Raw genomic sequence first — 57269 nt, 5'->3', positions numbered from 1 at the left:
CAGATTGGCCACCGCTTCAAGCTCCCGCTCGTTGTACTGGCGCATCGGCTTGCTGACCAGCAGGCCCAGCTCCACCAGCTTGTCGACGAAGCGCTTGGGCAGCTCGCGCCCCAACACGGTTTTCAGCTCCTGCGCGGGGTGCGCCTGCGCCCATTCACGCAGGGCAGCCGAAATATCCAGCTCCGGCAGCAGGTTGATGTGTATCTTCTCACCCGCATGCCAGTAGGAGGAGATCTGCAGGATGACGGGACCGGAGAGGCCGCGATGGGTGAACAGCATTGCCTCCTTGAACCGGGTGCCAGCCTCGGCGGTGACCGCTACCGGCAGGCTGATGCCAGCCAGATCGGCAAACGCCTCTTTCTCGGCCTGATGGAGGGTAAAGGGCACCAGCCCTGCGCGGGTCGGCAGCACCTTGAGGCCGAACTGCTCCGCCAGTTTGAAGCCGTAGGGGGTCGCCCCCAGCTTGGGCATGGAGAGGCCGCCGGTCGCCACCACCAGCGAGTGACAGCCGATCTCTCCCTTGCTGGTGGTCAGGAGGAAGCCCTCCTCCTGTTTGTTGACGGTGAGGATCTCGGTCTGGAACTGCAGGGTCACACCAGCCCAGTCACACTCGGTGAGCAGCACATCGACGATCTCCTTGGCGCTCTCGAGGCAGAACAGCTGCCCCAGGGTGCGCTCGTGATAGTTGACCCCGTGGCGATCCACCAGATCGATAAAGTCCTGCTGGGTGTAGCGAGCCAGCGCCGACTTGCTGAAGTGGGGATTCTCCGACAGGTAGGCGTGAGCGCCCGCCTGATGGTTGGTGAAGTTGCAGCGACCACCGCCACTGATGAGGATCTTGCGGCCCGGCTTCTTGGCATTGTCGAGCACCAGCACGGAGCGGCCACGGTAGCCCGCCTGCGCCGCACACATCAATCCGGCCGCACCGGCCCCGATCACCACCACATCGACCTGCTTCATCATCACTCACTTATCAAAATTGAAACGGCACCTGGCCAGAACCGTGATTGCCTCTGGCTGACATCACAACGGTGACTGCCCACCAGAATAAACAACGGCCCTTAAAAGGGCCGTTATTGTACTGGCTGAACACTAAGTGTCCACGACTATCAGGCGTTGCTGTCCATGATGCTGGCAGGGGCGCCCTTGGCCAGTTCGGCCAGCTCCTTGTCGATGAAGTAGAGGCCTTTGCCATCTTCACCCACCAGACCCAGACGGTCGACGATGCTCTTGAACAGCTTCTCCTCTTCATGCTGCTCGGCCACATACCACTGCAGGAAATTGAAGGTGGAGTAGTCCTGGGTAGTGAAGGCTACGTGGGCCAGACCATTGATGCACTTGGTGATGTGGTACTCGTGCTCCAGGGTGGTACGGAACACGTCGCCCAGCGACTTGAACTCGTGGGGAGGGGCATCGATGGCACCCAGCTTGGGCATGGCGCCGGTCTCGCTCACGTAGGTGAACAGACGCTCCATATGCTGGCGCTCCTCGACCGCGTGCTGACGCAGGAAGGTCGCCGCCCCTTCAAAGCCCTTGTCTTCGCACCAGGCGCTCATCTGCAGATAGAGATTGGAGGAGTAGAACTCCAGGTTAATCTGCTCGTTCAACTTCTCGATCATGGCTTGGGCCAGCATCTTGTTTCTCCTCAGTGATTTGGTATCGATTGTCGCCACACTCCCGCCGCGAATCAACCCGCCAACGAGAGGGAGATCCCGTTTCTTTCAGCTCAGGGGATCAGCTCGCCAAGGGAGGCGACATCCACCGGCGCAGCATAATCGACGCCCGGCAGCTCGAAGCCGTTGAGCTGCATGAAGTCCTGCCGCAGCCCGGCAAAGTCCCCCAGCCCGTGGAAATTGTCCGGCGTCACCTTGGGCCAGAGCGCCGAAACGGCGGCCTGAATGGCCGGGTCGAGCTCGTGGTCATCCATCCGGATCAGCCGGTTACCATCGGCCACCACCCCATTGGGCCCGTACATCTTGGCGGCGAACAGTCGCTGCATCTGCTCGATGCAGCCTTCGTGCACACCGCGCTCCTTCATTACCCCCATCAGCAGGCCCAGATAAACCGGCAACACCGGAATATAGGCGCTCGCCTTGGTTACCAGCGCCTTGCAGACTGACACCCAGGCATGGCCACCAATCTCGGCCAGCTGCAGGTTGATGGTCTCGGCGGTGGCGTGCAGATGCTCCTTGGCATAACCGATAGTGCCATCCCGATAGAGGGGATAGGTGGATTCGGGGCCGATATAGGAGTAAGCGACGGTTTGCGCGCCGGGGGCCAGACAATCGGCCTGCTGCAACGCCTGCATCCAGAGCTGCCAATCCTCGCCCCCCATCACGGTGACGGTATCGCGGATCTCCTCCGGTGTGGCTGGTGCCAGCGACTGCTGCACCAGCGTATCGAGCTCCAGATCCAGCCCCCAGCCGCTGAACGGCTGGCCTGTAGTCTTGAGCACCGAGCGCACCTGCGTGCCGTCGGGCAGCACCCGGATGCCGCTCGCCAGCGAGTAGATCACCAGATCCACCTGCCCCAGCTGCTGGCGGATGGTATCGATGGCCTGCTGGCGCATGCCGTCGGAGAAGGCATCACCGATCAGGTTGATGGCGACACGCCCCTCCTGCTCCGCCTCCTTGCGAAACCAGATGTTGTTGTACCAACCGGCACTGCCCAGCCCCTTGTCAGAGGGGCCCCGCTCGAAGGAGATGCCGATGGTGTCGGCACCGGCACCAAAGGCGAGTGCAATGCGCGACGCCAGTCCAAACCCGGAGGAGGCACCCAGCACCAGCACCCGCTTGGGGCCGTTGAACGGGCCAGCGGCCTTGATCCGCTCGATCTGCTGCTGCACGGCGGCGCGACAGCCGATGGGGTGACAGTTGCGGGCAACACAACCTTGAATCTGGGGATGAATGATCATGGGAAGGCCTCCAAAGAAACTGGCTACAGCATAACCAAATCGAAAGAGATTAACTTGATGCCGGATCGCTATCAGTCAGAAAAGCCGCGGGAATTGAGGCAGAAAAACAAAAGGGAGCACGTGGCTCCCCAAAGCGGTATTCAGATGCTTTTTGTTGTTTTGTGTTCATTGCGAAGCACGGGCCCATCCTATGCCTCCCCCCTGATCGGCAAGCCGAGGGGTGTGACCGGCGTCAAACTCTTGTTTAATTTATAGGCAAATAGTGGTTAATAACTGAGTGGCTGACCCTGTGTCACACGCCATTAAACTCATTTAAATCCCAAAACTGTGCCTGAGGCACCATTTTAGTTTCAGCAGAGATTGGTATAGTGGGCTGAAGAATCGGTAAGGAGAACCCCCATGAGTGGAACAACCTATTACAAGCATATTCTGGCCGCGATCGACCTCTCTGAAGATAACCGCAAGGTGATCGACAAGGCGGTGGACAGAGCCCGCTCCAACGGCGCCAAGCTGTCGGTTATCCATGTCGATGTGGACCTCAAGGATCTCTACACCGAGATGATCGATATCGACATCGACAACGTGCAGGATCAGGTGATCGCCGAAGCGAAAGAGAAGCTGGAGGCATTTCTGGCCTCGGTGGACTATCCCATCGAGAAGAAGCTGGTGATCTGCGGCGATCTGAGCGAGCGGGTCAATCAGGCGGTCAAGGAGTACGAGATCGACCTGCTGGTGTGCGGCCATCGCCAGAGCTTCTGGAGCCTGCTCACCTCCAGCGCCCGTCAGCTGATGAATACGGTGCCCTGCGATCTGCTGGTCGTCCCCTTGCAGAAGTAATGAAACCGGCGTAGTGTGATTTGCTATGAATATGACCGCATTCAATCACAACTACTGGTGGTGCTGCTCCTAAACAGGCGGCACCGCGTTTCTATTCAAGATTTCCCAAAGAAAACACCGTGACCGCCGAGAGGCGGTCAACTGTTTTTATCCCTTTGTCGCCTCCCGGCTCACCCAACTGGAGAGAGTGACATGCACAACCCCGTAATCCTGACTGGCGATCGTCCCACCGGCAAACTGCACATCGGCCACTATGTCGGCTCCCTGCGCCAGCGCGTCGAAGCCCAGCACCACTACCGTCAATTCGTGATGATCGCCGACTTGCAGGCGCTGACCGACAACGGCCACAACCCGGCCAAGGTGACCGACAACGTGCTGGAGGTAATGGCCGACTATCTGGCGGTCGGCCTCGACCCGGCCAAGACCACCTTCTGCCTGCAGAGCGCCCTGCCCGCCCTCGCCGAGCTCACCTGCTACTACCTCAATCTGGTCAGCGTCGCCCGGCTGGAGCGCAACCCCACCGTCAAGGCGGAGATCCAGCAGAAAGGGTTCGAACGCACGCTGCCGGCCGGTTTTCTGGTCTATCCGGTCAGTCAGGTCGCCGACATCACCGCCTTTCGCGCCAGCCATGTGCCGGTCGGGGAGGATCAGCTGCCGATGCTGGAGCAGACCAACGAGATCGTCCGCCGCTTCAACTCTCTGGTAGGCAAAGAGGTGCTGACCGAATGCCAGCCGATCCTGAGCGACACCGGCCGCCTGCCCGGCATCGACGGCAAGGCCAAGATGTCCAAATCCCTCGGCAACACCATAGAGCTCGGCATGTCGGCGGAAGAGGTCAAACAGGCGGTGTTCGCCATGTATACCGACCCCAACCACCTCAAGGTGAGCGATCCGGGTCAGGTGGAGGGAAATACGGTGTTCGCCTATCTCGATGCCTTCCACCCCGACAAGGCGCTGGTCGCCGAGATGAAGGCCCACTACCGACGAGGCGGACTGGGGGACATGCGCTGCAAACAGGTGCTCAATGACAGCCTGCAGACCCTGCTCGCCCCGATGCGGGAGCGCCGGGCCGCGGCCATCGCCGACAAGAAGATGCTGCTGGAGCTGCTCTATCAGGGCACCGAGCAGGCCCGCATCATCACCGATGGGGTATTGGCGGAGGTGAAAGGCGCCATGGGACTCGACTACTTCGCCAGCATCCGCTGAGCGGGAGTCCCGAGTGCATCGTCGCCGTAGAGGTCGAACACCAGCTGGTGCAGCAGGCTCTTGAACCAGCCGATCGCCTCGTCATGGGCGGTGAGCGGGTGCCCCGCCATCAGGTAGACGATGGGAATGGCGGGGTCTAGCTGGTGCATCCGCAGCGGGTAGTAGCGGCAGAAGTGGCGCCCGATCATCTCGGGCACCACCACCAGATAGCGGCCGGTCGCCATCAGCGGAGGCACCGCCATAAAGCTCGGTAACCTGACCCCCAGCTCCCGTTCCACCCCGAAACGGGCCAGCCAGAGCTCCACCATCGCCTGACTGTGACCCCAGCTGGAGGTGTGGATATGGGGACGGCTCACCAGCTCGACCGGAGCCAGCACATCGGGCAATTCGCTGCCAAGGGGCGACAGGCAGACCAGCGGGTTGTTGAACCACTCCTCCCGCCATAAGCGGGGTGAGAGATGATTCGCCCCGGCGAAACCGATCACCAGATCCAGCTCCCCCTTCTCCAGCTCCCGCTCGTAGTTGCTGTCGGCCAGCTCGCACACCTCAAGCCGACAGTGAGGGGCCTGCCGATGGAGCCGCTCCACCAGCACCGGCACCAGCCCGTGCTCTACCGAACCCGGGGTGGCGATGCGGAAAATCCGCCGCGCAGTGGCTGGATCAAACCCCTTGGCCTGCCGCAATCCCTGCTCCAGCATCGCCAGCGCCTGGCGCACCGGCCCGGCAAGCGCCTTGGCCCGCTCGGTCGGCATCATCTCGCGCCGACTCATCACAAACAGCGGATCATCCAGCGCCACTCGCAGCCGCCCCAAGGCGTGACTGACAGTGGATTGGGAGAGATGCAGCCGTTCGGCGGCACGGGTGACGTTGCGCTCCTGCATCAGCATGTCGAATACGGCGAGCAGGTTGAGGTCGAGACGGGCGAGCGAGCTATCCATCGATATTAGCCATAGTTAAATGCCAACAATTCATTTTTACCATAGTAACAGATTGCCTAGAATGCGCTGGCTTAATACATCGGAGATTCAAATGCGTAGCTATCTGTTATTGCTGGCCATTGGCCTGCTGTGGGGTTCCCAGTTCATTTTCATGCACCAGGCCGTTGCCGAGTTGCCCCCCATTCTGGTGGCTGCCGGTCGTGCCCTGTGCGGCAGCCTGACCCTGGGTCTGCTCTGCCTGTTCATGCGGCTCAAGAGTGAGCACACCCCGTGGCGCACCTATATGCTGATCGCCCTGCTGGATGCCACCATCCCCTTCATCATGGTCGCCTGGGGCCAACAGTATGTGGATAGCGCCATCGCCGCCGTGGTCATGGGTTGTATCCCGTTTGTGACCATTCTGGCTGCACCGCTGTTTATTTCTGGTGAAAGAATCACCAAAACCGGTCTGCTTTCCGTGATCATCGGCTTTGCCGGTGTACTCACCCTGTTCTGGCCGAAACTCTCTCAGGGCATGAACGCCGGTCTGCTCGGTGCCATGGCCATCCTGCTGGGCGCCAGCTGCTTCGCCATCGGTCTGCTGATGATCAAGCGCTTCGCCAAGGACCATCCCGTCGTGGTCGCCCGCAATATCCTGATCTCCTCGGCAACCCAGTTGCTGCTGGTCGCCCCCTTCATGGTTGACCTGAGCAGCCTGACCCTGCCGAGCAGCCAGGCCCTGAGCGCCATTACCGTGCTGGGTACCCTCTGTACCGGTCTGGTCTACTTCCTCTACATGGCGCTGATCCAGAAGGCCGGCCCGACGTTCGCCTCCTTCAGCAACTATCTGGTGCCGCTGTTCGGCGTGATGCTGGGCGCCCTGTTCCTCGGCGAACAGATCCACCCCACCACCGGCGTGGCACTGGCTCTGATCCTCGGCTCGGTCGCCATGAACCAGTGGGCCCAACAGCGTCGTGTACAGCGTGAGGCAACCCTATGTCAGGCATCTTGACCACCCTGTGCGGCGGTCTGGTCCTGATTGCCGGCTGGCAGTATCGCCAGCGACTGGCGGGCGTGCTGGGGCTGTTGATGGTACTGCTGCCCTGGTTCTTCGATAGCAAGCTGCAAGCCATGCTGAGCTATGCCCTGAGTGCCTGAATCACTTTTCTGAGTGTGTGAAGAGAGTTCATCTCTCCTGTTTTTTGGGACTGTTTTAAAAAACCTCCGATTTGCCCGCTACCGGCGCTCTGCGCCGGTTTTTTTATGCCCGTTTGCCGCCACTCACATCCGGTAGCGGTAGTCGATCCGCTCGTTCTTGCGCGGCCCGGTGATCTGCCAGCTCAGCAGAAAACCGCCGTCAATTTCGGTCAGCTCGGCGCGATAGTGATCCGCCCCGCACAGATGGGGCTCGGCGGTCAGCCAGCGGCCATCCCCTTGCGGCAGCAGCTCGAACAACTCGACCGGCGCTTCATAACGCAGGTGAGAAAGGCGGATCCCCCGCTCGCTACGCTGCCACCAGAAACGGTTGTGCATGGTGAGCACCCGACCATGGGGAGTGGTGTAGCGCCCCTGCTCGCTGAAGAGCCAGCCACCCTGATGATCGGTCACCGCCACAACCCCCTCGCCGCGACCACTCCAGTCGGTCGCCGACCCCTCGCCATTGCTGGCGGTGAAGCCAAATGCTCCGACCTGTGACAATCGTGCCCATAAACGCTGGATTGCCGCTTCCATCTCGGCCATCATAGCCCCCTCAAAAATTGACAACTGATGACAAATCAACCACATGAACTACTTGATAGGGGTCACCCTGCTCTGGTCATTCTCCTTCAGCCTGATCGGGGTCTACCTCGCCGGTCAGGTGGATGCCTACTTTTCGGTGCTGACCCGCATCGCTCTCGCCAGTCTGGTGTTTCTACCCTTCCTGCGTCGCCGCTGGCTGCGCCCCGCTCTGGTGGCCAAACTCATGGCGCTGGGCGCCATCCAGCTCGGCATTATGTATCTCTTCTACTACCACTCCTTTCTGCTGCTGACGGTACCGGAAGTGCTGGTCTTTACCATCTTCACCCCCATCTACGTCACCCTGCTCCACGACCTGCTTGAGCGGCGCTTCAACCTCACCTATCTGTGGGGTGCCCTGCTGGCCGTCGCCGGCGCAGCTGTGATCCGCTTTGACGGGCTGACCGAGAGCTATGCGCTGGGCTTTCTGGTGGTGCAGGGAGCCAACCTCTGCTTTGCCATGGGTCAGGTGGGCTACAAGGTACTGCTGGCGAGGGAGGCTGAGCAACCGCCACAGCTGGCGATTTTCGGCTGCTTTTATCTGGGAGCACTGGTGATCGCCCTGCCCGCATGGTGGTTGCTGGGCAAACCCCAGTACCCGACCAGCGGGTTGCAGTGGGGCATTCTGCTCTGGCTCGGGGTGGGCGCTTCGGGGCTGGGCTACTTCCTGTGGAACAAGGGGGCAACGCTGGTCAGCAGCGGGGTGCTCGCCATCATGAACAATGCGCTCATTCCGGCCGGCCTGCTGGTCAATCTGCTGATCTGGGGCAAGGATACCGATTTGACCCGGCTGGCCATCGGCGGCGTGCTGATGCTGGCATCCCTCAAGGTGTGCCAGCATCGCAAGGTCACTTCATCCTGAGTGGCAACTAGCCGACGACGGCGTTGCGCTCCCGTCTGGCCTGACCGTGGCAGGTGGCCAGACGGGCCAGCAGATGGTCAAGCTGCTCGCCGGGCTGGCTCTGTACCAGCCCGATACTGACGGTCACCGGCCGCTGTGGCAGCAGGCTGGCGTCGGCAATCTCGAGGCGCAGCCGTTCGGCAATCTCCAGCCCCTTCATCCGCTCGGTGCGGGAGAGCATCAGAATAAAGCCATCCTCATCCCAGCGGGCGAAGGGATCTTCGCGGCGCAGCTCGTGACGCACGATGCGCGCCAGCTTGGCCAGCATGGCGTCACAAGCGGCCTCGCCAAAGAGCTGGCGGATTTTGGCCATGTGATCGACGGAAAACTGCAGCAGACTGAAGCTTCCCCCCTCAGCCAACAGCCTCTCCTCCAGCAGTTGCTCGAAGCGGCTGCGACTCTCCAGCCCGGTCAGCGGATCGGTACCGTGCCGCTCTTCCACCAGCACGACGGCGGGATCGAGATGGCGCACCACGCCAAGCAGATGGCCCCGCTCGTCACGGCGGATCCGCTCTTCCAGCCGGATGTAGTGGCCGTGGTGGTGAAGAATGCGATATTCGAGGCGCAGACCGCTGCTGCGGCCGCTCTGGCAGGCGCTCAGGGCATCAGCCAGCCGGGCAACGTCATCGGGATGCACCCGCTCCAGCCAGCCGAGATCATCCGGCCAGCTATCACCAAGTCCCAGCAGGCGCAGGCAGGAGGGATCGCGGCGCAGTCCCTGTTGCGGGGACCAGGTCCAGATCCCCGCCTCCAGCAGCGCCATGGCATCGAACAGCAGACCCGGATCAAGCCGGGCGGTGACATCCACCAAAGGTGTCTTGAGCATTTCCATGGGGCGCCTCGAAACAGGATCTGAATACCTGCTCAATAAGTAACATTGGCGTTCACGCCGAGCAACAGGGTCAGAGTGCTTTTCCCTGATACCCGTTCATCAAGGTCTGCCAGTTCTCCGGTACGAAGTGAAAACTGGTGTGCAGTTGAGACTCCTTGTTGAAGGAGCGCAACAGCCGCTCCAGATTGCCCTTCTGCCACTCACCGGGGGAGCGGATCGCCCCCTTGTCGAAGTCGATCACCCACACCTTCTCATCCTTATCGAGCAGCAGGTTGTGGCTATTGAGATCGGCGTGGTAAACCCCGGCATCGTGCAGCTGGCGCACCGTCTGGCCAATCTTGTGCCACACCTCGCTGGCCACCGGCCCCTGCTTGAGCAGGGCGACCATGTCCTTGGCACCGCGAATACGCTCGATCAGGATGTCGGCGCGATAAAATGGGCCCTGTTTGGCCATCCGCGCACCGAACGGACGCGGCACCGGCAACCCCAGTTCGCACAACTTGGCCAGCAGGGTGTATTCCGCCATGGCGCGGCTCGATTCGACCCCTTCGAACCAGAAACGATCCCGCACCACCTTGCCCACCATGCCGCCGCGATAGTAGTGGCGCAGCACCAGATGGCGGGACTCATCCTTGACGAACCAGGTCACTCCCCGCCCGATGGAGGTTCCCACCACCTGACGGTTGTTCTGCCACCAGGCAGGATCGAATAACTGGGGAGAGGGGTCGCGAAAGGCCCCTTCGGCATACCAGCAGATCTGGTTGTGTTCGGTCTGTACTCGCATCGTGGAGATCCCGCTCGGTGGGTCATGGATCGCAATTTTTCAATTGGCGATGAGGCTGCCGCTCTGGCATGCCCGCAATAGTGGCCTTTAATCAACGACGTGCAGAAACAGGTCATGGCACAGGGCCCGGCCTATCCTGGCTGACGATTGTGCGCAATTTTACAATCCAGAGGGGAGTTTGCATAATGCCATCCACCCTTTTTGCCAGCCGTGCGCCACAACATGCCGCTATTTCAAACGCCCCCCTCCTCCATCTGCATCCTGCGGCTCTCCGCCATCGGGGATTGCTGCCACGCACTGGCGCTGGTGCGCGTCATCCAGCGGGAGTGGCCACAGACCCGTATCACCTGGATCACCGGCAAAATCGAAGCAACCCTGTTTGCCGATCTGCCCGGGGTCGAGGTAATCCCCTTCGACAAGAGCAAGGGGTGGCGCGGCTATCGCGATCTCTGGCAGACCCTCAAGGGACGCAAATTCGATGCCCTGCTCCATCTGCAGGCTGCCATGCGCGCCAGCATCGCGACCCTCGGCATCAAGGCCAAGGTCAAACTCGGGTTTGATCGGGAGCGGGCCAACGACGGCCAGTGGCTGTTCACCAACCACAAGGTGCCTTCGCCTGTCTCCCCCCATGTGCTGGACGGTTTCCTCGCCTTTGCCAAAGAGCTCGGCATCAAGGATCTGACCCCGGATTGGCAACTGCCCATCAGCGCCGAACATCAGGCGTGGGCAAGGGAGAAGATTGGCGGCAAACCGACCCTGCTGATCTGCGCCGCCGCCAGCAAGGCGTTCAAGAACTGGACGGCCGCAGGCTATGCCGCGCTGGCAGATCACGCCGCCAACAAGGGCTTTCAGGTCTATTTGTGCGGCGGCCCCGCCAAACTGGAGCGGGATCTGGCTGCCGACATCCAGCGCTTAAGCCAGAGCAAGCCGGTCGATCTGGTGGGGCAGACCAACCTCAAGCAGCTGCTGGCGCTGATTGGCGAGGCGAGTCTGGTATTGGCCCCCGATACTGGCCCAACCCATATGGCTACCATAGTGGGCACGCCGGTGATCGGCCTCTATGCCCATCACAATCCGGCGCGTACCGGCCCATATCTCTGCCGCGACTACGTGGTCAGCGTCTATCAGGAGCTGGTCGAGCAGGAGACCGGCAAGCCGCCGGCCGAATTGAGCTGGCGCACCCGCCTCAAGGATCCGGAGGCCATGCGAAACATCACCAGCGAGCAGGTTATCGCCGCGTTCGAGCGGATCTGTGCAGATCGCCAGCTGCCGTAGTGACAGAGCACCTCGGGAATTCCGAGCCATCAGGCAGGGATAAACTGATAGCCTCTGCCCCCAGCCAAAGGCACAATGCAGGCTGATGTGGGTTACGCTCCCGCAGCAAGCTACGAATACTTTGATCGGCTGGAATATGATTCCGGCCGTTTTTTTATTCGCCGCATTCTGGTAAAATTCGCCGCCTTTACATCCTCCTGACTCAAGAATTTTCCGCGTTTTGCGTTTGGCTGTCTCCCTTTCGGGCACAAGACGGCGGTCTCTGCTACAACCAAAACAGCGGTTTCGATTAAAGGTAATAATATGGCGCAACAAGGCACTCTCTATATCATCTCCTCTCCGAGCGGCGCGGGTAAATCCAGTCTGCTCAATGCCTTGCTGACCCAACATAACGCTGCGGGCAAGATGCAGCTGTCGGTTTCCCACACCACTCGCGCCACCCGTCCTGGCGAAGAGCACGGTGTACACTACCACTTCGTTCAGGTGGAAGAGTTCAAGGCACTGATCGAACGCGGTGATTTTCTGGAGTGGGCCGAAGTGTTCGGCAACTACTACGGCACCTCACGCGCCGCCATCGAAGCCTGTCTGGCCAAGGGGATCGACGTATTCCTCGACATCGACTGGCAAGGTGCCCGCCAGATCCGCGAGCAGATGCCGACCAAATCCATCTTCATCCTGCCCCCCAGCCGCGAAGAGCTGGAACGCCGCCTGATTGGGCGCGGTCAGGACAGCGCCGAAGTGATTGCCGGCCGGATGGCGAAAGCCATTGCCGAAATGGTGCACTACGACGAGTATGACTATGTCATTATCAATGAAGACTTCGAGCAGGCGCTGTTCCAGCTCAGGTCCATTATTGAGTGCCAACGGCTGGAGATGCGTCACCAGCAACAGGCTCAAAAAAACTTGCTGCAACAGCTACTGGCAGAGTAAGCCAAAAACAAGTAAACTTTTGCGTCATTTTTAAACACTGCTTTTCTAAATACAGAAAGCCCAAACACTGGAGTCCTGCATGGCACGCGTTACTGTAGAAGATGCTGTAAAACAGGTAGGTAACCGTTTTGACCTGGTGCTGGTCGCCGCGCGCCGCGCTCGTCAAATCGCGGTACAAGGCAAAGATCCCCTGGTCGACGAAGAGAACGACAAGCCGACTGTGATCGCCCTGCGTGAGATCGAGCTGGGTCTGGTGAACAATCAAGTGATGGACACCCAGGACCGCTACGAACAGCAAGAGCAGGAAGCCGCCGAGCTGGCTGCCGTTGCTGCCATCGCCGAAGGCCGCGGTTAAGTTATTCCTCCGGTTGGCACCCGCCCGGGTGCCGACTGTTCATCCCCATTTACAACCGCTCGAAAACCTCGCAAACTCAGGGCTATACCCTCAATTCCACGAATTGCCGTTTCACCGCTGCGGGGACTGTCTTGTATTTATTTGAAAACCTTAAAGAAATAGCCAGTTCCTACCTGCCGCCAGAGCAGGTTGAGAAGCTCAAGCAAGCCTATGTGGTGGCCCGTGATGCCCACCAGGGTCAGATGCGTTCCAGTGGCGAACCCTATATCACCCACCCCGTTGCCGTTGCCCGAATCCTGGGTGACATGCGCCTCGATCATGAAACCCTGATGGCCGCCGTGCTGCACGACGTCATCGAAGACACCTCTGTCACCAAGGCCGATCTGGCCGAACAGTTTGGCAATGCGGTTGCAGAACTGGTGGCTGGGGTCTCCAAGCTCGACAAGCTGAAGTTTCGCGATCGCAAAGAGGCGCAGGCCGAGAACTTCCGCAAGATGGTGATGGCAATGACCCAGGATATCCGGGTCATTCTGATCAAGCTGGCCGACCGCACCCACAACATGCGCACCCTGGGCTCCCTGCGCCCTGACAAACGCCGCCGCATCGCCCGGGAAACCCTCGAAATCTTCGCCCCCATCGCCAACCGCCTCGGTATTCACACCATGAAGAACGAGCTGGAAGAGCTGGGTTTCGAGGCGCTCTATCCCATGCGATCCCGCGTGTTGCGCGAATCGGTGCGCCGCGCCCGTGGCAATCGCCGCGAGATCATCGACTCCATCCAGAGCGAAATCAGCGGTCGTCTGAAAGAGGCGGGGATCGAGCATCAGGTCAGTGGCCGCGAGAAGAATCTCTTCTCCATCTACAACAAGATGGAGAGAAAAGAGCTGCAATTTCATGAGGTAATGGATATCTACGCCTTTCGTGTCAAGGTGAAGGACATAGATACCTGTTACCGGGTGCTGGGGCAGATGCACAGCCTCTACAAGCCGCGCCCCGGCCGCTTCAAGGATTACATCGCCATCCCCAAGACCAACGGCTACCAGTCGCTGCACACCTCTCTGGTGGGGCCGCACGGGGTACCGGTGGAGGTGCAAATTCGCACCGAGTTCATGGATCAGATGGCCGACAAAGGGGTTGCCGCCCACTGGGCCTACAAGCAGGATGGCGACAGTTCGGGCACCACTGCCCAGATCCGCGCCCAGCGCTGGATGCAGAGCCTGCTGGAATTGCAACAGAGCGCCGGCAGCTCGTTTGAATTTATCGAAGGGGTCAAGACCGACCTCTTCCCCGACGAGATCTACGTGTTCACGCCGGAAGGACGCATCATGGAGCTGCCCGCTGGCGCCACGCCGGTGGACTTTGCCTACACGGTGCACACCGATATCGGCCACGCCTGCGTCGGTTCGCGGGTCGACCGCCACCCCTACCCGCTCAGCAGCCCGCTGCACTCGGGCCAGACGGTGGAGATCATCACGGCGCCGGGCGCCCGTCCCAACGCGGCCTGGCTCAACTTCGTAGTGACCACCAAAGCGCGCTCCAAGATCCGCCAGTTCCTCAAGAACCTGCGCACCGAAGAGTCGGTGGTGCTGGGTCGCCGCCTGCTCAACCATGCGCTGGGCGCCAAGAATATCGAAGACATTCCCGAGCCGCGCATCAAACAGGTGCTGGCCGATACCAAGCACGAGAACCTGCAGGGGCTGCTGGCCGATGTGGGCCTCGGCAACGCCATGAGCGTGATGGTGGCGCGTCGCATGCTGGGGGATGAGTTGCCGCCGGAAGAACAGCCCAAAACCAGTAGCAAAAAGATGCCGATCAAGGGTGCCGACGGCATGCTGGTCACCTTCGCCAACTGCTGCCGCCCGATCCCGGGGGATGCCATCATCGCCCACATCAGCCCGGGCAAGGGTCTGGTGATCCACCAGGAAGCCTGTCGCAACATCAAGGGCTACAGCAAGGAGCCGGACAAGTACTTGCCGGTGCAGTGGGAAGTGGACAAGGAGCAGGAACAGGAGTTCCGCACCGGTATCAGCATCGAGATCGTCAACCATCAGGGTGCGCTGGCCGAGCTGGCCAACGTGATTGCCGCCACCGGCGCCAACATTCACGCCATCAGCACCGAAGAGAAGGATGGCCGGGTCTATCAGGTGAGTCTGCTCATCACCACCAAGAGCCGTATCCATCTGGCCAACATCATGCGCAAGATCCGCGTCATGCCCAACGTGCTCAAGGTGAGCCGGCAAAAGAACTGATCACACAGGCGGCGCAAGCCGCCTGCTGCTTTTTAAGAGACAACCATGACCCCCGAACGCTTCAAGCGCATCACCGATATGCTGGCCCAGCGTCAGCTCGATTTGACCGTCTGTATGGAAGAGGTACACAAACCTCACAATCTGGCCGCCATCGTGCGTACCGCCGATGCCATCGGCATCCACCGGGTACACGCGGTCTGGCCCAAAACCTGGATCCACAAGCGCAAAGGCACCGCCCGCGGCAGCCAGAACTGGGTGGATGTAAAACTGCACCCGGACATCGGCAGCGCCGTTGCCGAGCTGAAAGCCTCCGGCATGCAGATCCTGGCGACTCACCTCTCCGACAGCTCGGTCGATTTTCGCGCCATCGACTACACCAAACCGACCGCCATTCTGGTGGGTCAGGAGAAACACGGCATCGGTGAAGAGGCGCTGGCGCTGGCCGACCACCATATCGTCATCCCCATGGTGGGCATGGTGCAGTCCCTCAACGTTTCGGTGGCTGCCGCCGCCATCCTCTACGAGGCGCAGCGCCAACGCGAGCTGGCCGGTTGCTATCAACGCGGTTGCCCACTCACGCTGGAGGAGCAGAACAGCATCCTGTTCGAGGGGGGTTATCCTATCTATGCCCAGCTCTGCAAAGAGAAAGAGATGCCCTACCCCCAGCTCGGCCCAGCCGGTGAAATTCTGGCGGACGAAGAGTGGTGGCAACGGATGCAGCTGACCCGCAAAGGGTGGGCGCAGCAGAGCGAGCAGGACGACCTACAGGAGGAGTGATGGAGAACCCTTTTGGCAGCTGGCTGGAATCGCAAATCATCCGGGATCACCTGACCAACCCGAACATAGAGGCCGGCGACTACAGCTACTACTCCGGCTACTACCACGGCAAGCCGTTCGAGGATCACTGCGTCCGTTACCTGCTCGGCGATGGCTCGACCCGCGACACCTGGGAGAGCGGCCTCTGGGGCGAGGTGGATCGGCTGATCATCGGCAAATTCTGCTCCATCGGCTCGGGCGCCACCTTCATGTTGGCGGGTAATCAGGGCCACCGGCTGGATTGGGTCTCCACCTTTCCGTTCAACCCCGATACCTTTGGCGAAGGGGCTCGTAGTGGTTTTCTGCGCAAAGGAGATACCCGGATCGGCAACGATGTCTGGATCGGCTCGGAAGCGATGATCATGCCCGGCATCACCATAGGTGATGGCGCCGTCATCGCCACTCGTGCCGTGGTGACCAAGGATGTGGCCCCTTACACCATAGTCGGCGGCAATCCGGCCCAACCGATCCGCCGCCGTTTCAACGATGAGCAGATCGCCATGCTGCAAGAGATGCAGTGGTGGGACTGGCCTCTGCCCACACTGCAAAGCGCCATGTCGCTGCTCTGTTCCGGCGACATCGCAATGCTTTATCAATACTGGCAAACGGAGTGTGCCTGATGAAATCCCTCTCGATCCCCCTGTTGGCCCTGACCCTGTTTTCTGCCGGAGCCCTTGCCGTGACCAATCCCTATGCGCTGACCAGCGAAGCCGATGTGCCCACCCTCTACCAGCAAACCCTGCCCGACTTCTGGCGCCAGCATGCCATAGAAGGAGAGTTCAAGGGCAAGGATGGCGTCGCCATCCGCTATGCCGCGTTGCGGCAGGAGAAGGTTGATCGCGCCATCCTGATCGTCAACGGCCGGGTCGAGAGCTACCTCAAGTATCAGGAGCTGGCGTGGGATCTCTGGCGCCAGGGCTACAGCCTCTACCTTATCGACCATCGTGGTCAGGGGATGTCCGGCCGCATGCTGAACGACCATGACAAGGGTTATGTCGACCAGTTCGACGATTATGTCGTCGATATGAAGCAGTTTCACGACCAGATAATCATGGCGGACAAGCCCGCCAAGCTGTTCCTGCTGGCTCACTCCATGGGGGGGGCCATCTCGGCCCGCTATCTGGAGCGCTGGCCCGATGATATTCGCGCCGCCGTGCTCTCCTCCCCCATGCTGGGCATCAATCTGGGCGGCCTGCCCAAATGGCTGGCCAAGGGACTGGCTACCACCATAGGCACGGTCGGCGGCTGGTTTGGCGAACCACCCTATGGGCCGGGTCAGGGCCCCTATCAGGACCATGGCTTTGCCGATAACGAGCTGACTCACAGCCACTCCCGCTATCAGGCTTTCCGCCAGATTTATGAACAGCACCCGCAGATCAAGCTGGGGGGAGCCACCGCCCACTGGATTTATCAGGGGATCACCGGTGCCGATGCCGCCATTGCCGATGCGGGCGCCATCAAGACGCCGCTGCTGCTACTGCAGGCTGGCAACGACAGCGTGGTGGACAACGCGGCGCAGGATGCGTTTTGCACCAAAGCCCGCTGTGAAGGGGGCAAGCCGCTGCGAATTGAAGGGGCCTGGCACGAGCTCTTCATCGAAGCCGACGACAAACGCCAGCCCGCACTGACCGCCATGCTCGATTTCTTCGCCCGCTACTAGGCTGGCTATTTTTTGTAACCCTAAATAAATGGGGTGACCATACAGGCTGGGGTAAACTGCCCCCGCTTTCAATTGATGCCGAGGTAAAGATGTTCAAGGTAGTTGTATCCGATCTCGATGGAACTCTGCTCAACAAGCAGCACCAGATCTCCTCCCGCACCCGGGAGACCGTCCGCCGTCTGGTTGAGCAGGGCGTGAAATTCGTGGTCGCCACCGGCCGTCACCACGTCGATGTACGCAGCTTCCGCGATGCGCTCGGTCTGGATATCTACCTCATCACATCCAACGGCGCCGTGGTGCATGACAAACAGGGCAAACTGGTGTTCAACCAGCCGCTGCCGACCGACATCGCCGCCGAGCTGGTTGCACTCGAACGTGACCCATCCATCCATCTCAACGTCTATCAGGGCGATGACTGGGTGGTCGAGGAGGAGCTGCCCTGGTTGCTGCAATTCCACGACGAATCCGGCTTCACCTATCGTCTGGTCGATGACCTGAAACAGGAGTCGATGGAGCAGATCAACAAGGTCTTCTACATCGGCGAGCACGAGAAGCTGCTGAAGATCGAGGCGCACCTCAACCAGCGCTATGGCGACCAGCTCAACGTCACCTTCTCATTGCCAGACTGCCTCGAAGTGATGCACGCCGGGGTGCACAAAGGTAATGCGGTGCGTGCAGTGCTGGAGCAGAACGGGTTCGATATGTCGGAGGCGATCGCCTTCGGCGATGGCATGAACGACTTCGAGATGCTGACCATGGTGGGACGCGGCATCGTGATGGGCAACGCCCATGATCGCCTGAAAATAGCGCTGCCGGAGTATGAGCAGACCCTCACCTCCGACGAAGATGGCGTCGCCGTCTATCTGGAAAAGCTGTTCGAACTGGAGAGCGTCAGCGCAGCCTGATCCTCTTCAGCCAGCCATCCGATTCAGCAAAGCCTCACCATGTGAGGCTTTGTTTTTTCAGGGTTTCCAGCCAGGGATTGGGCCGCTGCCAGCTGAAGCTCTGGTTCGCCCCGCCGTAGCATTCAGCCAACCGCAGCGGCGTGCCGGGGGTATGACGTCGCCCGGCCACATCGAGGCAGCGGGAGACCTTGCTATTGAACAGCCTGTCTTTCTGCCACTCCCACTGCGCCTGACCGTCACAGGGTGCCAGCATCACTTCGCTGTCGTTTTTGGCTTGCAAACAGAGATCCTGCAGGCGCAACTCACCCAGATCCCACTCGAACAGTTGATCGTCTTTTCCGCTGCAAGGTTGTGCCAACACCTTCTGTTGGGACACCGCAACGCAAAAATCTCCGCTGGTCAGCAAGGGGGAGAGAGAACGCTCCTCCTGCGGTTGTGATGCAATGGAGCCCATCATCACATCGGTGGATGGCGGCTTGATGGTACAGCCACCCAGCAGCAAGGCAGCCAGCAGGGCGGGAGAGCAAGCAAAGGAAATTTTGTTATTCATGGAAAAATGCCTGAAATGGGCCGATGACATCCGGTTGTCAGTGACTCGAGGCTGAAGCATAACCGAAAGGCGGGGCGCGCTGCCCAAATAGAGTGTAAACAGACGTAACAGGGAGAGAGTACTGGCCCAGCGGAGGCCAGAAAGCAAAAAACCCCGCCGAAGCGAGGTTTTTCTAAATGTGGTCGGTGATAAAGGATTCGAACCTTTGACCCTCTGGTCCCAAACCAGATGCGCTACCGGACTGCGCTAATCACCGAGGCTATTTCTTTCAAAATAGTTTACTTCAAAAAAACAAAGACGACCTGATAGTCATCCTCGTCATACAGCAAGTATGGTGCGAAGAGAGGGACTCGAACCCTCACACCCGGGGGGCACTAACACCTGAAGCTAGCGCGTCTACCAATTCCGCCACCTTCGCGTACCTGACAAGCTGTAAAATGGGGTGGCTGATGGGGCTCGAACCCACGACAACCGGAATCACAATCCGGGACTCTACCAACTGAGCTACAGCCACCACAGCTGTTTTCGTTCCACAACAACGCCCGTTTAACCGACGCACTTTTGATGGTGCGCCCGACAGGATTCGAACCTGTGACCTCTGCCTCCGGAGGGCAGCGCTCTATCCAGCTGAGCTACGGGCGCTACGCTGTCGAACGGGGCGCATTATTAATGATGGGTGCTGGTTTGTCTACACTTTTCTGTCACCGAAACACTGTTCGTTGTTTTTTCAAGCACATTGCACACTTTTCTTCCAATACTCCCCAGCTGACAGCCGAAAAGGGGCAGATCGCAGTCGCAAATCGCCTTGCTGCCTTGACTTGATTTGATGCCCATCTAGAATGAATGAACGTTCATTCAATCGAAAGTCACACTGATGATTCTGGATAAAAAAGAGAGCATCTTCAACGCGGCCCATGAGGTACTGGGTGAACGGGGTTTTCATGGTCTGTCGATTGCGGAAGTCGCCAAGAAAGCCAATGTTGCCACCGGCACCATCTATCGCTACTTCGGCGACAAGGATGATCTGATCCGGCAACTGCACCAGCACACTATCTTGCAGTGTGTGCCCATGGTCATGGCCGATGTAGCAATCGATAAAGTTTCATTTCAACAATTTCGCCAATTATGGCTCAATATTCATGCCATTTTTGTTAACGAACCCAACGCTATCCGGTGCAAATTGCAGTACGAGAGCTCTCCGCTAGGGGCAGAATTGGAGACCAATCCTGTCATTCTGGCCGCCTGGGAGCCTCTGGACCGATTTTTTGAACAGGGCGTTGAACAAGGATTGTTTATTGATTTACCGATACGGGCACTCCAGGTGTTGAGTCTGGACAGTGTCATGCATCTGGCCCTGCAGTGCAGGGTGCACAACATCACGCTGACCGAATCGCAGTTGGAAACCGCGATCCGGGCCAGCTGGAATGCCATTTTATCCCCCATTCTTTCCACCTCAGGAGCCTGTTCATGAAAAAGTGGATGGCCATTATGTTGCTGATAGCGATCGCCTTGTTTGGCAGCGTCATCGGCTTCAATTTGTTCAAACAGAAGATGATTGCCCAATACATGGCCAACCGGCCGGAACCCGAGTTCCCCGTCACCGCCATGGTGACCAAGGCGCAGGATTGGGTACCGACCATCGAAGCGATCGGCTTCATCGAGCCGAATCAGGGGGTGACCCTCTCCACCGAACTGGCAGGTACCATTGACGCCATCACCTTCGAGTCAGGCAAACCGGTCAAGGCAGACCAGTTGCTGCTGAGCCTGGACTCCACCGTAGAGCGGGCCAATCTGCGCGCCTCCCAGGCCAAGCTGCCGGCGGCAAAAGCCAAGTTCGATCGTTTCCAGAACCTCTACAAGACCAGCTCCATCTCCAAAGAGCAGCTGGATGAGGCGGAAGCGGCCTATCGCTCACTGGAAGCAGATATCGAGAGTCTGAAGGCGACCATTGCCCGTCGTGAAGTCCGTGCGCCCTTTAGCGGCGTGGTCGGCCTGCGCAATGTGTTCCTCGGTCAGTATCTGCAGCCGGGCACCGATATCGTGCGCCTGGAAGATACCAGCGTGATGCGCCTGCGCTTTACCGTGCCCCAGACCGATATCTCCAAAATCAAGCTGGGCCAGACCATCAAGATCAATGTGGATGCCTATCCGCAAACCCAGTTTGACGGTCATATCACCGCCATCGAGCCTGCGGTCAACTTCCAGAGCGGCCTGATCCAGGTACAGGCAGACATTCCGAACAACGACGGTCAGCTCCGTTCCGGTATGTTCGCCCGCGCCAGCATCATTCTGCCGACGGTGAAAGATCAGATCGTGATCCCGCAGACCGCTATCTCCTTCACCCTTTACGGTCAGAACGTCTACGTGCTCAAAGAGGGCGAAGAGACCGACAAAGAGGGTAACAAGGTGAAAGTGCTGCGAGCCAAGCAGGTTGTGGTCAAGGCCGGTGAGCGCCGTGGCAACGATGTGCATGTGCTCTCCGGCATCCAGGCCGGTGACCAGATCGTACTGTCGGGTCAGGTTCGCCTGAGCAACGACACCAAGGTGCATGTGGTCGAGAACGATGCCCTGGCCGTTCCGGCACAAACCCCGATGCTGTAAGCGCGGAGATCTGCGATGCGATTTACTGACATATTTATAAAACGGCCTGTGCTGGCGATCTCGCTCAGCTTCCTGATCGCCTTGCTGGGCTTTCAGGCCATCTTCAAGATGCAGGTACGGGAATACCCCGAGGTGACCAACACGGTGATCACCGTCAGCACTGGCTACTATGGCGCCAGTTCTGATCTGATCCAGGGGTTCATCACCCAGCCGCTGGAACAGGCGGTCGCGCAAGCCGACAACATCGACTTCATGACCTCCTCCAGCCAGCTGGGCAGCTCCACCATCACCGCGTACATGAAGCTCAACACCGACCCCAACGCCGCGCTGTCCGACATCCTGGCGAAGGTGAACTCGGTGCGCTCCCAGTTGCCGAAAGAGGCGGAAGACCCTTCGGTCACCTCCTCCACCGGTTCAACCACGGCGGTGCTCTACCTCGGCTTTACCAGCCCGGAGCTCAACTCCAGCCAGATCACCGACTATCTGGAGCGGGTTATCAAGCCGCAGCTCTTTACCGTGGGCGGTGTCTCCAAGGTTGATCTCTACGGCGGTGTCGAGTTTGCCCTGCGGGTATGGCTGGATCCGGCCAAGATGGCGGCCTTCAACCTGACCGCCAGCGACGTGATGACGGTGCTCAACAGCAACAACTATCAGTCCGCGACAGGTCAGGCGACCGGTTACTTCACCCTGTTCAACGGCAACGCCGAGACCCAGGTCAAAGATGTCGACGAACTGAAGCGTTTGGTCGTTGCTACCCGTGACGGCAAGGTGATCCGCCTTTCCGACATTGCCAAGGTGACCCTCGAGAAGAGCCACGACATCTATCGCGCCAGCGCCAACGGCCGCGAAGCAGTGGTCATGGCGGTCAACGCCGCGCCGACAGCCAACCCCATCAACATCGCACACGATGTGCTGGCGTTGCTGCCGAGCCTTGAGCGCAATATGCCGAGCACCATGCGTCTCAACGTGATGTATGACTCCACCGTGGCGATCAACGAGTCCATCCACGAGGTTATCAAGACCATCCTGGAGGCAGCCGCCATCGTTCTGGTGGTCATCACCCTGTTCCTCGGTTCGTTCCGCGCGGTCATCATCCGATCATCACCATTCCGCTCAGTCTTATCGGCGTAGTGATGATGATGGATATGTTCGGCTTCTCGATAAACCTGATGACCCTGCTGGCGATGGTGCTGGCGATCGGTCTGGTGGTGGATGACGCCATCGTGGTGCTGGAGAACGTCGACCGCCATATCAAGGAGGGGGAAGAACCGTTCCGGGCCGCCATTATCGGTACCCGTGAAATTGCGGTGCCGGTTATCGCCATGACGGTTACTCTGGCGGCGGTATACGCCCCTATCGCCCTGATGGGGGGTATAACAGGCTCCCTGTTCAAGGAGTTTGCCCTGACGCTGGCCGGTGCCGTGTTCGTCTCGGGCATCATCGCCCTGACTCTGTCACCGATGATGTGTTCCAAGATGCTCAAGGCCAACGAGCAACCGGGCAAGTTCGAGAGCACGGTCCACCACCTGCTGGAGCGGATGACCGATCGCTACGACAGCATGCTGCACGCCGTGATGAAAAAGCGCCCCGTCATCGTGGTGTTCGCCGTCATCGTCTTCGCCAGCCTGCCGTTGCTGTTCAAGTTCATCCCGAGCGAACTGGCACCGTCAGAGGACAAGGGGGTAATGGCCGTGCTGGGTACCGCACCGTCCAACGCCAACCTGGACTACATCGAAAACACCATGGCGGATGTGAACAAGATCCTGGACGACCAGCCCGAGATCGCCTTCTCCCAGGTCTTCTCCGGGGTGTTCAACGCCAACCAGGCGTTCGGTATCGCCTCCATGGTGCCCTGGAGCCAGCGTGAAGCGAGCCAGAAAGAGGTGCTGGACCGGGTCGCCAATCTGGTGAAAGACATCCCGGGTATGGCCATCACCACCTTCCAGTTCCCGGAACTGCCGGGCGCATCGAGTGGTCTGCCGATCCAGTTCGTCATCACCACCCCGAACAGCTTCGAAAGCCTGTTCCTGGTGGCAGGTGAAATTCTGGCAGCGGCGCAGAGTAACGGTCAGTTCGTCTATTCGGATCTCGATCTGAACTACGACTCCGCCACCATGAAGATCCGCATCGACAAGGACAAGGCGGGTGCCTATGGCATCACCATGCAGGATATCGGAATCACCATGGGCACCATGATGGCGGACGGTTACGTCAACCGTATCGACCTGGATGGCCGCTCCTACGAGGTGATCCCGCAGGTCGAGCGCAAATACCGTCTCAATCCGGAGTCCATCAAGGGCTATTACGTGCGGGCCGCAGACGGCAAGTCGATCCCGCTCGGCAGCCTGATCAGCATTGAAGTGGTTGGCGAGCCCCGCGCCCTGCCCCACTTCAACCAGCTGAACTCCGCCACCATTGGCGCCGTTCCGGCTCCGGGCGTGGCCATGGGTGATGCGATCAACTGGTTCCAGACCACCGCCGACGAGAAGCTGCCGCAAGGCTATCGTTACGACTTCATGGGTGAAGCCCGTCAGTTCGTCACCGAAGGCAATGCGCTCTATGCCACCTTCGCGCTGGCACTGGCCATCATCTTCCTGGTGCTGGCAATCCAGTTCGAGTCGGTGCGTGACCCGCTGGTCATCATGGTCTCTGTACCGCTCGCCATCAGCGGGGCCTTGATTGCCCTGGCATGGGGTATGGCGACCATGAACATCTACTCCCAGGTGGGCCTCATTACCCTGGTGGGTCTGATTACCAAGCACGGTATCCTGATCTGTGAAGTAGCAAAGGAAGAGCAGTTGCTGCGCGGCATGAACCGGATGGAAGCCGTGATGCAGGCTGCCAAGGTGCGTCTGCGTCCGATCCTGATGACCACTGCCGCCATGATTGCCGGTCTGATCCCGCTGCTCTACGCCGCTGGCGCCGGTGCGGCACAGCGTTTCAGCATCGGTATCGTCATCGTGGCAGGTCTTGCCATCGGTACCCTGTTCACCCTGTTCGTGCTGCCGGTGATCTACACCTATCTGGCTTCCGAGCACAAACCCTTGCCGGTATTCGATGAAACCATTCCGCCCAAAGCAAACGGCGGACATTAATCATCAATCACATGCAAAGGCCCCGATACGGGGCCTTTTTATGCTTCGCAGGAAAGACGACATAAGTGCATGAAGCAGTTAAACTAAAAAACACCACATCCAGACCGCAAGGACGCCATGTCAGGACTCTTCACCAAGACCGCCAGGGCCGTAGGCCGCAACGGACTCTCATATCGCCTGCTCTCCTACATTCTGGTGTGCAGTACCGTATTGGCGATGATCATTACGGCGCTGCAACTCGCGTGGGATTACCGCAAGGATGTCGCCGTCATCGAAGACAGCATCGGCCAGATCGAGGCCTCGTTCCTGCAACCCATCGCCGCCAGCTTGTGGAACCTGGATGAAGAGCAGGTCAAAGTGCAAATTGAAGGGATCATGAACCTGCCCAACATGCAGTTCGTGATGGTCAAGGAGATGCTCGGCAACTCCGAAGTCCCGCTGCTGACCCAGGGGGTCGAGCGGGAAAGCTATGATATCTCCCGCGAATTCAACCTCACCTATCAGGGTGAAATCGTCGGCAAGCTGTTCGTTGCCGCCTCTCTCGAGCAGATCTACCAGCGCCTCATCGAAAAATCGGTGCTGATCATGGTCAGCCAGACCATCAAGACCCTGGTGGTCTCATTTTGCATCCTGATCATCATTTACTATCTGGTGGTCAGGCACATCAACCGCATCGCCAACTACGCCCAGAAGTTCAACCTCGATCGGCTCGACATGGAGCTGGAGCTGGAAGGCCGCCCGCAGCCACGCAAGAAACCCGATGAGCTGGATACCCTGGTCTCCACCCTCAACCAGATGCGTACCCGACTGCGTGACGAGCTGGTTGCTCGCCATCAGGCGGTCGAACAACTGCAAAAGGAACGGGACTTCTCCGCCACCCTGATCAACTCCGCCAACATGGTCATCTGCTGCATGGAACCGGATTTGACCATCGCCAGCATCAACCCGGCAGCCATACTGCTGACCGGCTACCACCAGCAGGAGCTGTTGCAACACAACTGGCTGGATCTCTTTGTCAGCCCGGCGCAGCGGGAAGAGCTGAACGATATTCTGGCGGCGGAAGGTTCACTGGCCGACAAAGAGGTCATCATGCATGACCAGCAGGCCCATGAGCTGGTACTGCAATGGACCTTCGTCCCCTTCTACGATGGTCCCAACCTCAAGTACCAGATCGGCTTCGGCTACGACATCACCCAGCTGAAAAAGGTCGAGCGGGAGATTATCCAGCTCAACGAACAGCTGGAAGGCAAGGTGGTGGAGCGTACCCGCAGCCTGAGCGAAGCCAACAACCAGCTGGGCAAGGCGTACGACGACCTGAAGCAGGCCCAGCAAACCCTGGTGGAGTCCGAGAAGATGGCCTCCCTCGGCTCGCTGGTAGCCGGGGTGGCACACGAGATCAACACTCCGATCGGCATCAGCGTGACCGCCTCCTCCTACCTGCAGGAGCGGGTCGCCGACTTCAAGTCCCATATCGACTCCAAGCAGCTGTCGCGCTCCTATCTCAACGAGTTCACCGTCAACCTCGACGAGTCGATGCAGCTGCTGCAGAGCAACCTGCGGCGCGCCTCCGAGCTGATCGCCAGCTTCAAACAGGTGGCTGTCGACCAGTCATCGGAAGCACGCTACAACTTCAGCCTCGCCGACAACCTCCATCAGGTGGTGGTCTCGCTTGGCCACAAACTGAAGAAGAGCCAGTGCGAAGTGGATATCCAGTGCGATCCCAAGCTGTCGATCTTCTCCTTCCCGGGCAGCTTTACCCAGATCTACTCGAACCTGATCCTCAACTCCATCAACCACGGGTTCGACAGCTGGGACAAACCGAAGAAGATCACCATCAAGGTGGAACAGCAGGGAGAGGAGCTGTTTATCGACTACTCGGACAACGGCCGCGGCATCCCGCCCGAAATCTTGCCGCGCATCTTCGATCCCTTCGTCACCTCCAAGCGGGGTCAGGGGGGCAGCGGTCTGGGCACCCACATCATCTACAACCTGGTGGTGCAACTGCTGAAAGGCCGTATCAGCTGTGCCAGCGAACCGGGCCAGGGCGCCCAGTTCCATATTCGCCTGCCGATCCAACATAACTGAGCGCTGGCTCTTGTGAGCCAGCCGCTTTATCCCCATCATGCTGTGATTGCATTCTTAATGAGCGGAGAACCTCGCAATGGCACAGCATTTTGACTATATCGCCATCGGCGGCGGCAGCGGCGGTATTGCTTCTGCCAACCGGGCTGCCATGTACGGTAAGAAAGTTGCCCTGATTGAAGCCAAAGAGTTGGGTGGAACCTGCGTCAACGTAGGCTGCGTACCGAAGAAGGCCATGTGGTATGCCGGCCAGATCGCCGATGCCCTGAAATATGGCGCCGACTACGGCTTTGACACCACCCTAAACCACTTCAACTGGGCCAAGCTGGTCGAGTCCCGCCAGGCCTACATCGGCCGCATCCACCAGTCCTATCAGAACGTGCTGGGCAAGAACCAGATCACCGTTATCAAGGGCTTCGCCCGCTTCGTCAGCAGCAACACCATCGAGGTTAATGGCGAGCACTACACGGCCGATCATATCCTGATCGCTACCGGTGGCCGCCCGGAAATTCCGGCGATCCCGGGTGCCGAGCTGGGTATCGACTCCGACGGTTTCTTCGATCTGCAAAGCCAACCCAAGCGGGTTGCCGTGGTTGGAGCTGGCTACATCGCAGTCGAGATCGCTGGCGTGATGCAGGCTCTGGGCTCCGAGACCCATCTGGTGGTGCGCAAGCACGCGCCGCTGCGCAACTTCGACCCCATGATCCACGAGACTCTGGTCGAAATCATGGCGCAGGATGGGCCCAAGCAGCACACCCACGCCATTCCCAAAGCCGTGCTCAAGAACGCTGACAACAGCCTTACCCTGCAACTGGAAGATGGTCGCCACCTCACCGTCGACTGCCTGATCTGGGCCATCGGCCGGGTACCGGCTACCGACAACCTCAATCTGGCCGCCGCAGGCATCGCGCTGGACGAGAGGGCTTTATCCCGACCGACAAGTTCCAGAACACTTCCGTCGCCAACATCTATGCAGTGGGTGACAACACGGGTCGCATCCAGCTCACCCCGGTGGCCGTCGCTGCGGGCCGTCGCCTCTCCGAGCGGCTGTTCAACAACAAGCCCAACGAGCACCTCAACTACGATCTGGTGCCGACCGTGGTGTTCAGCCACCCGCCCATCGGCACCATCGGCATGACCGAACCGGAAGCTATCGCCGAATACGGCGAGGACCAGGTGAAGGTCTACCGCAGCCAGTTCACCGCCATGTACTCGGCACTGACCCAGCATCGCCAGCCCACCCGGATGAAGCTGGTCTGTGTCGGCCCGGAAGAGAAGGTGGTCGGTTTGCACGGTATCGGCTTTGCGATGGACGAGATCCTGCAAGGCTTCGGCGTCGCCATGAAGATGGGCGCCACCAAGGCGGACTTCGACAACTGTGTCGCAATCCACCCCACCAGTGCGGAAGAGTTTGTGACAATGCGATAAGCACGTTGCAGGCTGACCTGCCACTATCAGGTCATCTTCATCCACTAGCGTTCAAACCCGGCTCAGGCCGGGTTTTTTGATCACTCCTCGCTATTTCTCTCGCAAATCCGTCGTTCTTTACGCCGATTTTACGCCTGCCACATGGCGCTTTATGGCGCCTTTACGCCTGTTTTACATACCCTTTTCAGCGTCAATGACACCAACAGAGTCGATATGGTCTTACATCGACTCTCGCAGCTAATTATCTCAATGGAGTCGATATGAATTGGCTATATCTGCTGCTCGTCCTCGCCTTGATGGCCTATCTGATGCGCGCACTCACGCGCAGTCACGAGTGAGGGACTACCTATATGCAGCAAGAAATTATCTACCCGGTGGCCAGCAAACTGCCGAGCCTCGTGAGCAATCCAATGCGTGCCCTGACGCACCGTGACCACGAGTGAGGAACTAGAACATGTGGCAAGAAATAATCTATCCGGTGGCCTTCGTGCTGCTGGTTCTGCTGCCTGCACCGCTGCTGGGCAACTACATCTACCGGGTATTTGAAGGCAAAATCCGCTGGTTGGCACCGGTCGAGCGCGCCACACTGGCTTGCTGTGGCACCGATGGGCGGGAGCAGGACTGGAAGTCCTACGCCCTCAGCCTGCTGGCCTTCAACGGCGCCGGTTTCGGTCTGCTGTTCCTGATCCTGATGGCGCAGGGGTTGCTGCCCCTCAACCCGCAACAACTGCCGGGTCTGAGCTGGCAACTGGCATTCAACACCGCGGTCAGCTTTATGACCAACACCAACTGGCAAGCCTATTCCGGTGAGGCCAGCCTCTCCTACTTCAGCCAGATGGTGGGCCTGACCACCCAGAACTTCGTCTCCGCAGGGACGGGCGCCGCCGTCGCCATTGCTCTGTTCCGCGGCATCGCCCGCCAGCAGACCATCAACCTTGGCAACTTCTGGCAGGATCTGGTCCGTTTCTGCCTCTATGTGCTGCTGCCCATCGCGCTGATCATGGCGCTGGTGCTGGTGTGGCAAGGGGTGCCGCAAAGCCTCTCCGCCTATCTGCCGTTCCACGGTGTGGAGGGTCAGGAGCAACTGCTGCCCCTCGGCCCGGCGGCCTCGCAGATCGCCATCAAGCAGCTTGGCTCCAACGGCGGCGGCTTCTTCGGCATCAACTCGGCACATCCGTTCGAGAACCCGACCGCCCTCTCCAACTGGCTGGAGATGGTCGCCCTGCTCACCATCGCTGCCGCCATGGTCTTTACTCTGGGCCGCTATGTGAAAGACATGGCCCACAGCCGCGCCATTCTCGGCGCCATGACCCTCATGCTGGTGCTGGGGCTCTTCGTCTCCCTCTCCCAGGAGCTGAAACCGGATCACGCCCTCGCCCAGCTCACCACTGACGCCAGCAACATGACTGGCAACTGGGAAGGCAAGGAGAGCCGCTTCGGCCCTGTGCTCTCCAGCATCTGGGAAGTGGCGACCACTGCCGCCTCCAACGGTGCCGTTAACGCCATGCACGACAGCTTTACTCCGCTCGGCGGCATGGTGGGCATGATCAACATGCTGCTGGGTGAGGTCATCTTCGGCGGGGTCGGCTCCGGTATCTACGGCATGATGCTGTTCGTGTTGCTGACCGTGTTCCTGTGCGGCCTGATGGTGGGACGTACCCCGACCTATCTGGGCAAACGCCTCGGCATCACCGAAATGAAGTGGGTCGTCGCCAGCATGCTGGTCATGCCGGTGGGTGTTTTGGTGATCGGTGGTGTCACCCTACTGATGCCGGATGCCAGCACCATCATCGGCCATGATGGCCCGCACGGTCTGTCACGCCTCATCTATGCCTACGCCTCGGCTGCCGGCAACAACGGCTCCGCCTTCGCCGGTTTTGCCGCCGGTGACAACTGGCAGTGCATCGCCATCGGTCTGGCCATGCTGCTCGGTCGCTTCGGCTACATCATTCCGGTACTGGCCATCGCCGGTCAGCTGGCCCGTGCGCCCCGTCAGGAGAAGAGCGAAGGGGACTTCCCCATCAGCGGCCCGCTGTTCGTTGCCCTGCTGATTATCACCGTCCTACTGATAGGTGGCCTCTCCTTCCTGCCGGTGCTGGCACTGGGCCCGGTGGCTGAACATCTGAGTCTGATCGGAGGTGCATTCTGATGAACCTGACCCTGTCGATCACCATCCGGATGCCAATGGCCAACTATCTGATGCTGGGAGCTTTCCAATGAGCAAGTCCACTGCAATGAGCACCGACACCATGTTGGTGAAGGGCAACAAACAGAAATCACAGATCATCCAGGCAATGGTTGAGGCCCTTTATCGCTTCAATCCCAAGGCGCTGTTTGGCAGTCCCATCCTGTTCACCCTCTGGCTGGCCGCAGTCATGGCGACGGTGGAGTCACTGCTGGGGCAGCCCTTCTCGGGGGTTGCCCCCTCGCTGGCCTGGCAGCTGACTGCCTGGCTCTGGCTCACCCTCTGGTTTGCCAACTTCGCCGAGACGCTGGCCGAAGGTCGCGGCAAGGCGCGGGCCGACAGCCTCAAGGCGGGCATGAGCCAGCTCAAGGCCCGTCGGGTGGCTAACGCAAAAGATGGTCAGGGCGAATGGGTACCCGCCACCAGCCTGATGAAGGGGGATCTGGTGCTGGTACGCAGCGGCGAGATGATCCCGGCCGACGGTGAAGTGATCGCCGGCATCGCCTCGGTCAACGAGGCGGCCATCACCGGTGAATCCGCCCCCGTCATCCGCGAGTCAGGTACCGACCGCAGCGGCGTAACCGGCAACACGACGGTCGTCTCCGACGAGATCTGGGTGCGCGTCAGCAACAATCCGGGCGAGAGCACGCTGGATCGGATGATTGCACTGGTGGAAGGGGCCAAGCGCCAGAAGACTCCCAACGAGATGGCGCTCGACGCCCTGCTGGTGGGCCTGACCCTGATCTTCCTGTTGGTAGTCGCCACCCTGCCCTGGTTCCTCGACTACAACGGCACCCAGGTCCCGCGTCTCTACCTGATCGCTCTCTTTATCACCCTGATCCCGACCACCATCGGCGGCCTGCTCTCCGCCATCGGCATTGCCGGTATGGATCGACTGGTGAAGCTGAACGTCATCGCCAAGTCTGGCCGTGCCGTGGAAGCGGCCGGTGACGTGCGCACCCTGCTGCTGGACAAGACCGGCACCATCACCTTCGGTAACCGGATGGCGGATGAGCTGATCCCGGCCCCCGGCGTCGACCCTGCCCTGCTGGCACAAGCCGCCATGCTGGCCTCGCTGGGTGACAACACCCCGGAGGGCAAATCCATCCTGACTCTGGCCAGCAAGAGCATGGCCAAGCCGAGCCAGCTGGAGAGCGACAAGGTGATCCCTTTCAGCGCCGAGACTCGCCTGAGCGGACTGGATCGCAACGGTCATCAATATCGCAAGGGTGCGGTGGATGCCGTGTTGAACTACCTCAGCCTCGACCGCAAGGCGGTGCCTGAGCTGGTGCTCAAGTCAGTCGACAGCATCGCCCGTCAGGGTGGGACTCCGCTGCTGGTCTGCACTCAGGAGAAACTGCTGGGGGTGGTCTACCTCAAGGACATCATCAAACCCGGTATCAAGGCTCGCTTCCAGATCCTGCGCCACATGGGAATTCGCACCGTAATGATCACCGGCGACAACCCGAAAACGGCCGCCGCCATCGCCGCTGAAGCCGGGGTGGATGACTTCATCGCCGAAGCGACGCCGGAGAAGAAGCTCGCCTATATCCGGCAGGAGCAGGCTGATGGTCGTCTGGTTGCCATGTGCGGCGACGGTGCCAACGATGCACCGGCACTGGCACAGGCTGATGTGGGTCTGGCCATGAACGAGGGTACCCAGGCCGCCAAGGAGGCGGGCAATCTGGTGGATCTCGACTCCAACCCCACCAAGCTGCTGGACGTGGTGCTGGTCGGCAAACAGCTGCTGGTGACCCGTGGCGCCCTGACCACCTTCTCCATCGCCAACGACGTGGCCAAGTACTTTGCCATCCTGCCGGCCCTGTTCATTGCCGCCTACCCGCAACTGGGCGCGTTGAACCTGATGCAACTGGGCAGCCCGCAGAGCGCCATCCTGTCGGCCATCATCTTCAACGCCCTGATCATTGTGGCGCTGGTGCCGCTGGCACTGCGCGGTGTCGACCTGAAAGGGTCGGCCGCCAGCCTGCTGCGCCGCAACCTGTTGATCTACGGGGTCGGTGGTCTGCTGGTGCCGTTTATCGGCATCAAGCTGATCGATCTGGTCATTACCGGCCTGGGTCTGGTGTAACGACATAACCGGGATGCGGGGCAGACCCGCATCCCCAGCCATCCATTTGGAGCAAGAGAATCATGATAGCAATCAGAACCCTGTTGACCCTGACCCTGCTGCTGGGAGTGGGTTATCCGCTGGCGGTCACCGGACTGGCCCAACTGCTGTTCCCCTGGCAGGCCAACGGCAGCCAGCTCACCGACAGCAAACAGCAACTGATCGGTAGCGCCCTGCTGGGGCAGAAATTCGAGCGAGCTGACTACTTCCATCCCCGCCCCTCAGCCAGCGATTTCAACACCATAGGCGGCAGCGCCAGCAATCTGGGGATGAGCTCACCGCTGCGGGCAGAGTTTGCCGAACAGGCAGCCAAGGCTCAGCCTGGAACCAGCTCCCCCGCCATGCTGACCCGCTCCGCCTCCGGCCTCGATCCCCACCTGCCGCTGGATGCGGTGCTGGCTCAGGTCGACCGCGTCGCCAAAGAACGTGGACTGGATCCCGCCCAACTGACAGAGCAGGTCAAGTCGGCCACACAAGCTGGTATCCTTGGCCCGCAGGTGGTCAACATTCTCCAGCTGAATCTGCAACTGGATCATAAAAAGGGCGCCTGATGGCGCCCATTCCGGTTTGGTGATGACCTCGATTTTCGAAACGGGCAGTTGGCTCGATAGGGATAACAATGGCTGATGTAGCAAGCGCTGATGCCCTGCTGACGAGTCTGATGCAGGAGCATGGGGATGCGTGATGAGGTAAGGGCCGACGCCCTGCTGGCGAGCCTCGAACAGGAGCACAAGGGCAAGCTGAAGGTGTTTCTCGGGGCCGCTCCCGGCGTCGGCAAGACCTACGCCATGCTGCAGGCGGTGCGGGAACAGGCCAAAGAGGGGGTCGACATCCTGATCGGCGTGGTGGAGACCCATGGCCGTCAGGAAACACTGGCTCTGCTCGACAAGCTCGCCATCATGCCGCGCAAGATCCACATGCACCGCCAGCAGCGACTGGAAGAGATGGATCTCGACGGCCTGCTCGCCCGCAAACCGGCCATCGCCGTGGTGGACGAGCTGGCCCACAGCAACGCCCCCGGCAGCCGCCACGAGAAGCGCTGGCAGGATGTGGAGGAGCTGCTCAACGCCGGGATCGACGTCTACAGCACCCTCAACGTGCAGCATCTGGAGAGCCTCAACGATCTGGTGTGGCAGCTGACCGGGGTCAGGGTGAAAGAGACTCTGCCCGATCAGGTGCTGCTGGAAGCCGACAGTCTGGTGCTGATCGACCTGCCCCCCAAGGAGCTGCTCGGCCGACTCAAGGAGGGCAAGGTCTATGTGCCCCATCAGGCCAAGGCGGCGCTGCAATCCTTCTTCTCCCTCAACAATCTCACCGCATTGCGGGAGCTGGCGATGCAGACTGCCGCCAGCCATGTGGAGGGCGATCTGCAACTGCAATGGCAGGCAGCAGGCAAGAGCACCTTGCCGCTGCGGGGCAAGCTGATGGTTTGCCTCGGTGACCTGCACGGCTCGGCGCTGGTGCGCTACGGCCACCGCTTTGCCCAGCGCCGTCAGCTCCCGTGGCTGGTGGTGCATGTCGACAGCAATGGCCGCCGCTCTGCCGATGTGGAGCAGGCGCTGGCGCTCGCCTCCCACCTCGGCGCCAAGGTGCTGACGCTATCCAGCCCGGCGGTCGCCAACACCCTGCTGGAGACCGCCGAACAGCAGCAGGTCTCCCAGCTGCTGCTCGGCAAACCCCACAAGGCACCGTGGCGTCGCTCGCTGGTGCAACACCTGCTCAAGCAGGCGCAGGGGCTCGAAATCACGTTGGTCGATACCGAGAAGCAGAAGCCCGAAGTGGGAATGCGCATCCCGACCCCGAAGGATATTCACCACAGCCTGCTGGCGGTGACCATCATGGGGATCACCTCGGCCGCCGCCTGGGGGCTCTCCTACTGGCTGCCCCCCGCAGCGTTACCGCTCATCTTCGTGCTGGGGGTGCTGGCGACGGCCCTCACCACCAGTCTGGTACCCGCCACGCTGGCGGCTGTGCTGGGCTTTATCGCCCACAATCTGCTCTTCACCGCCCCCTACTTCTCCCTGAGTGTCGCCAACCACAGCGACCTGCTCACCCTGTTTGTGCTGCTTATCGTCGGCATGACGGCGGGACGGCTCGCCTCCCGCCAGCGGCAACAGCTGATCGGCCTGCGCGAGACCCAGCAGCTGGGCAATGCTCTGCTCTCCCTCAGTCAGGGGCTGGCCACCGCCAGCAGCCCGGAGGAGGTGCTCAGACAAGGTGCCCAGGCCATTTCGCTGGCGCTCGGCCAGCCGACCGTGGTGATCGACAAGGAGTTCAACGATCGGCTCGGCAACGAGAAGCACAGGCCCGGCCAGACCGACAAGGCGGCCATCGACTGGTGTCTGGCCCAGAAACAGAGCGCCGGGGCCCACACTGCGACCCTCAATGCCGCCGAGGCCCAGTATCACCACCTCAGCGATGATCTGGTGATCGGCATAACGCTGGCCAATCCGCTCTCCTCCTCTGCCGAGCATCAGCTGCAGGCGCTGCTCACCGACATTCGCGCCGCACTGGCGCGGATCGACCTCAACGAGCGGCTGGCCGACAGCCAGTTGCAGGCTGAGACCGACCGGATGCGCGCAGCCTTGCTCTCCTCGGTCTCCCACGATTTGAAGACCCCCTTGGCGACCATCATGGGGGCTGGCAGCACCCTGCTGGAATATGGTGACCGGATTCCCGCCGAAGACCGTGACGAACTGCTCCACTCGGTACAGGAGGAGGCACGCCGCCTCCACAGCTATGTGCAGAATCTGCTGGATATGACCCGCATCGGCTCCCCCGACTTCCAGCTGAAACGGGACTGGGTCGATCTGGCGGATCTGGTGGAGAGCGCCCGCAAGCGGCTCGACTCCTCTTGGCGCCAGCACAAGCTGCTGGTCCATTTCGATCAGCATGTGCCCCAGCTCTATGTCCATGGCGCCCTGATCGAGCAGGTGCTGGTCAACATCCTCGACAACGCCTCCCGCTACTCGCCGGCAGGCACCCCCATAGAGTTCAAGGTGATGGTGGCCGAGCCCGACCTCATCATCGACATCATCGATATCGGGGTCGGTATCGCCGAATCGGATCGGGAGAAGATCTTCAACCTCTTCTACACCCAGCCGGTTGGCGATTGCGGCAGCCGCGGCACCGGGCTTGGCCTCGCCATTTCCCGCGCTATGATAGAGGCCCACGGCGGCAAGATTTGGGCCTTCTCCGGCCCCAATGGCAACGGCACCTGCATGCGCATCTCCCTGCCGCTCGCCCTCAATTCACCGGAGGTCTGATGGTTGACCGCCAGATCGGGTCACTCAGCCCCTCCCACCATTCGCCTCTGGAGGTTCGATGGCGCACATTCTGGTCATAGATGATGAAGCGGCGATCCGTCGCTTTCTGCGGATCAGCCTGATTGCCGAAGGGCATCAGGTGAGTGAGGCGGTGGGGGTCAATGAAGGGCTGGAGCAGTATCGCCACCTCAACCCCGATCTGGTGATCCTCGATCTCGGTCTGCCGGATGGCGATGGCATTCAGGTGTTGCAGGCCATTCGCGAGCATCACCCCAATCCGGTGCTGGTGCTGTCGGCACGCGATTCCGAGCAGGAGAAGGTGCGGCTGCTGGATGCCGGGGCCAACGACTACATGAGCAAGCCGTTCGGCATCGGCGAGATGATGGCCCGCATTCGCGTGCTCTTGCGCCAGCGGGCTGGCGTCAGCAGCGGCGAGCGGCGTCACTTCCCCCAATGCGGGCTGACGCTGGATATCAGCAGTCACAAGGTGACCATGAGAGAGGAGGAGATCCCCCTCTCCCGCAAGGAGTTCGCTCTGCTGCAGGCGCTGGTGTGCCACCCCGGCAAGCTGGTGATGCAGACCCAGCTTCTCAACGACATCTGGGGGCCGAGCCACAAGGAGGACACCCACTACCTGCGCATCGTCATCGCCAGTCTGCGCAAAAAGCTGGGGGATAACCCCCAGCAACCGACGCTTATCGAGACCGAATCCGGTATTGGCTACCGCTTTATCGGCAACTGACGTTTCACGTGGAACGACGCCCGCTGCAAATCAGCGCCAGCAGACCGCAGCCACTCAGCAACAGGCCGAGATCCTGCAATCCGGCCGCCACCGCCAACCCCAGACTGAGCAGCAGGTAGTAGCCAAGCCCGAACAGGGCGCCAGCACTGCCTGCCACTTCGCGATAGGCCAACAGCGCCTGACTCAGCACATTGGGAATAGCCAGCCCGAAAGCGACGACGACACCCATCATGGGCAACAGGAACCAGAGGCTGGCCTGAGTCGCCCATACCAGCAGCCCGGTAACCAGCGCCAGAGCGCAAGCCAGTCTGACCAGAGATGACGGCAGCCACCCCCTCCCCAAGAGATGCTTGTTGAGCAGGCTGCCGAGCAGAGTCGCCTGCGCCAGCAAGATCCCCGAATAGCCAAACTCGCCGGTGCTCAATCCCAATCCGGCAAACAGGAACGGGGCCAGACTGTAGTAGCCAAACAGCATAGTGTTGAACAGGGCGACCAGCATGGCACTGCGCCAGAGTCCGCCATCCTTCATCATCCGACACGCCAGCGGCCAGAGTGCGACTTGCCGGGTGGTGGCCGGACGGGTTTCCGGCAGTTGCCAGCAGGTCACCAGCAGCAAGCCTACCGCCAGTATCAGCAAACCGCTGAACACCCCGAGATAGCCGAACCCGCTCGCCAGCTGGCCGCCACTGAGCAGCCCCAGCACCGGGCTCAAGGAGAGCGCTATGCCCATCACCGAGAAGACCCGTGCCAGATCGCTGCCCTGATAGCTATCGCGCAGCATGGTCTGGGTCACCACGGAGCCCACGGCGGCGCCAAAGGCCGCGATGACCCGGGCCAGCAGCAGGGTTTCAAACTGGTTGGCCAGCAGCGCCAGCAAGGTGCCGACACCATAGGTGAGCAGACCCGCCAGCATGGCGGGACGCCGCCCAATCAGATCGCAGAGCCGTCCCCAGCAGACCACGCCCACCGCAAACGCCAGAAAATAGACCGACAGGGTCTGGGATGCCTGCCCCTCGCTCACCCGAAACTGGCTGGCGATGTGGGTCAGTACCGGGCTGTAGATGGTCTCCACAATCTGGGGAAACATCATCAATCCCACCACCAGCCAGAGCGGTGGCAACTTGTTGTTCATGACAAACCTCCTTCACAAGAGGTCGCCATTCTAGAGAGATGCCGACTGTCTGATTACAATAAGCAGGACTATAAACATCAAAAATCGGACATATGGCCTTTATTCTTCCCGATCACCCTTTTGACCCCGACCAGCTGATGGGCAGCGTGATCGGCATCGCCTCCGCCCTCGGCTGGCACGACTCAGGACTGCATCAGCATCAGCGCCATCAGCTGCTGTTCGCTCAATCCGGCTGCATGACCATGGAGCTGGAAGGTCGGGTCTGCCTGCTGCCACCCACCCGCGTGGCCTGGCTGCCAGCGGGCACCGCCCACAGGATCTTGATGCGTGGCGTGGTGGCCTACCGCTCTCTCTACTTCCAGCCGCACCCCGAGTTGCCCGGCACGGTGGAGGTGCTGGCGGTCAATCCGCTGCTGCACGAACTGATCGAACGGATGGCGCTCTGGCCGTGGGACAAACCGCAAAAGCAGCAGCAACGGACGGTGGCACTGTTTATGGAGGAGTTGGAGCAGGCACCGCGGGAGTCGTGGCAGTTGCCGCTGCCGACGGATCCCAGACTGGGCGACTGGCTACAGCAGTTGAAACGGGGGGATGCCCTGCCCGATCGGCTCAACCGGCTGGCCGAGCGGGTGGGTGCCAGTGACAAGACCATTGGCCGCATCTTCATGCGGGAGACCGGCATGAGCTATCAGGCGTGGCGTCAGCAGTGGCGGCTGTTGCGCGCCATGGAGCTGCTGGCCGAAAGCGAGTCCATCAGCCGGATTGCCGCTGCGCTGGAGTTCTCCAGCGACAGCGCCTTTATCAGCTTCTTCAAACAACATACGGGACAGACCCCCCTGCGCTACCTCAACTCTCGGGGTGAGTCGCCACAGCCTGACTCGCCTCCACCACCAGGGTATCCAGCACTAGCGGTTTGAGATTGTGCAGCGCATCCTGCACCACGGCATGAGATGCCTGTTGCAACTCGCTCTGCACATCTTGCTCCAGCTGGGCACTCTCCAGCTCGGGCCGCGGGTTTTCGTTGGCCATCACGTTCAGGCTCAGGGCACTCACAATCAGGGTAGCGATCAGGCTTTTCATCTGGTTTGCTCCGGTATGGTTGAGATGACCAGATAACTATTCCAATAGTTGTGCCAATCCTCACGCAATTCATAACATGATGATTTTGTTTAAGTTAACTATATCTCGATACCAAATTGAGTCGCAAAATGCATCCCACTCGGTCATTTTTAAACCAACAGTTGGTGCTTTTAACCACGCTTGATTTTTGCACCATGTTCCACGTGGAACGTCCCATCTTTTTGATCGACACCCGCTTTTAAACTGAGCTATGGTGCTACATCCCCGTAACTCAAATCTGGATCTGTCACTGAATGGAATTTTCCTTGTTCGGCGAGAAGTTCACTCGCCACGCTGGCATTACCCAACTCATGGATGACCTCAATCAGGGGCTGACCAATCCGGACGCCATCATGCTGGGTGGCGGCAATCCAGCCCCCATCCCCGCCATGCTGGAACGCTTTCAGGCCGAGGCCAAGAGCCTGCTCGACAACGGCGAGCTGGTCAAAGCGATGGCCAACTACGACGGCCCACAGGGCAAAGACAGGTTCACCAGGGCGCTGGCCGCCCTGCTAAGCAAGGAGCTGGGATGGGATATCTCGGCCCGCAATATCGCCCTGACCAACGGCAGCCAGAATGCCTTCTTCTACCTGTTCAACCTGCTGGCCGGCGAATTTGCCGATGGCCGCAAGAAGAAGGTGCTGTTCCCGCTCGCCCCCGAATACATCGGCTATGCCGACTCGGCGCTGGCGGACGACTACTTCGTGGCCTACAAGCCCACCATCGAGAAGCTGCCCGATGGCCAGTTCAAATACCACGTGGATTTCGAGAGTCTGCAGGTAGGTGACGATATCGGAGTGATCTGCGTCTCCCGCCCGACCAACCCGACCGGCAATGTGCTGACCGACGAAGAGATCGAACATCTCGATCAGATCGCCCGCGACAAGGGAATCCCGCTGCTGATCGACAACGCCTACGGCGTCCCCTTCCCGGGCATCATCTTCAGCGAAGCCAAGCCATTCTGGAACGCCAACACCATCCTCTGCATGAGCCTCTCCAAGCTCGGCTTGCCGGGCACCCGCTGCGGCATCGTCATCGCCGACGAGAAGATCATTCAGGCCATCACCAACCTGAGCGGCATCATCAATTTAGCGCCGGGTAGTCTGGGCCCCGCCATCACCATTCCGATGATCGAGAGCGGCGAGATCATCACCCTCAGCAAACAGGTGGTGAAGCCCTTCTATCAGCAGAAGGCGGAGCTGGCGGTGCAACTGCTGCGCGAAGCGATCCCTGACCCGCGCTTCCACATTCATAAACCGGAAGGCGCCCTCTTCCTCTGGCTCTGGTTTGAAGGCTTGCCGATCCACTGTCAGGAGCTCTATGAGCGACTGAAGGCGAAGAACCTGCTGATCGTGCCGGGTCACTACTTCTTCCCCGGCATTGATGACCCCGAGTGGCGCCACAGCCAGGAGTGCATCCGCCTCAACTACTCCCAGAGCGAGGAGCTGGTGCGCCGCGGCATCGCCATTCTGGCCGACGAGATAAACGCCCTCTACGCTGGTTAATCCAATCCAGCGATACAAAAACAGAAAGGCCTGCAGATGCAGGCCTTTGTTGTTTATCGCGATCCGGTTTGCTTAGCCGGGCAACGCCAGCTGCTCGGGTTTACCGATGGGGATGGCTCGGGGCTTGAGCGCCTCGGGCAACTCGCGAGCCAGATCGATGGTCAACAGACCATGCTCCAGCTTGGCGCCCTGCACTTCCACGTGCTGGCTCAGCTTGAAGGCGAGCTCGAAGTCACGCTCGGCAATTCCCTGATGGAGGAACTGACGCTCACCGGCCGCAGCCCCTTTGCGCCCCTTCACCTTGAGGGTGCCGTTTTCGGTCTCCAGCTCCAGCTCTTCGCGCTCGAAGCCAGCCACGGCGACCGTGATGCGATAGCCATCCTGATCGCGCTTTTCAATGTTGTACGGGGGGTAAGCGGCGGTCTTCTGCTCGAACAGACCTTCCAGCTCACGGGCCATCCGCTCGAAGCCGACGGCGTTGGAATAGAGATGAGAGAAATCGAGGTTACGCATAATCCTATCCTTCTAATAAGCAACAGGTTCAACTCTCCACAGGCCCGTTATCGGCACCCGGGAAATTTTAAAATTTCAGTGAATTCAGGCTATCAGCCGTTGATCTCGATCTTGCGCGGCTTCATCGCCTCGGGCACTTCACGCACCAGCTCGATGTGCAGCAAGCCGTTTTTCAGGTCGGCCCCTTTCACCCGCACATAGTCGGCCAGCTGGAAGCGGCGCTCGAAACCACGTTCGGCGATCCCCTGATAGAGATAGTTGCGCCCGGTGTCGGCCTGCTTGTTGCCCTTCACCGTCAACAGATTTTCCTGGAAGCTCAGCTCCAGCTCTTCCTGGGTAAAGCCCGCCACCGCCATGCTGATGCGGTAGTCGTTGTCACCCAGTTGCTCGATGTTGTAGGGGGGATAGCCGGCATTGCCATTGCTGGCCGCAGATTCGATGAGATTGGCCAGACGATCGAAACCGATGGCAGAACGATAGAGCGGAGAAAAGTCGATAGAACGCATAGTATTACCCTCTTATGAGCGATAACGGATTGTTTGCCCTCCTTATGGACGGGCGCCTGGTCGAAACCTCTGTCGAGCGTTCCGGCCTTGTTACCTATATAGGGGCTCACTTTTTCCTTTCAAGGGGATTTTTTCAAATTTTTTAAATGACCGCACCGACCTGTAGAACATCAACCTGTTGGCCCGATAGTGATGATAATCGACCCGTGGGCCACTGATGGCAATGCGCTCCGCACTCCATAATTGGTTGCATATCCACCAGCCAACATGGAGCCATCTCATGAAGATTACCCAGGTTCGTAACGCCACCTTGCTGCTCGACTATGGCGGTACTGGGCGAGCGCATGGGAGAAGTGTGCGGTGTGGTCTTCTCCCACCCCGTTGAGCAGTGCCTCTATCTGGCCGGTGATACCATCTGGCATCCCCGGGTCGAGCAAGCCCTGCAACAGCATCAGCCCGAGGTCATCATCCTCAACTGCGGCGATGCACAGGTGCCCGGACTCGGTTCCATCATCATGGGCAAGGAGGATGTCGCCGCCGTTTATCAGGCCGCACCGCAAGCCACGCTGATCGCCAGCCATATGGAGGCGGTCAACCACGCAGTGCTGTCACGCCAGGAGCTGCGCGACTATCTGACGAAACGGGGCATGACGGATCGGGTACGGGTGCCGGAAGATGGCGAGGCGATATCGCTGTGACCCGCAGGAGGGCCATGCCAGAGATGGCCCTTCGGCTTTCACTGCCAGACGCTTATGATGAGGGGTCTGCGCGCAGAGAGGAGCCAACACCATGACCACCCCGATCGTTGCCGTGGTGACCTTCGATCACTTCAGCCCTTTTCACTGCGCCGTCCCCTGCCTCATCTTCGGCGATATTCTGCCGGGCCAACCGCTGTTCGAGCTCAAGATCTGCTGCGGCGATGGCAACCCTCATTCACACTCAGCGCAAGGCTTCACCATTCAGGCTCCTCATGGGCTGGAGGTGCTGGCCGAGGCGGAGATCATCGTCATCCCCTTCTGGCACGACCCGGCAGCACGGCCACCAGCAGCGCTGCTCGATGCCCTGATTGCCGCCAGAGCCAGAGGTGCCCGGCTGGTCGGGCTCTGCCTCGGTACCTATGTGCTCGCCTACGCCGGGCTGCTCAATGGTCGCAAGGCATCGACCCACTGGGAGTACGAGCAGGATTTCTGCCACCGCTTTCCCTGCGTGCAGCTCGATACCAACGCCCTCTATGTGGATGACGAGGGGCTTGTCACCTCGGCAGGCACTGCCGCCGGGCTGGACTGCTGCCTCTATCTGGTACGCCAGTACCACGGATCGGCCATCGCCAACAAGGTGGCACGGAGGCTAGTGATCCCGCCTCACCGGGAAGGGGGGCAGGCCCAGTTTATCGAGCAGCCGGTGCCCGCCTCCACCCGCGATGTCCGGATGAACCAGTTGCTCGATCACTTGCGTGCCCATTTGGCCGCCCCTCATACCCTGGATTCTCTGGCGGCCCACACCCTGATGAGCCGCCGCACCTTTACCCGCCGTTTTCATCAGGCTACCGGCCTCTCGGTGGGTGAATGGCTGCTGGCGGAACGGCTCAGGCGCAGTCAGGAGCTGCTGGAGGTAAGCGGCCATTCCATCGACCGCATCGCCGAGCTGGTCGGCTTCAAGAGTGCCACCTCCCTGCGCAATCACTTCCGCGCCCGCTTTGCCATCTCCCCCAGCGAGTGGCGACGATCTTTTCGTGGCCAGAACTCCTGATGATGCCCGCTGTACCCGCTCACTCCGCTATGGCAGGCTAACCAGAGACCCCGAGGAGTCATACCATGTCCCGTTCCGAACGCCTGCTGGCCCTGCTCCAGCTGCTGCGCGGCCACCGCTACGCCATCACAGGCGCGGAGCTGGCCAGCCAGCTTGGCATCAGCCTGCGCACCCTCTATCGGGATATCGCCACCTTGCAGGCGCAAGGTGCCCATATCGAGGGTGAACCCGGGATCGGCTATGTGCTGCGTCCCGGCTTCATGCTGCCACCATTGATGTTCAGTGAAGAGGAGCTGGATGCGCTGGTGCTGGGGTCGCGTTGGGTCGTCGCCCACGGTGATGGAGCCTTGAGTGCATCGGCCAGCAGTGCGCTGGCCAAGATAGAAGCCGTGCTGCCCGCCGACTATCGCCAGCAGCTCCAGAGCAATGCCCTGCTGATCGGCACCTCCCGCAGCGACAGCCTCACCGATGAAGCCCCCCTGCGCAGTGCCATCCGCCAGCAACGCAAGGTGACCCTGATCTATCGGGATCTCAAGGATGAGGCCTCTGAGCGCACCGTCTGGCCCTTTGCTCTAGGCTACTTCGAACAGGTACGGGTACTGGTGGCCTGGTGCGAACTGCGTCAGGGCTTTCGCCACTTTCGGGTCGATCGCATCACCCGGATGCAGCCACAAGATTGCCGCTATCCAAAAAGCAGAGAGAGCCTGCTGAAGGAGTGGCGCGCCACCCAGCAAATCCCGCAGCCGAAATTCATTGCTGACAGAAACTGACAGCAGGTAGCGCCATGCTGAGGGGGTCGGCGCAGATGTGCTATTTCATCTGTTAGGTCATATACATCGAAACGAGGTTGCTCAAAAACATGAACAATAAAAGTGGTTATATCGGCGTCAACGGTGGTGAGTTGTATTACGAACTTTCGGGTAATCCTGATGGTGAGCCTTTATTGATGCTTCATGGTGGCCTTGGTTCCCTTAATGAACTAATACCCATTCAAAGATATGTTGCCATGGATTATCAGTTGATCAGTGTAGATTTCCGTGGCCATGGAAAATCCCCTCTAGGTAGTAAGCCATTGAGTTACTTGCAGTATCAGCAAGATATCCAAACACTCCTCGACTATCTGGGCGTTGATAAATATTCAATATTTGGCTTTAGTGATGGTGGTATCGTAGGTTATCGACTAGCCGTACAAGAACCCGATAGCGTTTCTTGTTTGGTTACTCTTGGTGCAACGTGGCGATTAGAGCCTGATGATCCATCACTCGGGTTGCTAAGCGGCTTAACAGCAGACTTTTGGATTTCAAAGTTTGCCGATGATGTCGCGCTATATAAGGTGTCAAATCCCGAGCCTGATTTCCCAAAACTGGTCGATGCTGTAAAGGCTGTTTGGCTTGATACAACACCATCTGGCTACCCGAGTAACCTGGTTGAAAAAATTCGTTGTCCGACATTAATCATGAGGGGTGATAACGATGTCATATTTTCGCTTGAGGAGTCTGTGGCTTTAAAAGCAAAAATCGCAGATTCCAGTTTTGCCAATATTCCACTCGCGGCTCACTCAGCTCATCAAGAATCGCCGGAACTGGTAGGTAAAATGCTTCAACAGTTCATGTCACAGCATAAAAACTATTAACTCTTCCATAGCACACTGCATATAAAGAATCAGCTCTGTGCAAGTGAACTCATCATCAAAATGCCGAACATCAAATTCGGCATTTTCTTTATTTCAGCCCGCTCGCCCATCCTTTCAACTGCCAGTGTTTCACGTGGAACGTCGGGCGGCATCCGGCTGGGCCGTCTGTGCTATCATCCCCGCTCCTTACTCTCTGGAGAAACAATGACCACTCGACATAATCCGCTCGAACTGTACCAGCCGGACAACAGATCCCCCGATAAACTGAGCGAACGACAGCTGATGCTATTTGCCCTACTACAACAGCGTGAGCAGGAGTTTGGCTTCAACCAGAACGTAATCGTCCACTACCCGGAAGCGAGCTTTCTCACCGCTCCGCTCGATTATCTGGATCTGCTGATCCAGGAACAGCAGCAACAGGGTCACCTCATCAATGAGGTGGTGATACTCACCACTTACCCTCAGGTGCACATCCCACTGGTCGAGCGTGACTATCTGCATGAAGCGGTTCATATGCCCGCAGGTCCGGATCACACGGCAATCTTCAGATTGGATTATGGTGCTAATCCGGCAGGCAAAACCCTCTATATCGAGGCCGTCAATGAGCAGGACCCCAAGATCTGGCCGACCTTTGTGTTGATGTTGCGCGATGAGCATGGTGAGCTGCAGGGCGGCATGTCCGGATCAATCTGGACTCAGGATAAGCGGCGTTACGCCTATATTGGCACTGTGGTGGTGCAACCTGGGCAACCCGCAGGAACCGGCACCCTGCTCGCCAATACCGTGCTGGAGTACCTGACGCAGCAAGGGGTTTACGAGGTCAATCTCGGTACCCAGACCGCCGAGCCCTTCTATGCCAAACTGGGCTTCCAGACCATTCACCACATAGTGCCAGCGTTGCGTCACCGCACAGCTAGCGATGGCGCTGTGCTACCCCACAACCTGGTCATCATGAGCAAAATGCTCTGATAAAGCAGACTACTGTCTAGTCCTGAAATAGGTTTACACATTTTCAACTAGCATTTCTCTACTCAGACCCCCCGATGTACCGCATCGGGGGGTCTGTATTTCAACGCATGATGCGGCCGCTCCGCGTTGTAAATATCCACTGCTTCACGCACCATTTCCCGCGCTTGCGTTAAATCTTGCGGGCTTTGCAACAATAACTCTCCTTTCAAAATCCCGTTCACCCGCTCCGCCAACGCATTCTGGTAACAGTCATACCCATCCGTCATCGAGCATTTCACCCCGTACCGTTCATGTAGTGACTGATACAGCCCAGAACAATACTGCACGCCGCGGTCCGAGTGATGGATGAGTTCACCGCTGCCACGTCGTTGCTTCAGTGCTTTCTTGAACGCCATCGCCACCGATTCGGCGTGCATCCCTTCGTGTACGTGATGGCCCACTATCTTGCGTGAGTAGGCATCCGTCACCAGGCTCAGGTACAGTGGCCCGCTCCTGGCTGGCAGATAGGTGATATCTGCGACCCAGACCTGCTCCGGGGCCACCGGTGTGACCTGCTCTGGCCCCGCCTTGAGCAAGTTGGGATGACGGTAGAAACGGTGAAAACTGTGAGTGGTCTTGTGATACGCCCGTCTGGGCTGCACCAGCAGGCGGTGCTCGGCCAATATCTGAAACAGCCTGTCCCGCCCGACCTTGAGCCCGTCATCATCCTGACCCTGCAGCAGATAATGCAGCTTGCGAGTGCCCACCCGAGGTTGTCGCAGTCGAACTTGACGCACAAAGCGCACCACCTGCAATCCCTGAGCATGGCGCTCGTCGGCGACCCGATTGCGCTTGTAGTAAGCCTGCCGGCTTATCCCCAGAAACAGGCAAGCCCTGACAATGGTCGGCCTCTCGACTTGCCGCTGCGAGAGGACTTGCCGGGTCGCATTTTTACGATGGAGACGCCGTAGTCATTCTTCAGTACATCGACGACGGCCTCAAAGAACTGGGCCTTCTGGCTCATCAGCGCCAGCTGCTGCTCGAGTTCCTTGATGCGCTGTTCGGGCGTCTGGTTGTCGGGGTCAGGCATGGTGATGCTCCTGCCGGCGCGTACAGAAGCCCCCTGGCTCCAATCTTGCCGACCATGTTTACGCAACCATACCAGAACGGTGGAGCGGCCCTGAATGCCATAACGCACCTGAGCCTGTTTGTAGGTGAGCTCGCCTTTTTCAATCTGCTCGACCAGTGCCAGTTTAAAAGTCAGCGAGTAATCGCGCTGTGTCCGTTTCACACCTTGTCCCATCGGGTTCTCCATTTATTGGGGGGAAAGGTGTAAACCATATTCAGGACGGGACATACAGATGTAAAAAAGCCGCTCTTGTGAGCGGCTTTTTATTGCAATCAGCGAGTCTGATTAGACGTCGAGGTTGGCTACGCGCAGGGCGTTGGTCTCGATAAAGTCACGACGGGGCTCAACGGCATCACCCATCAGGGTGGAGAAGAGCTGGTCAGCGCCTACGGCGTCGTCGATGGTGACGCGCAGCATGCGGCGGGCTTCCGGATCCATGGTGGTTTCCCACAGCTGGTCCGGGTTCATCTCACCCAGCCCTTTATAGCGCTGGATATAGATGCCGCGTTTGCCTTCGCCCATCAGCCACTCGACGGCTTCCACGAAGTTGGCAACCGGCTTCACCTTCTCGCCACGCTTGATGAAACCACCTTCCTCAATCAGGTTGGCGATCTCCTTGCCCAGCGAGACCAGTTGACGGTACTCACCGGATTGCAGGAAGTCGTAGCTGAGCGGGTATTCGCGATCGACCCCGTGCTGACGTACCACGGCGTGCGGCACGTACAGGCTGCGCTCTTCGTCACGACGAACCTGGATCTGGTACTGGATACCGTGGTTGCTCTCGTTGAGCACGGCTTCCATCCCCTGACACCAGGCCAGCAGATCGCTCTCGCTGTTCAGCAGCGCTTCGTTCAACTCCGGCTGATAGATCAGCTGGGTCAGCACGGCTTCCGGCGCACGACGAGACATGCGGGTGATCAGGTGAGTCACCGAGCGGTGCTGGTTGACCAGGCGCTCCAGTGCCTCGCCACCGATAGCCGGGGCAGACTCGTTGACGTGCAGAGTGGCACCATCCAGCGCCATGGCGGTCTGGTACTGCAGCAGCGCGTCTTCGTCTTTCAAATACTGCTCCTGCTTGCCCTTTTTCACTTTGTAGAGCGGCGGCTGGGCGATGTAGACGTAGCCACGTTCGATGATTTCCGGCATCTGACGATAGAAGAAGGTCAGCAGCAGGGTTCGGATGTGCGCACCATCGACGTCCGCATCGGTCATGATGATGATGTTGTGATAGCGCAGCTTGTCCGGGTTGTACTCGTCGCGACCGATACCGCAACCCAGTGCGGTGATCAGGGTGCCCACCTCTTGCGAGGAGATCATCTTGTCGAAACGGGCCTTCTCCACGTTCAGGATTTTACCCTTGAGCGGCAGGATGGCCTGGTTCTTACGGTTGCGACCCTGCTTGGCGGAACCGCCAGCAGAGTCCCCTTCCACTATGTAGAGTTCGGAGAGAGCCGGGTCTTTTTCCTGACAGTCAGCCAGCTTGCCGGGCAGACCAGCGATATCCAGCGCGCCTTTGCGGCGGGTCAGTTCGCGGGCTTTGCGGGCCGCTTCGCGGGCACGGGCCGCATCGATGATCTTGTTGACCACGATCTTGGCATCGCCCGGGTTTTCCAGCAGGAAGTCCGCCAGCTTCTCACCCATCGCCTGCTCAACTGCGGTCTTCACTTCGGAAGAGACCAGCTTGTCCTTGGTCTGGGAGGAGAACTTGGGATCCGGCACCTTGACGGAGATAACGGCAATCAGACCTTCACGCACGTCGTCGCCACTGGCGGCAGACTTGGCCTTCTTGCTGTAGTCCTCTTTGTCCATATAGGAGTTCAGAGTACGGGTCAGCGCGGTACGGAAGCCAACGAGGTGAGTACCACCATCCCGCTGCGGGATGTTGTTGGTGAAGCAGTAGACCCCTTCCTGATAAGCGTCGTTCCACTGCATCGCCACTTCAACGCCAATACCATCCTGCTCGGTGGTGAAATGAAACACCTTCGGGTGGATCGGGGTCTTGTTCTGGTTCAGGTACTCAACGAATGCCTTGATGCCACCCTCGTAGCAGAAATGCGCCTCGCGGCCATCACGCTCGTCTTGCAGACGGATGGAGACACCGGAGTTGAGGAAGGAGAGCTCGCGCAGGCGCTTGGCCAGGATCTCGTAATGGAACAGGGTATCGCTGAAAATGGCAGGGCTCGGCCAGAAGCGAACTTCGGTACCGGTGCCGGTGCTGTCGCCAATCTGCTTGAGCGGCGCCTGCGGCTCACCCAGATGATAGGTCTGCTCGTAGACGTGGCCGTTACGACGAATGGTCAGCAACAGCTTGTCAGAGAGGGCGTTAACGACGGAGACACCCACGCCGTGCAGGCCGCCGGATACCTTGTAGGAGTTGTCATCGAACTTACCGCCAGCGTGCAGCACGGTCATGATGACCTCTGCGGCGGAGCGGCCCTCCTCCTCGTGCATGTCTACCGGGATACCCCGGCCATTGTCACGCACAGAGACAGAACCGTCGGAATGGATCTTGACCAGAATATCGGAGCAGTAGCCAGCGAGCGCCTCGTCAATGGAGTTATCGACGACCTCGAACACCATGTGGTGCAGACCCGAGCCATCATCCGTATCGCCGATATACATCCCCGGGCGCTTGCGGACCGCATCCAGGCCCTTCAGCACCTTGATATTCGAGGAGTCGTAAGTATTTTCACTCATAGCTTACTCTCTGCCTTCTCTAACGTTTCGGAGATTTTACCCTGTTCCACGTGGAACAACTTGCAGTCATTCGCATCCATCATGTCTGCGAGCTGACCGGTGTCGATGGCGGTGATAAACACCTGGGACGCACACTGCTTCAGCCTTGCGGCCAGCAAGCGGCGCTTGTCGACATCCAGTTCAGAGGCAAAATCGTCAATTAAAAAAATACAGCCACGGCTGCTATGTTGATTCAAATAGAGCCCTTGGGCCAGTCGCATGGCGCAGACCAGCAACTTCAGCTGACCCCGGGACAAAATATCCTGAGCGGGTACCCCGTTCGCCTTGAGGCGCACATCGGCTTTCTGTGGACCGACACCGGTATAGCCCAGCGCCCGATCCCGCTCAAACCCCGCCTCCAGCAGATCGCCGAGGGGAGTGTCTTTCTCCCAGCCCCGGTAAAAGCCGAGACTGATATCGAATTCCGGCAGAAAATCCGCCGTCATCTCCTTGATCAGGGGCGTAATGGCCTGACAATAACTGGCGCGAAACTCGGCCAGCTCAGCACCCAGCCGCACCAGCTCCTGATCCCAGAACGCCAGCTGGCGGTACTGGGTGCTCTGGCGCAACAGCGCATTGCGCTGTTTCAGCAGCCGCCGCACTCGTCCCCACAGGGCAAAGAAGGTCGGCTCCTGATGGAAAACGCCCCAATCGAGCCAGGCACGGCGAGCCTGAGGCCCGCCCGTCAGCAGGTTGAAGCCATCGGGATGGATCAACTGCACCGGCAACAGCTCCGCCAAATCGGCCAGCCGCTGGGCCTGCGCCCCGGCAATCTTGAGCTGGGTCTCGCCACTCTTGTCTTTGGCAAGACCGATCGGTACCTGACGCCCCTCCAGTTCACACTGGGCAAACAGGGTAAACGCCCTCTCCCCCTGGCGGATGACCCGCCCGGTCAAATGAGTGCGAAAGGAGCGCCCCAGACCAAGGTAGTGAATGGCTTCCAGCACGCTGGTCTTGCCGCTGCCATTGCACCCGACCAGAATGTTGAGGCCGGGCGACAGCTTGAGACTGGCTTGCTGGATATTGCGAAAGTCGCTGAGCTGGAGTTTGACCAGGGACACGACTAGATCCGCATCGGCATCACCACGTACTGAGCATCCTGATGTTCAAAATCCTCAATAATGGCACTGCTGATGGAATCGCTCAGGCTAATCCGAATTTGGTCACATTTTAACGTATTCAGCACGTCGAGCACATAAGAGACGTTAAAGCCGATCTCCATCTCGCCAGCGGCATATTGTACGTCAAGCAGCTCTTCGGCTTCTTCCTGTTCCGGGTTGTTCGCGGTGATGCGCAGCAGGTTTTCCTGCAGATTGAGACGCACCCCACGGAATTTCTCGTTGGAGAGGATGGCGGCGCGGGCAAACGCCTGACGCAGATCCTCACGGCCGGCAATCAGGGCCTTGTCGCTGTTGCGCGGAATGACGCGGCGCCAGTCCGGGAAGCGGCCATCCACCAGCTTGGAGGTGAAGATGAAGCCGTCGAGGGCTGCACGCAGGTTGCTGCGACCGATCTGCAGACGTACCGGCTTATCTTCCGCTTCCAGCAGACGCACCAGCTCCAATACCCCTTTGCGCGGCAGGATAACCTGATGATCGGGCAGCGATTCCCCTACTACCTCGCGGCGGCAGGTGGCCAGACGGTGACCATCGGTCGCCACGGTACGCAGACCGTGACCTTCACTCTCGAACAGCATGCCGTTCAGGTAGTAACGCACGTCCTGGCTGGCCATGGAGAACTGGGTCGCATCGATCAGCTTTTTCAGCTCCAGCTGGCTGATATCGAACTCGAGCACGGATTCCCAATCCTCGATGTTCGGATACTCGGTCGCTGGCAGGGTCGAGAGGTTGAAGCGGGAGCGACCGGACCGGATGATCAGGCGCTCGCCTTCGGTATTGAGACGGATCTCGGCACCTTCCGGCAGACCACGGCAGATATCCAGCAGCTTGCGCGCCGGTACTGTGGTGCGGCCATCTTCACTGGCCCCGTTCAGATAGACCTGACCGATCATCTCTACTTCGAGATCGGTACCGGTCAGTGACAGCAGACCGTTGCTGACATCAAGCAGCACGTTGCCGAGGATCGGCAGGGTCGGTCGGCCGCCGAGGGCGCCGGACACCAGTTGCAGAGGACGTAACAGGGCCTCACGGCTAATTTCGAGCTGCATCTGTGCTCTCCGTTGTGATTAGGAGGAAAAGATTCGGATCAGGTTGGAATATTCGCGCTGCATCTGTCCACTCGATTCCGTTATCAGGAAGAAAGGGTACGGATCAGGTTGGAATAGTCCTCCTTGATGTCGTGACTCTCCTCCTTCAGCTGCTCGATCTTGCGGCAGGCATGAAGAACGGTAGTGTGGTCACGGCCACCAAAGGCATCACCTATCTCCGGCAAACTGTGGTTGGTCAGCTCCTTGGCCAGTGCCATCGCCAGCTGGCGCGGACGGGCAACGGAGCGGGAACGACGCTTGGAGAGCAGATCCGCCAGCTTGATCTTGTAGTACTCCGCCACCGTCTTCTGGATATTGTCGATGGTGACCAGCTTCTCCTGCAGTGCCAACAGGTCGCGCAGCGCTTCGCGCACGAAATCGATGTTGATGGCACGGCCGGTGAAGTTGGCGTTGGCGATCACCCGGTTGAGGGCGCCTTCCAGTTCACGGACGTTGGATCGCAGACGTTTGGCAATGAAGAAGGCCACTTCGTCCGGCAGATGGATCTGATTCTCGTCTGCCTTGCGCATCAGGATCGCGACGCGGGTCTCCAGCTCCGGCGGTTCGATCGCCACGGTCAGGCCCCAGCCGAAGCGGGACTTGAGGCGATCCTCGACACCGTTGATCTCCTTCGGATAGCGATCCGAGGTCAGGATGATCTGCTGATTACCTTCCAGCAAGGCATTGAAGGTATGGAAGAACTCCTCCTGGGAGCGCTCCTTGTTGGCGAAGAACTGGATGTCATCGATGAGCAGGGCATCGACGCTGCGGTAGTAACGCTTGAACTCTTCAATGGCGTTGTTTTGCAGCGCTTTCACCATGTCCTGAACAAACCGCTCGGAGTGCATATAGATGACTTTGGCATCTTTTTTACTCTCCTTGATGGCATTGCCAACGGCGTGCAGCAGGTGGGTTTTACCCAGGCCAGTGCCGCCATAGAGGAACAGCGGGTTGTAAGCACCACCCGGATTGTCCGCTACCTGACGGGCAGCCGCTCGCGCCAACTGGTTGGACTTACCCTCGACGAAATTCTCGAAGGTATAGTTCACGTTGGTGTTGCTCTTGTGGTTCGGCTCGGGCTTGGCTTCAGCCTTGCTTTCCCAGCTCTTCTGCAAGTTATTCACAGGCGCGGCACCCTGTACCGGCGCTCTGGCGACAGCAACAGGATGGGGACGATTGCCTATATCAAAACGCAGGGCGGGGCCGTCGACCCCGCAGAGTTCGTTGATGATGCCGTTAACCCGGATGAGATACTTGTCTCGTACCCAGTCCAGAACAAAGCGATTCGGTGCATACAGGGTCAGAGTATTGTCACTCAACTCCGCTTGAAGCGGCCGGATCCACATGCTGAATTCTGCCGAGGGCAACTCATCTTGCAGCCGGTTAAGGCACTGCTGCCATAGCGAAGCAGTCACTCTAAACTCCTGTCGATTGATTAACTAAAGACCGGCTATTCTACGTTTTTAGCCGCCGGATCTCCAGCCATCGCCCGGTGGATCCAGCAAATAAGATCCTTGACTTTCAAGGATCCAGCGCCTTTGGATCGGATTTCATCCCCAAAGTTACCCACAGCTTGATCCACCGTCCTGATTGGTCGATCCCGTGCTTCTCTCCTGTTATTTCATATAACCAAATGTCATTTATTTTTTAAATTTTATTCCAATAACATCAGGGCCAAACCAGTTATTACAACTACAAATACAAGACATTGAGAGAGAGAAACACCATGAAAACATCCATCAAACTGATTTCCGGCGCAGCCATCCTGCTCGCCACCCTGTCCGGTCAGGCCATCGCCCAGGAAACCATCAAGGTCGGCATGTCTGGCAAATATTTCCCGTTCACTTTCGTCAAGCAGGACAAGCTGCAGGGCTTTGAAGTGGATATGTGGAACCAGATCGGCGAGCGCACCGGCTACAAGGTCGAATTCGTGACCGCCAGCTTCTCCGGCCTGTTCGGCATGCTGGAAACCGGCCGCATCGATACCATCTCCAACCAGATCACCATCACCGACGAGCGCAAGGCGAAGTACGACTTCTCCCAGCCTTACGTCTATGACGGCGCCCAGATTGTGGTACGCAAGGGCAACAGCACCATTCATGGCATCAAGGATCTGGAAGGCAAGAAGGTGGCCGTGAACCTGGGTTCCAACTTTGAAGAGCTGCTGCGCAAGAACGACCCGAACAAGAAGATCGACATCCGCACCTATGACTCCGCCTTCGAGCAGGATGTCGCCCTGGGTCGCATCGATGCCTTCGTGATGGACCGCGTCTCCACCGCCCAGCTGATCAAGGAGTCCAAGCTGCCGCTGCAACAGGCTGGCGCACCGTTCGAGACTATCGAGAACGCCCTGCCCTTCTTGAAGACCCCGGAGAAACAGGCGCTGCTGAAGAAGGTCGACGAGGCCCTGACCGCCATGCGCAAGGATGGCTCCCTGCGTCAGATCTCCGAGAAATGGTTCGCTTCCGACATCACCGACAAATAAATGATGGAATTTGACCTCGAATACACGCTGGGGCTGTTTCCCATCCTGCTCAAATACCTGGGCACCACGATGGAAATGGCCCTGTGGGGATTCGTGCTGGCACTCGTACTCTCGCTGGCCCTGGCGATAGTACGGGTGTTTCGCGTCCCCGCGATTCACTGGCTGGCGATGCTCTATATCTCGTTCTTTCGGGGTACACCGCTACTCGTTCAGCTGTTTCTGCTCTACTACGGACTGCCGCAACTGTTTCCGATCTTCGTGGGGATGGATGCCTTTACCGCCGCCATCGTCGGTCTGACCCTGCACTTCGCCGCCTACATGGCCGAGTCGATCCGCGCAGCCATCCTCGGCATTCACAAAAGCCAGATGGAAGCGGCGCTCAGTATCGGCATGAGCCGTTATCAGGCAATGCAGCGGATCATCCTGCCGCAGGCGGCCCGTATCGCCACTCCGTCGCTGATGAACTACTTCATCGACATGATCAAAAGCACCTCGCTGGCGTTCACCCTGGGAGTGGCCGAGATCATGGGCAAAGCGCAGATGGAAGCCTCCTCCTCCTTCAAGTTCTTCGAGAGCTTTATGGCGGTGGCGCTGATCTACTGGGTGGTGGTGATCTTCTTTACCCGCTTGCAGCATCTGCTGGAAGTCCGTCTCAACCGTGCCTATTAAAGGAGGGCGTTCATGATCAAGCTAACCGGCCTCTCCAAGGCATATCACGGCAATCAGGTGCTCAACGGCATCGATCTGGAGATCAAAAAGGGGGAAATTGTCGTCATCATCGGCCCCTCCGGCACCGGCAAGTCGACCCTGTTGCGCTGCCTGAACCTGCTGGAGACCCCGGATGCGGGCACCCTTGCCATCGACGATCTCGAGCTGAATCTGGCCAAGGCCAGCGAACAGCAGGCGATCGAGCTGCGCAAGCGGGCCTCCCTCGTGTTCCAGAACTACGCCCTTTTTGCCAACAAGACGGCGCTGGACAACATCGCCGAAGGGCTGATCACCGTCTGGAAGCAGCCAAAAGCGGAGGCCCGCGCCACAGCGCTCGGCATCCTCAAGGACATTGGCCTCGCCGACAAGCAGGATGCCTATCCGGCCTCCCTCTCCGGCGGCCAGCAGCAACGGGTCGGCATTGGCCGCGCCATGGCGGCCCACTCCAAGGTGATCCTGTTTGACGAGCCCACCTCGGCCCTCGATCCCGAGTGGGTCGACGAGGTTTTGGGACTGATGAAAGAGTTGGCCCGCCAGCACCAGACCATGGTGGTGGTGACTCATGAGATTGAATTTGCTCGTGATGTTGCCGATCGGGTGATCTTCATGGAAGGGGGGCGGATCGTCGAGCAGGGCCCGCCGGATCAGATATTGGTCGATCCCAAGGATCCCCGTACCCGGGAGTTCTTGCGGAAAGTCCTTAAATAGCTCTCTCTTTGGCGGCCTGGCCGCCTTTTTTATTGAGGGATCCCTTGTTTAACCCCGGGTTGCCAGTATAATCCGGAGCCCTTGATCCTCTGGATCCTCACGCTCGGCAGTGGCCTTTTCAAGACCACGGCAGGATGAGAGGGAACGGCGGATTGACTAAAAGCCGAACTCTGTTTAGAATTCGGCCTCTTTTGCTAGTCGTCACACGCTATAGCTGGCGCGTCGGCTAAGTGTGACAATCAAAACTGTACAGAAATACGGAATCGAATCATGAAACGTACTTTTCAACCGTCCAACCTGAAGCGCAAGCGCTCTCACGGTTTCCGCGCCCGCATGGCAACTGCCAACGGTCGTAAAGTTCTGGCCGCTCGTCGTGCCAAGGGTCGTGCCCGTCTGGTAGTTTAATGCCTACCCAGCACACCTTCTCTCGGGAGTTACGTCTGTTAACTCCCGAACACTTCAAACGCGTTTTCGCCGAGCCTGTCCGGGCTGCTTCCCCGCAAATTACGCTTCTCGCCTGCCCCAATTCACTCGAACACTCTCGTCTTGGTCTCGCTGTGCCCAAAAAAGCACTCAAGCGTGCCGTCTGGCGTAACCGTGTCAAACGGGTGGTCCGGGAAAGTTTCCGCCTCAAACAACATCAGCTGCCCGCTATCGACATCGTGGTGATCGCCAAAGCCGGTGTGAAAGAGATGGATAACGAGGAACTGTTCAAGTTACTGGAAAAGCTATGGCGCACTCTGTCACGCCGTTGCAATGGGTAGCTATCAAACTGATACGCCTGTATCAGCTAATCATTAGCCCTCTGCTCGGGCCGCGCTGCCGTTTTACTCCAACTTGTTCCCAATTTGCGATAGAAGCCATCCGACTTCACGGTTTCATAAAAGGCGTTTGGTTAGCTAGCAAACGTCTATTAAAATGCCATCCCTTATCCGAGGGTGGTTATGACCCGGTTCCGCAACCAAAGCGAAGAAACTGAAGACTATGGAATCACAACGCAATCTACTCCTGATCGGTTTGCTGTTCGTGAGCTTTCTGCTCTGGCAACAGTGGGAGTCCGACAAGGCTCCGAAGCCGGCCCCGACTACCGTGGCCCAAACCGAACATTTCGTACCTGAAGCCGGTCAGACCGGTGATATTCCTCAGGTTTCCGAGCAAGCCAACGCGACTGCCGCACGCAAGCTGATCACCGTCTCCTCTGACGTGCTCAAGCTGACCCTGGATACCCAGGGTGGTGACGTCGTGTCTGCCGAACTGCTGTCTCACAAACTGGAAGAGGGCAAGGACCAACCGTTCGTGCTGCTGACCAGCCAGCCTGAGCACCTCTATATCGCCCAGAGCGGTCTGGTGGGTCGCAACGGTCCGGACAGTCAGGCCGAAGGTCGTCCTACCTATGAAGCCGCCCAGACCAGCTATCAGCTGGCCGATGGTCAGGATCAAGTCGTCGTTCCGATGACCTGGACCGACAGCAAAGGCGTGGTCTTCACCAAGGAGTTCATCCTCAAGCGTGGCGACTATGCCGTTGGCGTTGATTACAAGATCGACAACAAATCTGCCGAGCCGGTTCAGGTGCAGTTCTATGGTCAGCTGAAGCAGACCGTAGCAACGCCGAAGGATCAGGAAGGTCATGCCATGGTAGCCAGCGCTTACCGTGGTGGTGCCTTCTCCACTGAAGATACCCGCTACAAGAAGTACACCTTCGACGAGATGAAGGATGCCGACCTGAACAAGACCACCAAGGGTGGTTGGGTCGCCATG

Annotated in this window: 51 protein-coding genes, 4 tRNA genes and 3 pseudogenes (2 of these 58 cut by a window edge); 37 read left to right on the top strand and 21 right to left on the bottom strand. The window is 59.2% G+C overall.

Annotated features, from left to right (window positions below; translation table 11 throughout):
- The 3 genes from ACTG2O_RS04090 to fabV form a co-directional block, all read right to left on the bottom strand.
- Nucleotides 1-960: the 5' portion of an NAD(P)/FAD-dependent oxidoreductase gene (locus ACTG2O_RS04090; RefSeq protein ID WP_245148456.1), read on the bottom strand. It extends 225 nt beyond the left edge of the window; only the first 960 of its 1185 coding nucleotides appear in the window; it begins with the start codon at nt 958-960; the stop codon falls past the left edge of the window.
- 149 nt (nt 961-1109) lie between these two features.
- Complete coding sequence (gene ftnA / locus ACTG2O_RS04085; protein WP_005339225.1) at nt 1110-1634, bottom strand: non-heme ferritin; 525 nt, start codon at nt 1632-1634, stop codon at nt 1110-1112.
- Between the two features lie 92 nt (nt 1635-1726).
- Nucleotides 1727-2914 (bottom strand): enoyl-ACP reductase FabV, encoded by a 1188-nt coding sequence (gene fabV / locus ACTG2O_RS04080; protein WP_252413285.1) that lies wholly within the window; start codon nt 2912-2914, stop codon nt 1727-1729.
- 399 nt (nt 2915-3313) lie between these two features.
- Here fabV and ACTG2O_RS04075 point away from each other — a divergent pair, with 399 nt between their 5' ends.
- Both ACTG2O_RS04075 and trpS read left to right on the top strand, forming a co-directional pair.
- Nucleotides 3314-3751, top strand: a complete 438-nt coding sequence (locus ACTG2O_RS04075; protein WP_005339229.1) for a universal stress protein — start codon at nt 3314-3316, stop codon at nt 3749-3751.
- Between the two features lie 192 nt (nt 3752-3943).
- Nucleotides 3944-4957, top strand: coding sequence for a tryptophan--tRNA ligase (gene trpS, locus ACTG2O_RS04070; protein ID WP_439975373.1), 1014 nt, complete (start codon nt 3944-3946; stop codon nt 4955-4957).
- On the opposite strand, the gene ACTG2O_RS04065 is transcribed toward trpS, so the two are convergent.
- Complete coding sequence (locus ACTG2O_RS04065; protein WP_439975372.1) at nt 4936-5895, bottom strand: LysR substrate-binding domain-containing protein; 960 nt, start codon at nt 5893-5895, stop codon at nt 4936-4938. The two genes, trpS and ACTG2O_RS04065, sit on opposite strands and share 22 nt — an antisense overlap.
- 91 nt (nt 5896-5986) lie before the next feature.
- Between ACTG2O_RS04065 and ACTG2O_RS04060 the strand changes: the two genes are divergently transcribed.
- Nucleotides 5987-6886: a DMT family transporter gene (locus ACTG2O_RS04060; RefSeq protein WP_181270065.1), complete on the top strand. Its 900-nt coding sequence runs from the start codon at nt 5987-5989 to the stop codon at nt 6884-6886.
- Nucleotides 6871-7032 (top strand): hypothetical protein, encoded by a 162-nt coding sequence (locus tag ACTG2O_RS04055; protein ID WP_098981153.1) that lies wholly within the window; start codon nt 6871-6873, stop codon nt 7030-7032. The genes ACTG2O_RS04060 and ACTG2O_RS04055 overlap by 16 nt, the downstream gene beginning before the upstream one ends.
- A 123-nt stretch (nt 7033-7155) precedes the next feature.
- Here ACTG2O_RS04055 and ACTG2O_RS04050 read toward each other — a convergent pair whose 3' ends face one another.
- Nucleotides 7156-7614, bottom strand: a complete 459-nt coding sequence (locus tag ACTG2O_RS04050) for a DUF6314 family protein (protein ID WP_439976647.1) — start codon at nt 7612-7614, stop codon at nt 7156-7158.
- Between the two features lie 43 nt (nt 7615-7657).
- Here ACTG2O_RS04050 and ACTG2O_RS04045 point away from each other — a divergent pair, with 43 nt between their 5' ends.
- A complete protein-coding gene (locus tag ACTG2O_RS04045; protein ID WP_439975371.1) occupies nt 7658-8512 on the top strand; it encodes a carboxylate/amino acid/amine transporter in 855 nt (284 codons plus the stop codon).
- Nucleotides 8513-8519: 7 nt separating this feature from the next.
- Here the strand turns inward: ACTG2O_RS04045 and ACTG2O_RS04040 are convergent, their stop codons facing one another.
- Both ACTG2O_RS04040 and ACTG2O_RS04035 read right to left on the bottom strand, forming a co-directional pair.
- The gene (locus ACTG2O_RS04040) at nt 8520-9383 is read right to left on the bottom strand and encodes a GGDEF domain-containing protein (protein ID WP_043851699.1); all 864 of its coding nucleotides are present in this window, start codon (nt 9381-9383) and stop codon (nt 8520-8522) included.
- Nucleotides 9384-9453: 70 nt separating this feature from the next.
- Nucleotides 9454-10167, bottom strand: coding sequence for a 3-deoxy-D-manno-octulosonic acid kinase (locus ACTG2O_RS04035; RefSeq protein ID WP_439975370.1), 714 nt, complete (start codon nt 10165-10167; stop codon nt 9454-9456).
- Nucleotides 10168-10389: 222 nt separating this feature from the next.
- Here ACTG2O_RS04035 and ACTG2O_RS04030 point away from each other — a divergent pair, with 222 nt between their 5' ends.
- The 8 genes from ACTG2O_RS04030 to ACTG2O_RS03995 all read left to right on the top strand — a co-directional run bounded on the left by ACTG2O_RS04030 (nt 10390) and on the right by ACTG2O_RS03995 (nt 18357).
- Nucleotides 10390-11442, top strand: coding sequence for a glycosyltransferase family 9 protein (locus tag ACTG2O_RS04030; RefSeq protein WP_439975369.1), 1053 nt, complete (start codon nt 10390-10392; stop codon nt 11440-11442).
- Nucleotides 11443-11745: 303 nt separating this feature from the next.
- Nucleotides 11746-12372 carry a guanylate kinase gene (gmk, locus tag ACTG2O_RS04025; RefSeq protein ID WP_005357125.1) on the top strand — a complete coding sequence of 209 codons (627 nt, stop codon included), beginning with the start codon at nt 11746-11748 and terminating at the stop codon, nt 12370-12372.
- Nucleotides 12373-12451: 79 nt separating this feature from the next.
- The gene (rpoZ, locus tag ACTG2O_RS04020; protein WP_005307060.1) at nt 12452-12727 is read left to right on the top strand and encodes a DNA-directed RNA polymerase subunit omega; all 276 of its coding nucleotides are present in this window, start codon (nt 12452-12454) and stop codon (nt 12725-12727) included.
- Nucleotides 12728-12858: 131 nt separating this feature from the next.
- A complete protein-coding gene (spoT, locus tag ACTG2O_RS04015) occupies nt 12859-14976 on the top strand; it encodes a bifunctional GTP diphosphokinase/guanosine-3',5'-bis pyrophosphate 3'-pyrophosphohydrolase (RefSeq protein ID WP_439975368.1) in 2118 nt (705 codons plus the stop codon).
- Between the two features lie 45 nt (nt 14977-15021).
- Complete coding sequence (gene trmH / locus ACTG2O_RS04010) at nt 15022-15753, top strand: tRNA (guanosine(18)-2'-O)-methyltransferase TrmH (RefSeq protein WP_216979784.1); 732 nt, start codon at nt 15022-15024, stop codon at nt 15751-15753.
- On the top strand, nt 15753-16412 hold the full coding sequence (locus ACTG2O_RS04005) for a CatB-related O-acetyltransferase (RefSeq protein ID WP_439975367.1): 660 nt from the start codon (nt 15753-15755) through the stop codon (nt 16410-16412). The genes trmH and ACTG2O_RS04005 overlap by 1 nt, the downstream gene beginning before the upstream one ends.
- Nucleotides 16412-17452: an alpha/beta fold hydrolase gene (locus ACTG2O_RS04000; RefSeq protein ID WP_439975366.1), complete on the top strand. Its 1041-nt coding sequence runs from the start codon at nt 16412-16414 to the stop codon at nt 17450-17452. The genes ACTG2O_RS04005 and ACTG2O_RS04000 overlap by 1 nt, the downstream gene beginning before the upstream one ends.
- Nucleotides 17453-17541: 89 nt before the next feature.
- Nucleotides 17542-18357: a Cof-type HAD-IIB family hydrolase gene (locus ACTG2O_RS03995; RefSeq protein WP_439975365.1), complete on the top strand. Its 816-nt coding sequence runs from the start codon at nt 17542-17544 to the stop codon at nt 18355-18357.
- Nucleotides 18358-18391: 34 nt separating this feature from the next.
- Here ACTG2O_RS03995 and ACTG2O_RS03990 read toward each other — a convergent pair whose 3' ends face one another.
- The 5 genes from ACTG2O_RS03990 to ACTG2O_RS03970 all read right to left on the bottom strand — a co-directional run bounded on the left by ACTG2O_RS03990 (nt 18392) and on the right by ACTG2O_RS03970 (nt 19549).
- Nucleotides 18392-18907 carry a ricin-type beta-trefoil lectin domain protein gene (locus tag ACTG2O_RS03990; protein ID WP_005339265.1) on the bottom strand — a complete coding sequence of 172 codons (516 nt, stop codon included), beginning with the start codon at nt 18905-18907 and terminating at the stop codon, nt 18392-18394.
- Between the two features lie 179 nt (nt 18908-19086).
- Nucleotides 19087-19163, bottom strand: a tRNA-Pro gene (locus ACTG2O_RS03985).
- Between the two features lie 76 nt (nt 19164-19239).
- Nucleotides 19240-19325, bottom strand: a tRNA-Leu gene (locus ACTG2O_RS03980).
- 20 nt (nt 19326-19345) lie between these two features.
- Nucleotides 19346-19421 (bottom strand) — tRNA-His (locus ACTG2O_RS03975).
- A gap of 51 nt (nt 19422-19472) precedes the next feature.
- Nucleotides 19473-19549: transfer RNA gene (locus tag ACTG2O_RS03970), tRNA-Arg, on the bottom strand.
- A gap of 232 nt (nt 19550-19781) precedes the next feature.
- Here ACTG2O_RS03970 and ACTG2O_RS03965 point away from each other — a divergent pair.
- The 10 genes and pseudogenes from ACTG2O_RS03965 (at nt 19782) to ACTG2O_RS03920 (ending at nt 36434) form a co-directional block, all read left to right on the top strand.
- Nucleotides 19782-20378, top strand: coding sequence for a TetR/AcrR family transcriptional regulator (locus tag ACTG2O_RS03965; RefSeq protein WP_201954387.1), 597 nt, complete (start codon nt 19782-19784; stop codon nt 20376-20378).
- On the top strand, nt 20375-21508 hold the full coding sequence (locus tag ACTG2O_RS03960; protein WP_005355753.1) for an efflux RND transporter periplasmic adaptor subunit: 1134 nt from the start codon (nt 20375-20377) through the stop codon (nt 21506-21508). The genes ACTG2O_RS03965 and ACTG2O_RS03960 overlap by 4 nt, the downstream gene beginning before the upstream one ends.
- Before the next feature lie 15 nt (nt 21509-21523).
- Nucleotides 21524-24603 (top strand): annotated as a pseudogene (locus ACTG2O_RS03955) (multidrug efflux RND transporter permease subunit).
- Nucleotides 24604-24720: 117 nt separating this feature from the next.
- The gene (locus tag ACTG2O_RS03950) at nt 24721-26688 is read left to right on the top strand and encodes an ATP-binding protein (RefSeq protein ID WP_193861270.1); all 1968 of its coding nucleotides are present in this window, start codon (nt 24721-24723) and stop codon (nt 26686-26688) included.
- A gap of 76 nt (nt 26689-26764) precedes the next feature.
- Nucleotides 26765-28113, top strand: a pseudogene (gene gorA / locus ACTG2O_RS03945) (glutathione-disulfide reductase).
- A 454-nt stretch (nt 28114-28567) separates the two neighbouring features.
- On the top strand, nt 28568-30262 hold the full coding sequence (gene kdpA, locus ACTG2O_RS03940; RefSeq protein WP_439975364.1) for a potassium-transporting ATPase subunit KdpA: 1695 nt from the start codon (nt 28568-28570) through the stop codon (nt 30260-30262).
- Nucleotides 30263-30329: 67 nt separating this feature from the next.
- A complete protein-coding gene (gene kdpB / locus ACTG2O_RS03935) occupies nt 30330-32387 on the top strand; it encodes a potassium-transporting ATPase subunit KdpB (RefSeq protein ID WP_439975363.1) in 2058 nt (685 codons plus the stop codon).
- Nucleotides 32388-32449: 62 nt separating this feature from the next.
- Nucleotides 32450-32977: a potassium-transporting ATPase subunit C gene (locus tag ACTG2O_RS03930; RefSeq protein ID WP_005355772.1), complete on the top strand. Its 528-nt coding sequence runs from the start codon at nt 32450-32452 to the stop codon at nt 32975-32977.
- 126 nt (nt 32978-33103) lie between these two features.
- A complete protein-coding gene (locus ACTG2O_RS03925) occupies nt 33104-35692 on the top strand; it encodes an ATP-binding protein (RefSeq protein ID WP_421313167.1) in 2589 nt (862 codons plus the stop codon).
- Nucleotides 35693-35750: 58 nt separating this feature from the next.
- A complete protein-coding gene (locus ACTG2O_RS03920; RefSeq protein ID WP_021230453.1) occupies nt 35751-36434 on the top strand; it encodes a response regulator in 684 nt (227 codons plus the stop codon).
- A 4-nt stretch (nt 36435-36438) separates the two neighbouring features.
- Here the strand turns inward: ACTG2O_RS03920 and ACTG2O_RS03915 are convergent, their stop codons facing one another.
- Nucleotides 36439-37566, bottom strand: coding sequence for a multidrug effflux MFS transporter (locus tag ACTG2O_RS03915; protein WP_439975362.1), 1128 nt, complete (start codon nt 37564-37566; stop codon nt 36439-36441).
- Between the two features lie 92 nt (nt 37567-37658).
- Here ACTG2O_RS03915 and ACTG2O_RS03910 point away from each other — a divergent pair, with 92 nt between their 5' ends.
- On the top strand, nt 37659-38483 hold the full coding sequence (locus tag ACTG2O_RS03910; protein WP_439975361.1) for an AraC family transcriptional regulator: 825 nt from the start codon (nt 37659-37661) through the stop codon (nt 38481-38483).
- Here ACTG2O_RS03910 and ACTG2O_RS03905 read toward each other — a convergent pair.
- A complete protein-coding gene (locus tag ACTG2O_RS03905) occupies nt 38413-38646 on the bottom strand; it encodes a hypothetical protein (protein ID WP_429037335.1) in 234 nt (77 codons plus the stop codon). The genes ACTG2O_RS03910 and ACTG2O_RS03905 overlap by 71 nt on opposite strands.
- A gap of 293 nt (nt 38647-38939) precedes the next feature.
- On the opposite strand from ACTG2O_RS03905, the gene ACTG2O_RS03900 reads away from it, so the two are divergent.
- Nucleotides 38940-40190: a valine--pyruvate transaminase gene (locus tag ACTG2O_RS03900; protein ID WP_439975360.1), complete on the top strand. Its 1251-nt coding sequence runs from the start codon at nt 38940-38942 to the stop codon at nt 40188-40190.
- 72 nt (nt 40191-40262) lie between these two features.
- Here ACTG2O_RS03900 and ACTG2O_RS03895 read toward each other — a convergent pair whose 3' ends face one another.
- Both ACTG2O_RS03895 and ACTG2O_RS03890 read right to left on the bottom strand, forming a co-directional pair.
- Nucleotides 40263-40703: an Hsp20 family protein gene (locus ACTG2O_RS03895; protein ID WP_005339297.1), complete on the bottom strand. Its 441-nt coding sequence runs from the start codon at nt 40701-40703 to the stop codon at nt 40263-40265.
- A 92-nt stretch (nt 40704-40795) separates the two neighbouring features.
- Nucleotides 40796-41209 carry an Hsp20 family protein gene (locus ACTG2O_RS03890; protein ID WP_005339298.1) on the bottom strand — a complete coding sequence of 138 codons (414 nt, stop codon included), beginning with the start codon at nt 41207-41209 and terminating at the stop codon, nt 40796-40798.
- 323 nt (nt 41210-41532) lie between these two features.
- Here ACTG2O_RS03890 and ACTG2O_RS03885 point away from each other — a divergent pair.
- From ACTG2O_RS03885 to ACTG2O_RS03865, 5 genes and pseudogenes are all read left to right on the top strand, one after another.
- Nucleotides 41533-41907: pseudogene (locus tag ACTG2O_RS03885) on the top strand (MBL fold metallo-hydrolase); the annotation flags it as partial.
- A 91-nt stretch (nt 41908-41998) separates the two neighbouring features.
- Nucleotides 41999-42958: a helix-turn-helix domain-containing protein gene (locus tag ACTG2O_RS03880; RefSeq protein ID WP_019446827.1), complete on the top strand. Its 960-nt coding sequence runs from the start codon at nt 41999-42001 to the stop codon at nt 42956-42958.
- 65 nt (nt 42959-43023) lie between these two features.
- Nucleotides 43024-43728: a helix-turn-helix transcriptional regulator gene (locus ACTG2O_RS03875; protein ID WP_127007981.1), complete on the top strand. Its 705-nt coding sequence runs from the start codon at nt 43024-43026 to the stop codon at nt 43726-43728.
- Nucleotides 43729-43817: 89 nt separating this feature from the next.
- A complete protein-coding gene (locus tag ACTG2O_RS03870) occupies nt 43818-44591 on the top strand; it encodes an alpha/beta fold hydrolase (protein WP_043820704.1) in 774 nt (257 codons plus the stop codon).
- 204 nt (nt 44592-44795) lie between these two features.
- On the top strand, nt 44796-45560 hold the full coding sequence (locus tag ACTG2O_RS03865; protein WP_439975359.1) for a GNAT family N-acetyltransferase: 765 nt from the start codon (nt 44796-44798) through the stop codon (nt 45558-45560).
- 62 nt (nt 45561-45622) lie between these two features.
- Here the strand turns inward: ACTG2O_RS03865 and ACTG2O_RS03860 are convergent.
- From ACTG2O_RS03860 to dnaA, 5 genes are all read right to left on the bottom strand, one after another.
- A protein-coding gene (locus ACTG2O_RS03860) for an IS3 family transposase (protein WP_439975358.1) occupies nt 45623-46842 on the bottom strand; the annotation gives its coding sequence in 2 pieces (ribosomal slippage) (nt 45623-46488 and nt 46488-46842; 1221 coding nt in all).
- Nucleotides 46843-46953: 111 nt separating this feature from the next.
- Complete coding sequence (gene gyrB, locus ACTG2O_RS03855) at nt 46954-49365, bottom strand: DNA topoisomerase (ATP-hydrolyzing) subunit B (RefSeq protein ID WP_005357188.1); 2412 nt, start codon at nt 49363-49365, stop codon at nt 46954-46956.
- On the bottom strand, nt 49362-50465 hold the full coding sequence (gene recF, locus ACTG2O_RS03850) for a DNA replication/repair protein RecF (RefSeq protein WP_058059796.1): 1104 nt from the start codon (nt 50463-50465) through the stop codon (nt 49362-49364). The genes gyrB and recF overlap by 4 nt, the downstream gene beginning before the upstream one ends.
- Before the next feature lie 2 nt (nt 50466-50467).
- Nucleotides 50468-51571, bottom strand: coding sequence for a DNA polymerase III subunit beta (dnaN, locus tag ACTG2O_RS03845; RefSeq protein ID WP_005339306.1), 1104 nt, complete (start codon nt 51569-51571; stop codon nt 50468-50470).
- 83 nt (nt 51572-51654) lie between these two features.
- The gene (dnaA, locus tag ACTG2O_RS03840) at nt 51655-53025 is read right to left on the bottom strand and encodes a chromosomal replication initiator protein DnaA (RefSeq protein WP_005339307.1); all 1371 of its coding nucleotides are present in this window, start codon (nt 53023-53025) and stop codon (nt 51655-51657) included.
- A gap of 311 nt (nt 53026-53336) precedes the next feature.
- Here dnaA and ACTG2O_RS03835 point away from each other — a divergent pair, with 311 nt between their 5' ends.
- The 7 genes from ACTG2O_RS03835 to yidC form a co-directional block, all read left to right on the top strand.
- Nucleotides 53337-54095, top strand: a complete 759-nt coding sequence (locus ACTG2O_RS03835) for an amino acid ABC transporter substrate-binding protein (RefSeq protein ID WP_005339308.1) — start codon at nt 53337-53339, stop codon at nt 54093-54095.
- Nucleotides 54096-54764 carry an amino acid ABC transporter permease gene (locus ACTG2O_RS03830; RefSeq protein WP_019445518.1) on the top strand — a complete coding sequence of 223 codons (669 nt, stop codon included), beginning with the start codon at nt 54096-54098 and terminating at the stop codon, nt 54762-54764.
- A 12-nt stretch (nt 54765-54776) separates the two neighbouring features.
- Complete coding sequence (locus ACTG2O_RS03825) at nt 54777-55511, top strand: amino acid ABC transporter ATP-binding protein (protein ID WP_439975357.1); 735 nt, start codon at nt 54777-54779, stop codon at nt 55509-55511.
- A 270-nt stretch (nt 55512-55781) separates the two neighbouring features.
- Nucleotides 55782-55916, top strand: a complete 135-nt coding sequence (gene rpmH / locus ACTG2O_RS03820; RefSeq protein WP_005307156.1) for a 50S ribosomal protein L34 — start codon at nt 55782-55784, stop codon at nt 55914-55916.
- The gene (gene rnpA / locus ACTG2O_RS03815; RefSeq protein ID WP_005339313.1) at nt 55916-56275 is read left to right on the top strand and encodes a ribonuclease P protein component; all 360 of its coding nucleotides are present in this window, start codon (nt 55916-55918) and stop codon (nt 56273-56275) included. Before rpmH ends, rnpA begins: the two co-directional genes overlap by 1 nt.
- Complete coding sequence (yidD, locus tag ACTG2O_RS03810) at nt 56242-56490, top strand: membrane protein insertion efficiency factor YidD (RefSeq protein WP_010672280.1); 249 nt, start codon at nt 56242-56244, stop codon at nt 56488-56490. The genes rnpA and yidD overlap by 34 nt, the downstream gene beginning before the upstream one ends.
- Nucleotides 56491-56495: 5 nt before the next feature.
- Nucleotides 56496-57269, top strand: the start of a protein-coding gene (gene yidC / locus ACTG2O_RS03805) for a membrane protein insertase YidC (protein ID WP_111900872.1). Its footprint extends 873 nt past the window's final position; the window shows 774 of its 1647 coding nt (coding positions 1-774); it begins with the start codon at nt 56496-56498; its stop codon lies beyond the right edge, outside the window.

Source organism: Aeromonas sp. 61P, assembly GCF_051919545.1.
Classification (GTDB): Bacteria; Pseudomonadota; Gammaproteobacteria; order Enterobacterales; family Aeromonadaceae; genus Aeromonas; species Aeromonas veronii.
The sequence above is the reverse complement of the archived record's forward strand: the minus strand, read 5'-3'. Positions and strand labels throughout refer to the sequence as shown.

Coding starts and splice junctions, on each gene's coding strand:
- ftnA (WP_005339225.1), bottom strand. CDS start 1,634: ATGCTGGCCCAAGCCATGATCGAGAAGTTGAACGAGCAGATTAACCTG.
- fabV (WP_252413285.1), bottom strand. CDS start 2,914: ATGATCATTCATCCCCAGATTCAAGGTTGTGTTGCCCGCAACTGTCAC.
- ACTG2O_RS04075 (WP_005339229.1), top strand. CDS start 3,314: ATGAGTGGAACAACCTATTACAAGCATATTCTGGCCGCGATCGACCTC.
- trpS (WP_439975373.1), top strand. CDS start 3,944: ATGCACAACCCCGTAATCCTGACTGGCGATCGTCCCACCGGCAAACTG.
- ACTG2O_RS04065 (WP_439975372.1), bottom strand. CDS start 5,895: ATGGATAGCTCGCTCGCCCGTCTCGACCTCAACCTGCTCGCCGTATTC.
- ACTG2O_RS04060 (WP_181270065.1), top strand. CDS start 5,987: ATGCGTAGCTATCTGTTATTGCTGGCCATTGGCCTGCTGTGGGGTTCC.
- ACTG2O_RS04055 (WP_098981153.1), top strand. CDS start 6,871: ATGTCAGGCATCTTGACCACCCTGTGCGGCGGTCTGGTCCTGATTGCC.
- ACTG2O_RS04050 (WP_439976647.1), bottom strand. CDS start 7,614: ATGGCCGAGATGGAAGCGGCAATCCAGCGTTTATGGGCACGATTGTCA.
- ACTG2O_RS04045 (WP_439975371.1), top strand. CDS start 7,658: ATGAACTACTTGATAGGGGTCACCCTGCTCTGGTCATTCTCCTTCAGC.
- ACTG2O_RS04040 (WP_043851699.1), bottom strand. CDS start 9,383: ATGGAAATGCTCAAGACACCTTTGGTGGATGTCACCGCCCGGCTTGAT.
- ACTG2O_RS04035 (WP_439975370.1), bottom strand. CDS start 10,167: ATGCGAGTACAGACCGAACACAACCAGATCTGCTGGTATGCCGAAGGG.
- ACTG2O_RS04030 (WP_439975369.1), top strand. CDS start 10,390: ATGCCGCTATTTCAAACGCCCCCCTCCTCCATCTGCATCCTGCGGCTC.
- gmk (WP_005357125.1), top strand. CDS start 11,746: ATGGCGCAACAAGGCACTCTCTATATCATCTCCTCTCCGAGCGGCGCG.
- rpoZ (WP_005307060.1), top strand. CDS start 12,452: ATGGCACGCGTTACTGTAGAAGATGCTGTAAAACAGGTAGGTAACCGT.
- trmH (WP_216979784.1), top strand. CDS start 15,022: ATGACCCCCGAACGCTTCAAGCGCATCACCGATATGCTGGCCCAGCGT.
- ACTG2O_RS04005 (WP_439975367.1), top strand. CDS start 15,753: ATGGAGAACCCTTTTGGCAGCTGGCTGGAATCGCAAATCATCCGGGAT.
- ACTG2O_RS04000 (WP_439975366.1), top strand. CDS start 16,412: ATGAAATCCCTCTCGATCCCCCTGTTGGCCCTGACCCTGTTTTCTGCC.
- ACTG2O_RS03995 (WP_439975365.1), top strand. CDS start 17,542: ATGTTCAAGGTAGTTGTATCCGATCTCGATGGAACTCTGCTCAACAAG.
- ACTG2O_RS03990 (WP_005339265.1), bottom strand. CDS start 18,907: ATGAATAACAAAATTTCCTTTGCTTGCTCTCCCGCCCTGCTGGCTGCC.
- ACTG2O_RS03965 (WP_201954387.1), top strand. CDS start 19,782: ATGATTCTGGATAAAAAAGAGAGCATCTTCAACGCGGCCCATGAGGTA.
- ACTG2O_RS03960 (WP_005355753.1), top strand. CDS start 20,375: ATGAAAAAGTGGATGGCCATTATGTTGCTGATAGCGATCGCCTTGTTT.
- ACTG2O_RS03950 (WP_193861270.1), top strand. CDS start 24,721: ATGTCAGGACTCTTCACCAAGACCGCCAGGGCCGTAGGCCGCAACGGA.
- kdpA (WP_439975364.1), top strand. CDS start 28,568: ATGTGGCAAGAAATAATCTATCCGGTGGCCTTCGTGCTGCTGGTTCTG.
- kdpB (WP_439975363.1), top strand. CDS start 30,330: ATGAGCAAGTCCACTGCAATGAGCACCGACACCATGTTGGTGAAGGGC.
- ACTG2O_RS03930 (WP_005355772.1), top strand. CDS start 32,450: ATGATAGCAATCAGAACCCTGTTGACCCTGACCCTGCTGCTGGGAGTG.
- ACTG2O_RS03925 (WP_421313167.1), top strand. CDS start 33,104: ATGCGTGATGAGGTAAGGGCCGACGCCCTGCTGGCGAGCCTCGAACAG.
- ACTG2O_RS03920 (WP_021230453.1), top strand. CDS start 35,751: ATGGCGCACATTCTGGTCATAGATGATGAAGCGGCGATCCGTCGCTTT.
- ACTG2O_RS03915 (WP_439975362.1), bottom strand. CDS start 37,566: ATGAACAACAAGTTGCCACCGCTCTGGCTGGTGGTGGGATTGATGATG.
- ACTG2O_RS03910 (WP_439975361.1), top strand. CDS start 37,659: ATGGCCTTTATTCTTCCCGATCACCCTTTTGACCCCGACCAGCTGATG.
- ACTG2O_RS03905 (WP_429037335.1), bottom strand. CDS start 38,646: ATGAAAAGCCTGATCGCTACCCTGATTGTGAGTGCCCTGAGCCTGAAC.
- ACTG2O_RS03900 (WP_439975360.1), top strand. CDS start 38,940: ATGGAATTTTCCTTGTTCGGCGAGAAGTTCACTCGCCACGCTGGCATT.
- ACTG2O_RS03895 (WP_005339297.1), bottom strand. CDS start 40,703: ATGCGTAACCTCGATTTCTCTCATCTCTATTCCAACGCCGTCGGCTTC.
- ACTG2O_RS03890 (WP_005339298.1), bottom strand. CDS start 41,209: ATGCGTTCTATCGACTTTTCTCCGCTCTATCGTTCTGCCATCGGTTTC.
- ACTG2O_RS03880 (WP_019446827.1), top strand. CDS start 41,999: ATGACCACCCCGATCGTTGCCGTGGTGACCTTCGATCACTTCAGCCCT.
- ACTG2O_RS03875 (WP_127007981.1), top strand. CDS start 43,024: ATGTCCCGTTCCGAACGCCTGCTGGCCCTGCTCCAGCTGCTGCGCGGC.
- ACTG2O_RS03870 (WP_043820704.1), top strand. CDS start 43,818: ATGAACAATAAAAGTGGTTATATCGGCGTCAACGGTGGTGAGTTGTAT.
- ACTG2O_RS03865 (WP_439975359.1), top strand. CDS start 44,796: ATGACCACTCGACATAATCCGCTCGAACTGTACCAGCCGGACAACAGA.
- gyrB (WP_005357188.1), bottom strand. CDS start 49,365: ATGAGTGAAAATACTTACGACTCCTCGAATATCAAGGTGCTGAAGGGC.
- dnaN (WP_005339306.1), bottom strand. CDS start 51,571: ATGCAGCTCGAAATTAGCCGTGAGGCCCTGTTACGTCCTCTGCAACTG.
- ACTG2O_RS03835 (WP_005339308.1), top strand. CDS start 53,337: ATGAAAACATCCATCAAACTGATTTCCGGCGCAGCCATCCTGCTCGCC.
- ACTG2O_RS03830 (WP_019445518.1), top strand. CDS start 54,096: ATGATGGAATTTGACCTCGAATACACGCTGGGGCTGTTTCCCATCCTG.
- ACTG2O_RS03825 (WP_439975357.1), top strand. CDS start 54,777: ATGATCAAGCTAACCGGCCTCTCCAAGGCATATCACGGCAATCAGGTG.
- rpmH (WP_005307156.1), top strand. CDS start 55,782: ATGAAACGTACTTTTCAACCGTCCAACCTGAAGCGCAAGCGCTCTCAC.
- rnpA (WP_005339313.1), top strand. CDS start 55,916: ATGCCTACCCAGCACACCTTCTCTCGGGAGTTACGTCTGTTAACTCCC.
- yidD (WP_010672280.1), top strand. CDS start 56,242: ATGGCGCACTCTGTCACGCCGTTGCAATGGGTAGCTATCAAACTGATA.